This window comes from Blautia intestinalis (assembly GCF_014297355.1).
In the GTDB taxonomy this organism is placed as follows: Bacteria; Bacillota; Clostridia; order Lachnospirales; family Lachnospiraceae; genus Blautia_A; species Blautia_A intestinalis.
The window spans coordinates 1-57671 of the sequence record NZ_JACOQE010000015.1 but is presented as its reverse complement, the minus strand read 5'-3'; the positions used below and the strand labels follow the sequence as shown (position 1 = coordinate 57671).

The window sequence follows — 57671 nt, the reverse complement described above, 5'->3', positions numbered from 1 at the left end:
GCCTAAAATAGTCTGGATCAGTGCACGACAGGATGAATATCTTCTGACTCGTGATGAGGTGAGAGAGAATTTAGAAACAAACTGTGCGGCTATTCCGTCATGTCATCTTCAGCACGCAGAATTTCAGGTTGCAGCCAGTTGTTCCGAACTCTACGTTATAACCGGCAAATATCTTGTAACAACAGATCCTGAAGAAAAGTTCTTTTTGTCTGCACAGCAGCGTTGTACGTTTGTGTGGGAGAATACCGGCAATGGACTGCAGATCAGTCATATCCATATTTCCAATCCAATAGGTGAACTGAAAATTGCTGAAGATGAAGCATTTCCTGATACAATGGGAAAAATGGCAAGTCACTATATGAAAGAAGAAATTTTACGTCTGACCAGTGACAGGAAGCTGTCTGTCTGTGACGTTAACGGATCCCTGATATTTTTGCAGCTGTCTGATGTTATGTTTATTTCTGCACTGGGTAAAGAAACTGTTGTCAGGACTCTTACAGACTGCATTTTTGCAAAAAACAGTATTAAAGAACTTGCACAGCAGACGCAGGATTGTTTTGTTATGACTCACAGAAGTTATCTGGTCAATCCGCAGTATATTACGGCTATCAGACGTTATGCTATTACTATGCGGGATGGTACAGAGCTCCCGGTTCCACGGAAAAAATATGATGAGATTCGCAGACAGATTCTTTCGGTATAATTTCAATATGGAATTATACCGAAAAACAATTTTAGGACCATATATATTTATTAATACACATCTTTAATCGTACATTTCTTTATCAATTTTTATCTGAGTTTCTTTATTTCCATATTATGATTTTTCACACTGAAATATTATTAATTATCATATTATCAAGATGTTTTCATGTATTATATTTCACTTTGTTTTTCGTTCCGTTATTGTACGTTTCATTCTTTCGATGTTGAAAAAAAATATTTCAGAGAAGTATTATAAAAATAACTATATTTTTGTGAATTAATATTTTTTAATGAAAAATTCTGAAAATTAAGAAAAGGCGGTGGAGAAAAGAAATAATGAAGATAGAGAAGAAACAACAAATCAGAGGACCTTCTGAGAATCCCGGAAGGACAAAGACGAAATGGTACCGCAAAAAGTGGCTCCGTGTAACTGCTGTCTGTCTTGTGACGGTGCTTGTTGTATCGGAATTTGTAATTCATTATACAGCACAGCAGGAAATACAGACAGATTTCGGACCCGAAACACTTCTGGACGCACAGATACAGGAAGTACTGAAAGATCCAATGAAAGTGCTTGAAGCATTTAAAGATGCAAAGAGACAACTTCAGGATAAACAACAGAAACTTCTTGATGCATGTAATAAAGCCGAAAAACTCATTAAAGAAGAAAAATACGAAGAAGCTATAGAACCGGTTGATTATCTTCTGAAAGAAATGGAACTTACAGAAGAAGAAAAGATACAGATGAAGATGACCAGAACGGCTCTCTGTTTTTCAGCAGGAAGATTTGATGAAGCTATGGAGGGCTGTACAGAGCTTATAAATCTGGACCGGAGTGAAGAGGGATATTATTACTTTATGTTTCTCTTACATCACCGTCTGATCTTACAGTAGACAACATCAACAGCAGTAACGGAACCGGAGATGTTACGATCCGGGTAGATGGAAATCTGAAAGATGTTCCGGGAAAATCTCCGGCAGTTAAAGCAAAAAGAGCAGATCTGTCCGCGGCGGATGGCGACATCGGAACAACGGATAATCCATTCAGTGTCAGTGTTTCAGAAGTCAAAGCAAGCGCAGATAATGTTTATCTCGAAAATGACAGAGATCTTATCGTGGATGAAATCCACGGAAAGAGAGAAGATGGCACTGTACAGATCAGAGTTGACGGTGATCTGACCGGTAAAACGGCAGATTCCATAATCAGTGGCGGACATTTGGAAGCAGAGATCAATGGAAACTTTGGAGCACCTGATGACAGAATGACAACAGATATAGACAGTATCAAGGTTAAAGCAGACAACATTTATCTGGATAATATTTCAGATAAAATGGAAATCAGAGGAATGACAGCAGAGGACATTGACATTATCGCAAGAGGTGATGTATCTGGAAAAGATGTAGATTCCAGTAATCTTGTGATCCGTTCCAATGGACATACTGGTTATGAAGATAATCCTCTTCTGATCCATGTCAGCGGAAACGTAGATATCAGCTCCGCATATGGCGAAGTTCATTATGTCAACAGTTACCGTAAGGTGAAACCTTCTAAGAAACCTGATAAAAACAACGGTGATGATCAGAATTCAGGAAAACGGCCTGAACAGGAAACAGACAGGAAACCTCAACAGAAACCATCTTCCGAAAAAGAGGAGGAGAAGAAGTCAGGCCAGGATATTCCGAATCAGAAGACAAAAGGAATTCCTCTTTCTGTAAAGACTGGAGATTCCACACCGACGGAAGTAAATCTGTATCTGGCATTACTTTCCCTGGCAGCAGTAATTCTTCTGCTTAAGGAAAAAAGAAGAAAGAACAGATAAAAAATATCTGAAATAAGATTAATAGGGGTTGCCGTACTGAGCAGGAATCAGTGCGGCAGCTCCTTTTTCTGTGCAGAAAATGCGGAAAATACAAGGCAGCTATTGTTGAAGACGTAGTCCTGAGATGGTACAATGGTACCAGGTTATGCTTGAAAATTGTAAAGATGTACAGAAGGCTCAGGGAAGGAGACAACATGAACCAGAAGAGAATAATCACTGTACTGGCAGGAAGCGCAATGCTTGCAGGTCTGCTTACAGGATGCGGGGCAGAGCCCGGGATCGGAAAATCAGAAGAACCTGTAAACCTGACGGTATGGACTTATTATAATGGAGAGCAGCTGGATGCATTTAATGCCCTGGTAGATTCTTTTAATGAAAGTGTAGGTAAAGAAAAGAATATTGTTGTGGAAAGTTCCAGTCAGGGAAGTGTTAATGACCTGGAATCAAATGTAATGGATGCTGCCGAAGAAAAAGTCGGTGCGGCCGATATGCCGAATATTTTTTCTGCATATGCAGATACTGCATATAAATTAGATCAGGCAGGTCAGGTGGTCGATCTCAGTGATTATCTGACTGATGAAGAAAAAAGTGAATATATAGATGCTTATTTAAAAGAAGGTGATTTCTCCGGTGACGGCAGTATTAAGATATTCCCGGTTGCAAAATCTACAGAACTTCTTTTTCTGAATAAAACGGACTGGGATAAATTTGCAGAAGCAACCGGCGCAGACGAGTCAGATCTGGAGACAGTAGAAGACCTGGTAGAGACTTCAGAGAAATACTATAACTGGACAGATGAACAGACAGAAGAACCAGATGACGGTAAGGCACTGTTTGGAAGAGATGCAATGGCAAATTATATGTTTGTAGGTGCGAGACAGCTCGGAGGAAATCTTTTTGAAGTGAAAGACGGTAAGATGACGTTGAATTTTGACAAAGAGATTGTCCGTAAACTCTGGGACAATTATTATGTTCCATATGTAAAAGGATATTTTGCGGCATCCGGTCGTTTTCGCAGTGATGATATTAAAACCGGAAATATTCTGGCATATGTGGGTGCAACTTCAAGTGCCACATTTTTCCCGACACAGGTAATGACCAGTGACACAGAATCACATGATATTGAACTGGAAGTACTTACACCGCCTGAGTTTGAGGGAGGAAAAAAGGTTGCAGTACAGCAGGGAGCCGGAATGGTTGTGACGAAAGGCTCTGATGAAGAAATCGAAGCGAGCGTTGAATTTTTGAAATATCTTACAGAACCGGAGAACAATACCAGCTTTTCTATTGGGTCGGGATATCTTCCGGTAACCCAAAAAGCAAACGATATGGTTGAGATCAGAAAGGGTGGAACAGATCTTCCAAAATCTATGGATAAGGTTCTGACAAAAGCTGTTGAAACAGTAAATAACAATGAATTATATACAACACCGGCATTTGAAGGCGGGCAGGATGCCCGTTCAGTACTGGAATATTCAATGAGTGATCTTGCGGATGCGGACAGAAAGGCTGTTCAGGAAAGAATTGATGCCGGACAGACGATGGAAGCGGCAACCGAAGAATTTCTGACCGGAGAATATTTTGACAGATGGTATGAAGATACGCTGACAAAATTACAGACATATGAGGGTTAGTGTATTCTGAAACTGGAGAAGGAGGATTTTTCCGGATGCATCAACAGAAGAAAAAAGAAAAATCGATTTTTCAGTCAATATTTAAGGCAATGCTGATTGTATTGATAATAGAACTGTTCCTTTTAGTGGCTACGCTGTATTTTGGAAACGTAGGGAAACAGCTTAACAAGAATGCCGTGGATATTCTGAAAAAACAGGTGGAAAACAGACAGAATTATCTGGAAACCACTATGGTAGAAAATCAAAATCTGTCGTCTATATCCGGCATATTGAATAATGCTGTAGAAAGCAGGATTGCATCAGGACTGGATATTGAAAAACTTGATTCTGATGAAAAAGCCTGTGCATCTCTGATGGAAGAAACCAGTGACAGTCTTATCAATGTGCTGCGCCACAGGTCGGTCAATGGTATTTTTGTGATATTTAATACACATGATCTTGATGAACGTGAGACAGATTCTGTATTGCAGGGAATTTATATCAGAGATCTGGATCCGATGACAGCCGCTTCCGAAAGAAATCATGATCTTCTGCTTGAGCGTTCGCCGGTGCAGCTTGTTAAGTCTCTTGGGATTTCTACGGACAAGGGCTGGACACCGGGAATAAAATTCAAAAATAACAAAACTGAGGGAATTCTTTATCCTGTTTTTCAGGCAGCATATAAGGATGGTGGACAGCTAAATGCAGTGGATTACGGACACTGGACAAGTACACCGTATACTCTGCCGGGAGATGACCGTTCAGTGGTGGCATATTCTGTTCCGCTGATTCTGGACGATGGAACAGTATATGGTGTCATAGGTGTGGAAATGCTTACGACTTATCTGGAGACGATGCTTCCATATACGGAACTTCAGAATAATAATACAGGTACGTATATTCTGGCTGAGACAGGAGAAGATCTGGACTCAGATACTGTAAATGTAAAATCTGTAGATGTATCGTCAAAAGAAGGAACACTGAAAGGTACAGTGGGTGAAGACATTACGTTGAACCGGCTTTCCAGAAATATTTATGAAATGAATGCCGGCAAAAAGAAATACATGGTATCGGCATATCCGCTGGAACTGTACAACAAAAATGCGCCATTTTCAAAAGAACAGTGGATGCTGATCGGTGCAGTAGAGCAAAAAAATCTCTATGCATTTGGAAATCAGGTTTTTGCAATGCTGAAGCTGACAATTTTGATTACGCTGCTGGTTGGTGTGGTATGCAGTTATATTATCAGTCGGCGTCTGGCAAGTCCGATTGCAAAACTTTCAGAGGAAGTGGCAGAAGCACAGGGAAGCAGAGATAAGATTCCGAAACTTTCCGGCACAGGAATCCGTGAACTGGATCAGTTTTCTGATGCGATCACACAGCTCAGTCAGGATGTCCTGAACACTTCTACGAAATTCCTGCGTATTATGGAAATGGCGAGTGTGGAGATTGGTGGATATGAGATTCGGTTTGATACAGGAAGTGTATTTTTTACAGAAAATTTCTTCACTGTGATAGGAGCGCCTTTTAGTGCAGATGCTGTTTTGAATCTTGACGAGTTTCGAAAGATACTTAGAGATTTTACAGAAAATTATTTCTTTAAATCAGAATCAGGTGATACAAATATTTACTGTGTCCGGCTTCCGAAGAGAGGTCTTCGTTATGTGCGAATGGAAGTGAAAATGGAAGGCTGGGTACAGGTTGGACTGGTGGAAGACGTGACAACTGCTATGATGGAACGTCTCCGAATCGAACATGAAAGAGATTATGATGCACTGACCGGTCTGCATAACCGTCGTGCATTTAAACGGGAAAGTGAAAAGATATTCAGCCATCCGGACAAGATCGGCCATGCTGCTCTGGTTATGATGGATCTGGATAACCTCAAGTATACAAATGATACATTTGGCCATGACTGGGGCGATGAATATATCCGTCAGGCAGGACGTTGTCTGGAAGAGGGCACACCGAAAGGAACGTTAAGTGCGCATATTTCCGGCGATGAGTTTAATCTTTTATTCCATGGATATAAGAGTCAGGATGAGATTCGTTACCAGCTTGATAAGTTGAGAAAAGCAATCGAAGGAAAGGTCATTCACCTGCCGAATGGTCAGAAACTGCATTTAAGTATTTCAGGTGGTGTGGCATGGTATCCGGAGGACAGCAACAGTCTGGGAGTTATGAGAAAACATGCGGATTTTGCCATGTATCAGGTCAAAAAGACAGAAAAAGGCAAAATTGCAGAGTTTGATCAGGATGTTTACGAAGAAGAATTTCGTGACAGTCAGATTCGGTGTGAATTTCATCGTTTTGTGAAAGAAGAACTGGTTACGTACTACTTCCAGCCGATCGTTTCCGCAAAAACCGGTGAGATTGAAGCTTATGAGGCTCTGATGCGCTCAGAACTTCCGATATTGAAGCGACCGGATGTGGTGATGAAAATTGCCCGGGAAGAAGGTGCACTGCGTGAAATTGAGCGTATGACATTATTCCACGCGACACAGGAATTCAAAGAACTGAAAGAAAAGAATCTGATAAAGGGAGATGCACTCCTCTTTGTAAATTCCATTGCGAGCCAGCATATGGACAGAGAAGACGAGGAAGAATTTGCAAGGCGTTTTAAAGATCTGGCAAAGCAGCTTGTCATCGAGATCACAGAGGAAGAATCGCTGGATTATCACGCACTGCAGCACAAGAAAAATGCGTCGGCATTCAGTGGTGTCTTTGCACTGGATGACTATGGAAGCGGTTACAGTAATGAAAAAAGCCTTCTCGATCTGGCACCGGGTTATATTAAAGTCGATCTTTCGATCATTCGTGACATTGATACGGATCCGGACAAGCAGCAGATCGTGGAAAATATTGTTGCGTATGCGCACAAGCGTGACATGAAGATTGTTGCAGAAGGGCTGGAAACACCGGAAGAGATCAACAAAGTTCTGGAACTTGGTGTGGATCTGCTTCAGGGATTTTATATTGCAAAACCGCATCCTGTTCCGACGAGTATCAGTCCGATTGCATTAAAAACGATTTCACAGTTTTACACATAATTCTCCTGTTTTTCCATATAATAACGATACAGCAAACGACATTAGTGAAGATATAAATATGGAAAAACAACAGGAGGAACATAAAAAATATGAAGGCAACAGGAATCGTCCGCCGTATCGATGATCTCGGAAGAGTTGTGATTCCGAAAGAAATTCGTCGCACATTGCGGATAAAGGAAGGTACGCCGCTTGAGATTTTTACGGATAAAGAAGGCGAAATCATCCTGAAAAAGTATTCGCCTATCGGAGAATTGAATCTTTTCGCTAAAGAATATGCCGAGGCACTGGCACAGGCGACAGGAATGATCGCATGTATCACAGACCACGATCAGGTGGTGGCGGCAGCAGGGCAGAGGAGCAGGGAATTTGCCGGTAAGGAGATCAGCAGGGAACTGGACAGAGTAATCTCAGACAGAGAAATGCGTTGTTTTCATTCCGGGGAACGCGGGAAAATATCTTTGGTCGAGAACCAGAAAGAAAATGCGGGAGCAGTGATCGTACAGCCGATCATCTGTGACGGAGATGCGATTGGTTCAGTATCACTGATCGGAAAAGGCAATGGAGAAAAGTTCGGAAACCCGGAAAAGATGCTCGTACAGACGGCAGCAGGGTTTCTCGGACGACAGATGGAATCATAAAATAATAAAAGCTAAAATGGAAGATTTTCGGAGAACCGAAAGTCTTCCATTTTTGGTAACAGGGAGTTTATTGAAAATAAGTTAACATTTCTCAGCAATTTCGTAAATGAGACGTTCCGTATCTTCCCATCCGAGGCACGGATCGGTGATGGAGCAGCCCGGAGTCATGTGGTCACTGATGTCCTGTCTGCCTTCAAGCAGATAGCTTTCGATCATAACACCTTTGATCAGTTTGCGGAGATCCGGATTGTAGTTGCGGCTGTGAAGTACTTCGCTTACGATACGAATCTGCTCTTTGAACTGTTTGCCGGAGTTGGAATGATTTACATCCACGATGACAGCTGGATTTTTGAGATTTTTTTTGCCATACAGGTCATAAAGACGCATCAGATCTTCATAATGATAGTTAGGGATGGTCTGACCGTATTTGTTGACACCACCACGGAGAATCGTATGTGCAAGTTCGTTTCCGCTGGTTTCTACATCACATCCACGGTAGATGAAGTGATGTGGGTGCTGTGCGGCAATTACGGAATTAAGCATAACGGACAGGTCACCACTTGTCGGATTCTTCATGCCGACCGGAATGTCCATGCCGCTTGCAGTCAGACGGTGCTGCTGGTTTTCGACGGAACGTGCACCGATTGCTTCATAGGAAAGCACATCGTCCAGATAGCTTCGGTTTTCCGGGTAAAGCATTTCATCTGCTGAGGAAAGACCGGTTTCTTCAAGCACACGGATGTGCATTTTGCGGATTGCGATGATGCCGGCAAGAAGATCCGGGGCTTTATCCGGATCCGGCTGATGAAGCATGCCCTTGTAGCCGTCACCTGTAGTACGTGGTTTGTTGGTATAGACTCTTGGAATGATCATTAACTTGTCAGATACTTTGTCAGCGACTTTTTTGAGACGATTGACGTATTCGCAGACCGTGTCTTCGTTGTCTGCGGAACAAGGACCGACCAGAACGACGAATTTATCTGATTCGCCGGTAAAAATACGACGGATCTCCTGATCGCGAAGCAGCTTGGCTTTCTGCAGCTCTTCGCTGAGTGGATATTCTTGCTTCAACACTTCCGGGAGCGGAAGCTGGTGATTGGTTTTCATAGACATAATCGTTTCCTCCATGGATATTTTCACACAAATATTGTGTTTTTTTCAGCTTTGAACAGTAGTATAACACGTTATTTCCAAAAAATAAAGTAAATTAACGCGTTAAACTGTCATAGCACAGTCCTTTTTTTGAATAGTATAGTATTCATCCAGTGTCATGCCTGTTTTTGTAAGGTAGATGGCAAGGGTTCGGGTGACAAAACGGATATGCCAGGGTTCATAAGGATACCTGGTAATGTCTTCTTTTCCGAAAGGATAGCGCAGGATAAACCCATAAAAAGGTGCGTGGGAGGCAAGCCAGCGTCCCTCCGGAGTATCTCCGAATTTTTCTGTAAGCTTCATCTGTACGGATGGACTGGAAAGATCAATGGCGAGACCGCTCTGATGTTCGCTGGTACCGGGAGCTGCGACGTAGGAACTGCCACGGAAAAGCTCCTTTTGACGGTCATAGGAGCGGTAACCGGAGACACAGCACAGACTGATTCCCTCGTGCTGACCGCGACAGATCAGTTCTCTGGCAGCATATGCAGTTCTTTTTTCGAGAAGTCTTTTGGGATTGCCGGGAGCACAGTCAAATGGAAGCCCGATGTCGATCAGATCCGGTGGCACATAGTCCGGTGGAAGTGGATACTCTTTATTGATCAGACGTGTGTAATCAGTAATCATAAAAATCCCCCCTCATTTTCCAGTATATGAAAGGTGAGAGGGGAGTATGAGGCCTTTTTAATCGAGCGCTTTTTCGCTCATTTCTTCAAGAAGGTTTTTCTTAAGATCGAACAGCTTCTGAGAAAGGTCTACGTAAACTTTCTGCGGATTTACGAGACGGCGGGATTCATCCCACAGAGTATTCTGTTCTTTCTGGCAGTATGCACGCAGATCCATGACTTCAGGAGAAGTATAGACACGTTTGCCCTCACGGATGACTGGAATCAGAAGCTCACGGAGTTCATAGGTGCCGCCGAGGACTTTAGTCTTCTTCCATGTATCAGTCGGATCAAAAATGATCATCGTCTCCTCCGGATCAAAGACTTCGTCTGCGAGACAGATGAGATCAGCTTTGATCTTGCCGGTGGATTTGCTGTAAATACGATAAACGGTCTTGTTGCCAGGATTGGTGACTTTCTCAGTGTTTTCGGAAAGTTTGATCTTCGGAGTGAAGGAGCTGCTTCCGTCATCTTTGACTGCGGCGAGCTTATATACACCACCGAAAGCCGGGTTATCTTTGCTGGTGATCAGGTTGGTGCCGACACCCCAGGAATTGATTTTGGCATCCTGAGTCTTCAGGCTGTCGATCAGGTATTCGTCGAGGTCACTTGATGCAGAAATCGTTGCATCGTCAAAACCGGCAGCAGCCAGCATTTTGTAAGCTTCTTTGGAAAGGTAGGCAAGGTCACCGCTGTCGATACGGATACCATAGTGGGTGAGCTGGATGCCCTCCTCACGCATTTCTTCGAATACGCGGATCGCGTTTGGTACACCGGATTTCAGCACATCGTAGGTATCTACGAGTAAGGTACAGGAATTCGGGTACATTTTTGCATAGGTTTTGAATGCGGTATATTCATCCGGGAAACTCATGATCCAGCTGTGGGCATGTGTTCCGAGAACAGGTACATTGAACATCTGGCCGGTGAGGACATTGGATGTTCCGGCGCATCCGCCGATCACTGCAGCACGTGCACCGTAGATACCGGCATCCGGTCCCTGAGCACGGCGAAGACCAAATTCCATGATTCCGTCACCGCGGGCTGCATAGCATACTCTGGCTGCCTTTGTGGCAATCAGACTCTGATGGTTGATGATATTCAGGATCGCAGTCTCAACAAGCTGTGCTTCCATGATCGGCGCGATTACTTTAACGAGAGGTTCGCGTGGGAAGACAACTGTTCCTTCCGGGATTGCATAAATATCGCCGGTGAAATGGAATGATCTCAGATATTCCAGAAAGTCATCTTCAAAAATATGAAGGCTGCGGAGATATTCAATATCTTCATCACTGAAATGAAGGTTTTCAATATATTCAATCATCTGCTCCAGACCTGCTGTAATAGCAAAACTGCCGCCACAAGGATTCACACGATAGAACATATCGAAAATTACAGTCTGATTGGTCGGGTTCTTAAAATAGCCCTGCATCATGGTTAATTCATATAAATCGGTGAGCAGGGTCAGATTCATTGCTCTCATCTGTTATCTCCTTTTCTTTAAGGTTAATCTATTATACCATTATTCCCACAGAACGGCACGAAATATTTTTTTGAAAAAAATTAAAAAAAGGGGTTGATTTTTTTGAAAGGCTGTAATATAATAACATTCGTCGCGAGCGATGAGTAAGCGAAAAACAATAAAGGGCTATCGCCAAACGGTAAGGCAACGGACTCTGACTCCGTCAGTTCAAGGTTCGAATCCTTGTAGCCCTGCTAAGTGGAGCACCTCGGAAGAGGTGCTTTTTTTCGTATTTGTTACAGGAAATTACTTCGTAAATTTCCTGTAACAGATGTCGGATTCTATATCCCTGAATTTTCGGATCTCAGGCTGATCTGTCAGATGCTCTCCAATCTGTTTTTCCATCCAGACCATGTTGTACCACGTGCGGAATTTGTATCCGCACTGATAAAATTCACCAACGAGACGATAGCCCATGTGTGTATGGAATTCGACGCTGTTATTATTGAGGTGAGGGTCTTCTGTTGGTGTGCAGGCAATACATGCATTCATATTGAGAATGCCCTGTTTTTTTAATGCATTTTCCAGCGCATCATGGAGAAGTCTGCCGATGCCGGAGTGCTTTAGATTCTGATCTACATAGATGGAAGTTTCAACAGCCCAGTCATATGCAGCACGCTCGTGAAACGGTCCTGCATAGGCATATCCCAGAATCGTATGATCCTTTTCTGCAACGAGATATGGATATTTTTCCAGCGTGTGTGTGATCCGCCGGGTAAATTCTTCTGTGGATGGAACTTCATATTCAAAGGTGATGGCGGTTTCACGAACATAAGGTGCATAGATTGCAAGGAGTGCGGCTGCATCGTCGGGGGAGGCGGTACGAATGTGAATGTTTGAAGCGGCTGATGACATGATAATACCTCCGTTGAATTGGATGAATTTTGATTCAGAATATTTTCTGCATTCAGCATACCACAATTGACCTTAAGATAAAAGACATGGTAAAATATGACATAATATAAAGAAATACATTGAAAGAGAGCGAAAATTATGATATATAGTTTTGATGGAAGAGTACGATACAGTGAGACCGGTGAAAATGGTCTGCTTACTCTGCCGGGGATTCTGAACTATTTCCAGGATTGCAGCACATTTCAGTCAGAAGAAGTCGGACTTGGCCTTAAAGTACTGAAGGAATGGAAACGTTTCTGGGTATTGTCTGCATGGCAGGTGATTGTTGAACGCTATCCGGCGTTGGGAGAACAGATCAGAACCTCCACATGGGCTTATGGTTTTCGGGGGTTTATGGGTTTTCGTAATTTTACTATGGATACAGCAGATGGCGAACGATTGGCTTATGCAAATACTTTCTGGACGTATATTAACAGAGAGAATGGGGTTCCCGTCAGGCTGACCGAAAGAGATATGGAGGGGTATGGTCTGGAAGAAAAACTGGAAATGGATTATGCCCCCAGGAAAATCGTTTTACCAGAGAAATATATAAAAGAAGATGTATTTTATGTCCAGAAGCATCACCTGGATACGAATCATCATGTAAACAATTGCCAGTATGTACAGATGGCAATGGATTATCTTCCGGCGAACTATAAGATTTATCAGATGCGTGCAGAATACAAGCAGCAGGCACGGTTGAATAATCAAATTTTCCCGGGAAAAGCAGAAGCAGATGGTGTGACTAAAATTTTATTAAATGACCGGAATAATGAACCATATGCCGTTGTTGAATTTATGGAAAAAATGTGAGATAAACAGACAGGAGGTATATGTATGAGGGGAAAGTATCAGAGACAGCTGGTAGGCGTTTTCGGTGATCCAGTAGATGATAATCCTACAGTAATTATGGAACAGGCTGCTTTTGATTCAGAACAGATACCGATGGACTATCTGACAATCCAGGTAAAGTGCGGTGATCTTGAAAATGCGATGAAGGGTCTGCGCGCAATGAACTTTACCGGGATTAATATTACAATGCCACATAAGGGAGAAGTTCTTCGGTATCTGGATGAAGTCTCAGAGAGCGCACAGATCATGGGTGCCGTAAATACAATCTACTGGAAAGACGGAAAACTGGCCGGTGAAAATACAGATGGCAAAGGTTTCCTGAAAAGTCTGAATGACGGAAATGTCGCTACGGAAGGGAAAAACGCAGTGATTTTGGGCGCCGGAGGTGCTGCCAGAGCTATTGCTGTGGAACTGGCCGGGGCAGGAATGCGTAATATTATGGTGATCAACCGAAACAGAGACCATGCACAGCTACTTGTGGATATTATAAACAAAAAGACACTTGCAACAGGAAATTTTATGCCGTGGGATGGCTGTGTACAGATTCCGGAAGATACAGATATTCTGGTGAATGCAACATCAATCGGTTTTCAGGATGATGCAAAACCGGATATTCAGTATAAAAAACTGCCGAAGGATCTGGTAGTATGTGATGTAATTCCAAATAAATTAAGAACTTCGTTTTTACAGGAGGCAGAGAGACATAATTTAAGAACGTTTAATGGTTTGGAAATGCTGGTAAATCAGGGTGCATTGGCTTATGAGTTGTGGACAGGACGAAAAGCACCTGTGGAAGTAATGAAGCAGGCAATGAAAAAAGAATACGGAGAGTGCTGAGAAAAATATATGAGTGGAATTAAGGATGTTGCAAAAAAAGCAGGAGTGTCCATTTCAACGGTGTCCAATGTCCTGAACAAATCAAAATATGTAAGCCCGGATCTGGTGATGCGTGTAGAAAAAGCTGTAGAAGAGCTTTCTTATGAGGCTAATCCGATAGCAAGAAGCATGAAAAATAATAAAACGGGAACGATCGGAGTGATCACAGAAGATATGTGCGGAGTGTTTTATCCGTACGTAGTAAAGGGAATCAATTCAGTAGCAGTAGAAAAAGGATATCAGATCATCATTTGTGATACACAGGCAACCTATGGTGACAAGGATGCAATCAAAAGAGAAAAAGAGTTGTTTCGAAGACTGATAGCGAACCGGGTAGACGGAATTATTTTTGTCTCTTCAATATCAAATGAGAGCGCAGAAAAATATTTTTCACAGTTGAGAAAACAGGCAAATAAATATAAAAAAATCCCGCTGGTAAGTATGGAACGTGACATGACGGACGTTGGGATTGATTCTGTGTATTTTGACGGATATGCAAATGCACAGAAGGCAGTGCAGCACCTGATCGACTGTGGATGCAAAAAAATATGTCATATTACGGGTGCCACAGAACTGCAGATCGCGCTGGAGCGTATAAGAGGCTACGAAGACTGCCTGAAGAAGAATGACATGTATTATGACAGGGAAAAAATGATGACCTACGGTGATTACAGCCATCAGAGCGGTTATACATGTATGAAACAGCTACTGGAACAGGTGCCGGATCTGGACGGTGTATTCTGTGGAAACGACCAGATGGCGATTGGTGCGCTGAAAGTCCTGAAAGAATATGGAAAGAGAATACCGGAAGAAATCAAACTTATGGGATATGATGATGTTTTCCTCTCGAGTGTGATAGAACCGTCACTTTCAACAATCCATATCCGGAAAAGACATGCCGGGATCGAAGCGGCGAAGATACTGTTTCAGAGAATAGAAGAACAGGATGAGAAATATTATGATGCAATAGGTATCAAAATGAATGCAAGACTTGTTGTACGAAAATCAACAGTAGAAGATGCACCGGAAGACTGGAATCTGGTCGACTGGTAAAAGGATATCCCCGATATCATCTGATGATGGTGGCGTCGGGGATTTTTTTGTAGATAAATTTGCAAAAAATATAAATAATTGTATAATCAAAACAAATGAAAAAACGTTTTACGGAACGGGGGGGGGTAAAACTTAAAAAATATTGTGCAATTTTAACAAAAATGCACCAGAAAAACGTTTCACTATTTACAAATATTAAATTGTGTACAAAAATCAATTGACAAATACAATATAAAAAGATATGATAAATCTATCTTGAGACGGCAAAAGCACTTAAAACATATGTATATTATGTGAAAAATAGTGCAAAAAGCACAATAATCAACAAGACTATTTTTTTTAACCATTAGAAAAACGTTTTACCAAAAAGGAGAGGATCATATGCAAAATAAAAAAAGACTTGCTGAAAAAGCGTTGGAACAGGGTGGCGGAATTTTAAGACTTGCTCCTACCTGGGTACCGAGATCGTTTTGCAGACCGGGAAAAAGAATCAAACTTCATCCGGATGATTATTTTGTTCTGGGTCAGAGAGGTGGAATAGATGAGAGATGGTTTTCATCTACCACATGGGCTGAGAATGGGCCGGATACACCGGAAGATGAAGGCCTCAGCTATGTTGTAGTTGATGATGAAGGAAAAGAAAAAGTTCTGCTCAGAGATGTTGTGGAACTTCTGGGAGCAGAGGTTATCGGAGAGACACTCTGGAATAAATATCACAGATGGCCGATGTTTTCCAAATTCTTTGATAATGCAGGCCCGTTGCCGCATCACATCCATCACAGAGATCAGCATGCGAACAGAGTTGGTGCTTCAGGAAAACCGGAAATGTATTTCTTCCCGTCACAGTTAAATAACCACGGTGGAGAATTTCCATTTACTTTCTTCGGACTGAATCCTGAAACTACAAAAGAAGAAGTTCTTGAATCTCTGAAAAACTTTACAAAAGGAGATAACAGAATCACTTCTCTGGCAATGGCATATAAGCTGGATCTTGATACCGGATGGGATGTACCTCCGGGAGTATTACATGCACCTGGAAGCCTTTGTACTTATGAACCGCAGTTTGCATCAGATGTATACGCAATGTATCAGTCAGTCCTTCTGAACGGACAGATCGTAGGAGAAGATCTTCTCTGGAAGAACACACCGGAAGAAGAGCTTGGAAATTATGAATACCTGCTGGATGTTATCGACTGGGATAAGAACGTAGATCCTGATTTCCATAAGAACCGTTTTATGGCACCGAAGCCGGTGAGACCGATGGAAGACATGATCGCAGATGGATACATTGAAGAGTGGATTTGCTATAAGTGTGAAACAGTCTGTGCAAAACGCCTGACTGTTCTCCCGGGACAGACTGTAACAATCAAAGACAGCGCACCATATGGTCTGATCTGTCTGGAAGGCCACGGAACTTTCGGAAAATGGGAAATCGAATCTCCGGCACTGATCCATTATGGACAGCTGACACATGACGAATATTTTGTAACTGAAAAAGCAGCAAAAGAAGGTGTTGTGATTACAAATCCATCCACCACAGATCCAATCGTGATTCTGAAACATTTCTCGGAAAACCCGGATTTGGTTATTGAATAGAAAATTGAAGGAGGAGAAAAGTCTTGGGAGGCAAATACATACTGGAAGCCACAGGAATTGATAAAGCTTTCTCCGGAGTAACTGTACTGAAAGGAGCAGAACTCTGTATTGAACCAGGTGAGCTCCACGCACTGATGGGTGAAAATGGTGCAGGAAAATCTACTCTTATGAAAATTATTATGGGTATTTATACAAAAGACGCAGGCAAGGTTGTTCTTGACGGTAAAGAAGTTGAATTCAAGTCGGCAAGAGAAGCACTTGATGCCGGAATATCCATGATCCATCAGGAATTAAGCCCTATTCCAGAAATGACAGTTGCAGAGAATGTTTTTCTTGGAAGGGAACAGAAAAAAATCAAAGGGTTGCCTTTTGTAGATAAAAAGCAGTTAAATCAGAAAACACAGGAGCTTCTTGTTGAATATGAACTGGACCAGTACATAAAACCAACAATGAAAATGAAGAATCTGAATATTGCTCAGATTCAGATGATGGAGATCATCAAAGCGGTTTCCTACAATTCCAAAGTTATCATTATGGATGAGCCTACCTCTTCTTTATCAGAAAAAGAGACAGAGACACTGTTCCATATCATTGATAATCTGAGATCAAAAAAAGTTGGAATTATTTACATTTCCCATCGAATGGAAGAAGTTTTTGAACTTGCCGACAGAGTTTCCGTACTTCGAGATGGACAGTTTATAGGTTGCATGAAAGTTGCTGATGCATCCAGAGAACAGTTGATCAACATGATGGTAGGTCGTGAACTAGAAGGTGGTTATCCGACCAACACGGCGAAAAAAGGAGAAGTAGTTCTTGAACTGAAGAATTTCACCAGAAAAGGTGTTTTTGAAGATGTAAATCTTAAAGTAAGAGCTGGTGAGATTCTTGGACTGGCGGGACTGGTAGGTGCTGGAAGAAGTGAAGTAATGAGAGCACTTGTGGGTTATGACAAACTGGATTTCGGAGAAATTTATCTGGAAGGAAAACAGATTACGATCAGACATCCACAGGATGCAATCAAACATCACATTGTAATGGCATCAGAAGACCGAAAAGAACTGGGACTGGTGCTTTGCAGAAATATTAAAGAAAACGTATCTTTACAGAACTTTGATAAATTATCTGGTGCATCATTCATTCAGAAGTCGAAGGAAAGAAAACTTGCAAAAGAATATACAGAAAAAATGGCAACTAAGATGAATGGAATCGATGATCTGGTATCCAGTCTTTCGGGAGGTAATCAGCAGAAGGTTGTTTTAGCAAAATGTCTGATGTCAGAGCCTAAGGTGCTGATCATGGATGAGCCTACACGTGGTATTGACGTAGGTGCAAAAGCCGCAATTTATAACATTATGATCGATCTGGCAAAACAGGGTATTGCGATCATTATGATTTCCTCTGAAATGCCTGAGCTGATTGGAATGAGTAACCGTATTATGGTTATGGCAAACGGCAGAGTAAAAGGAGAGCTGGAAGGCGAAGAAACAGCTTCTCAGCAGGCTATTATGAATCTAGCATTTGGAGGAAATGAACAATGACACAAAAAAAAGATATAGGAAAGATCCTGAGACAATTTGGACTTGTATTTGTTGCTCTTTTTATCATTGTCTTTATGAGCATCAAATCAGATGTATTTCTGACAAGTCAGAATATCATTAATATTCTGAGACAGATTTCCATAAATGGTATTCTGGCAGTTGGTATGACATTCGTAATTCTTACCGGCGGTATCGACCTTTCAGTCGGATCTGTAGTTGCTATCACGGGTGTTATCGTTGGTTCACTGCTTCAGAGTGGTACAAACTGGTTCCTTGCAAGTCTTGCAGCACTGGTAATCTCCGCTATATGTGGAGTATTTAACGGATGGCTCATCTCCTATGTAGGATTCCAGCCATTTATTGCAACACTGTCAACAATGACTATCGGACGTGGTTTTGCACAGGTTTATTCCAATGGTAAACCGTACACGATCTCCGATCCGAGCTTTAAGGTAATCGGTCAGGGATACTTTCTGGGAATCCCGGTTCCGATCATCCTTCTGGTAATCTTCTGTATCATTGGCCTAGTCATTCTTACAATGACAACCTTTGGACGTTACGTATTTGCAATCGGTGGTAACATGAACGCCGCAAAACTTTCAGGTGTACGTACACAGAGAGTACAGCTTATGGTTTATGTAATGTCTTCCATTTGTGCATGGATGGTTGGTCTGATCCTTGCAGCACGTATCAGTTCCGGTCAGCCGACAGCTGGTGAATCCTATGAAATGGATGCTATCGCCGCAACAGCGATCGGTGGAACAAGTATGAGTGGTGGTATCGGTTCTCTGTCAGGAACTATCATCGGTTTCGTAATTCTGGGTCTGTTACAGAACTCCATGAACCTGATGAATATCAACTCTTTCTGGCAGCAGATTGTAAAAGGTTTACTGATCATCATCGCAGTATTCCTGGATATGAGAACAAAAGGTAAAAAAGCATAATTAAGCACTACAAAAATAAAAACTGAATAATGGGGAATTTAATATCACAGTGATATTAAAAATATAACATTTTCTTTTAAGGAGGAAGCAAATATGAAGAAAAAAGTTTTGGGTGGGTTACTTGCAGTTTCTATGATCGCAACAATGGGTGCATTTAATGTATCAGTATCAGCAGCAGAGAAGGACAATGCTGATATCAAGATCGGTTTCTCATCAAAAGACAACTCTGACACATTCGTAGCAGCTATTGCAGATGCAGCTGAGGCAGAGGCAAAAGAACTTGGCGTAGAGCTTCTTATGTATGATGCAGGCGGCGATGTAAATAAACAGATCAGTGACTGCGAAACTCTTCTGGCAGCAGGAGTAGATGCTCTTGTTGTAATTCCACAGAGTGTAGAAGGAAGTGCTCCTGTTGTTTCCATGGCAAATGACGCAGGTGTTCCGATCATCGTTGACAATGGTGACATCGGTGATAAGAATTACACAGCATTTGTAGGTTGTACAGATCAGGAATCCGGTGAACTTCTCGGTAAATGGTTCATGGAAGAATCCGGACTTGAAAAAGGATCCAAAGTAGCGATCATTGAAGGACCTATGGGACAGTCAGGACAGGTTGGACGTATGGCAGGATTCGAAGAAGTCGGAATGCTTGACTATTTCGATGTAGTAGCTACTCAGACAGCTAACTGGAAACGTGATGAAGCTATGGCACTTGCAGAAGACTGGATCACAACTTATGGTGATGATCTGAAAGCTATCATCTGCGAGAACGATGATATGGGTATGGGTGCTCTTTCAGCAGCACAGGCAGCAGGCAGAGACGACATCATCATCGGTGGTGTAGATGGTCTTGATGATGCAGTAGCAGCAGTTAAAGATGGTTCCTATGGTGTATCTGTTCTTCAGGACTCCGCAGGACAGGGACGTGTTGGTGTTGATGTTGCAGTTGCAGCAGCTAAAGGCGAAGAAGTTGAGCTTGATACAAGAATTCCATTCCGCCCGATCACAAAAGACAACGTAGATGCATACCTTGAAGGTGGTGTAGATGCTATCTCCGGTGATGACGCAGCAGCAGAAGATACAACTGAAGAGAAAACAGACGAAGCAGCGGATGATACAGCAGCAGAAGATACAACTGAAGAAGAAACAAAATAATTTTTGATTCAGAGAAGCTGACAATATGAATTTATAAAACAAAATGAGACCTAGATAGTAACGCAAGGCACCGCTGGCAAAGAATGGACTTTGCAGCGGTGCTTTTTGCGCCCAAAAACAGAGAAAAAATTAGAAAGGAAACACAAAATGCTGAGAAATATACCAAAAATTTTACCTCCGGAACTGGTAAAGACAATGATGGAAATGGGACATTCCGATGTATTGATTCTGGCAGATGCTAATTTCCCCGGAACCGCACATGCAAAAAAAATGATCCGTATGGACGGCATTATGATTCCAGAGCTTCTGGAAGCAATACTGCAGCTGTTTCCGCTGGACAACTTTATCGACAACCCGGTGAGACTTATGAGAAACCTTCCGACAGAGCCGGTTCCGGAGATTTGGGAAACATACAGAGAACTTTTAAACAAATATGACAAAGATGATGCATTCCATGATTTTGAATTTATAGATCGTCTTCCGTTTTACAAAACAGCAGAAGATGCATTTGTGATCGTTCAGACAGGAGACGAATCCCGTTATGGAAACATAATCCTTCAGAAAGGGGTTTGCTGAAAAATGAATTATCAGGAAGAGAAAAAGTACATCGGACATAAGGATCAGCTGATGAAAGTAAAGAAGATCCGTATGGAAGATGGAAAGGCATCCGGTGTGGAAATGGTGGATGTTCAGAATCGTTCGGGTATGCATTTTGATGTAAATATAAGCAGAGGAATGGATATTCCGTATCTTGATTTCTGCGGAGAAAACATTGGATTTATTTCACCATGTGGTGTGGTTGCACCGGAATATTTTGATGACAAGGGACTTGGATTCCTCAAAAGCTTTACCGCGGGATTCATGACCACGTGTGGATTAAAAGTTGCAGGTGCCCCATGCGAGTATGAGGGAACTTCTTATGGACTTCATGGAAATCTTTCACATACACCGGCAGAAAATGTCAGTTATGTGATCGACGAAAGTGGCGAAACACCATGTGCAGTGATCAGAGGAACCGTTCGTGATGCGATTATTTTCGGAGACAAGATGTCACTGAACCGTGAAATCCGCTGCTATTACAAAGACAGAAAAATCACAGTCAGAGATAAGGTAAAAAATGAAGGATTCAAAAAAGTCCGCCAGATGATTCTTTATCACTGTAATATCGGTTATCCGATCCTTACACCGGACAGCGAAGTATATATACCGGCACTGGAAACAAAGGCAAGAGATGAACATGCGCAGGAAGGCATTGCAGACTGGATGTATCCTGAAGCGGCAGATCCGGATTATGAGGAGATGTGTTATTATCACAAACTGAAACCGGATGAAAACAATCATTCAAAAGTTGCCATATTCAATCCGGAACTTGATCTGGGTATTGCAATCGAAATCGACTTAAGTACTCTGGATCACCTTGTTCAGTGGAAGATGATGGGAGCAGGAGACTATGTTATGGGTCTGGAACCTGCAAACTCTACGATTGATGGAATCGAAGATGCGGTAAATAACGGCTCAATGAAATACCTCGAGCCAGGAGAAGTAAAAGAATACAATCTGACCTTTCAAATTTTAAAGGGAAGAGAAGAGTTCGAAGCTGTAAAAAATCTTTAAGAGTAAAAGGAGAAAAATCATGACAGAAAAAGATCTGATCAAAAAAGCCGGCGATGCACTGGATGCAAAGCTTGAAGAAGCCAAAAAAACAGGAAATCTTGTAGTAAAAGATGCAACAGAAGATGAAGCAGTTATTCGCTCCACATTTAAAAAAGGAGAAGGCGTTTTCCGCCTGTTTCCTGCATTCGTACCGAGAAGATTTGGTAAAGCAGGTCACAGATTAAAACTTCATCCGGATGATTATTTTGCATTTGGTATGGCACGAGGTTCCATCACTGAGAGATGGTTTGCATCAACAATTGCAGCACAGAATGGTGAGACTGCAAAAGCCGATGAAGGTATGGCATATGTTTGTGTAGATTATGACAGTGACGAAAAATTTTCTCTGAGAAACGCTGTAAAAGTACTTGGAGAAGAGATTGTTGGTAAAGAATTAATGGAAAAATACAACGGATGGCCGATGTATTCCAAATTCTTTGATAATGAAAATCCACTGTTCCATCATCTGCATCTGGGATTTGAAGATGCTGCAAGAGTAGGCAAACTCGGAAAACCGGAAAACTATTATTTCCCGAAACAGTTAAATAACTATTTTGGTGAAGCAAACTACACATATTTCGGATTTGACCCGGATGTTGATCCGGAAGAGATTAAAGACAGAATCCGTCATTTTGCAGATGATGATACACGAATTACAGAACTTTCCAGAGCTTACAGAGTAGAGCTTGGAACCGGCTGGTATACACCGGCGGGCGTTATCCATGCACCGGCATCTGTACTGACATATGAGCCACAGTGGAACTCCGATGTAAACTCCGTATATGAAAACATTGTATCTGGTGAAGTTTATCCTCCGGAAATGCTGGATGAGGAGCTTCCGGAAGACAAGAAAGATATTGAAGATGTATTCAAACTTCTTGACTGGGATAAGAACGTGGATCCTCACTACAGAAAACACTACTTCCGCAGACCAATCGTAGAGACAGAAACAGAACAGTATGTACAGAAATGGATTACATACGCAAATCCATACATTGCAGCAAAAGAGCTGACCGTATATCCGGGACAGACTGTAACAATTAAAGACGGCGCTGCATATGGCTGTATCTTCGTTCAGGGGCATGGAAAATTTGGTGTTTATGATGCTGAGGCCCCGACATTACTTCACTTTGGCCAGCAGAGCTCTGATGAATTCTTCGTATCAGAGCAGGCATCTGTAAAAGGAATCACAATTACAAATACCAGCAAGGTAGAACCGCTCGTAGTTCTGAAACATTTTGGACCGAACTGCCCGGGTGTACCGCAGGAAGTACCTGAAAACTAAGAAATGCTGTGAGAAGGTAAGCCTGAATAAAACGGGAATATCTTTGTGAAAATTTGCCCAGGATACCGGAAATTGGTGTGTCCTGGGCTGTTTTTGTATATAGGAGGATGGATATGAAGTATTTACTGGGAATTGATAATGGCGGAACATTTTCAAAAGCAGCGATTTTTGATGAAAATGGTGAACAGATTTCAGTGGCAAGTGTTCCGACAGAGACACTTACACCAAAACCGGGTTACACAGAAAAAAATCTGGATGATCTCTGGGACGTGAACGCACAGGCAATCAAAAATGCAATTGAGAAAAGCGGAATCGATTCGAAAGAAATCGTAGGAATTTCTTTTTCCGGAGCAGGAAAAGGCCTTTATATGGTTGGCTATGATGGAAAACCATCCTATAACGGAATTATGTCAACTGATACAAGAGCCTGGGAGCAGGTGGAAAAATGGTATGCAGATGGTACAAATAAAAAAGTTTATGAAAAAACATTTCAGGAAATTCTGGCTGTGCAGCCGGTGAGCCTGCTGGCTTGGTTCAGGGATAACAAACCGGAAATTCTGGAAAAAACAAAATATATTTTTGCGGTAAAAGATTATATCCGTTTCTGCCTCACCGGAGAAGCATACAGCGAATATACAGACTGCTCTGGCGGAAATCTGGTCAACATGGTTACGAAACAGCACGACCGGGAACTGATGGCACTGTATGGACTGGAAGATTGCTATGACAAACTGCCACCGCTGAAATATTCTGCTGACATATGCGGATATGTTACAAAAGAAGCAAGTGAAAAGACTCTGCTTCCAGAGGGAACACCGGTCGCAGCGGGAATGTTTGATGTGAATGCCTGCGGTATTGCATCCGGACTTTGCGGTGAAGAGGATATGTGTATGATCGCCGGTACATGGAGTATCAATGAATTTATCCGAAAGGAACCTGTATTAAACGGTACGGTAGCATTAAATTCCATGTTCTGTATGCCGGGATATTTTCTCATTGAGGAGAGCAGCCCGACTTCCGCAGGAAACATGGAATGGTTTATTAAAAACCTGATGAGCTATGAAAAGAAAGAAGCAAAAGAAAACGGAGGATCTGTTTATGACATTACAAATGAATGGGTAGCATCCATCGAGCCACAGGACAGTAATGTGATTTTCCTTCCGTTTCTGAACGGTTCCAATGAAGATCCGCTTGCAAAGGGAACTTTTGTGGGTCTCACTGCTTATCATTCTAAAAAACATATGCTGCGTGCAGTTTATGAGGGAATTGTTTTCTCACACATGACTCATGTGAAGAAACTGCTCCGAAACCGTGGCGTTCCAAAGAGCATAAGACTCTCCGGTGGTGCGGCAAATTCTGATGTATGGGTACAGATTTTTGCGGATACACTCCAGATACCGATAGATGTAGTCGGTGACAAAGAACTTGGTGCACAGGGGGCTGCGATGGCGGCAGGTATTGCAGCCGGTGTTTACAAAGATTACAGAGAAGCAATCGAAAAGACTGTGAAGATTACAAAAACCATTTATCCGAGACCGGAATACAAAGAAATCTATGAAGAAAAATATGCAACATACCGTGCAGTGATCGACGGACTGAGCAGCGCATGGAAACGTTTCAAAAACTAACAACAGGAGGGACAGATTATGTTAAAAATGGCAATCATGGGAGCTGGTTCTATCGCAAATAAAATGGCGGATACCATTACAAAAATGAACGATGTAAAGGCATATGCCATTGCAGCCAGAGATACAGAAAGAGCAGCAGCATTTGCTAAGAAATATGGATTTACAAAATTTTATGGTTCTTATGAAGAAATGCTAAAAGATCCTGAAGTACAGCTTGTTTATATTGCAACACCACATTCACACCATTATAAATGCGCAAAAATGTGTCTGGAAGCAGGCAAACATGTACTCTGCGAAAAGGCGTTTACTGTAAATGCTGAGCAGGCAAAAGAAATCCTGAAACTGGCAGAGGAAAAGAAACTTCTGCTTACAGAAGCTATCTGGACAAGATATATGCCTTCAAGAAATATGATTAACAAGCTTATTGCTGACGGAACTATAGGAGAAGTTACCTCTCTGACTGCAAATCTGGGATATGAACTCAGCGAAGTAAAACGAATCTGGGATCCGCAGTTGGCAGGCGGGGCCCTGCTTGATGTAGGGGTTTATCTGGTAAACTTTGCAAGTATGATTTTCGGTGAAGATCTGGAGCATGTACAGTCAGAAGCTGTTTTTAAAAATGGTGTCGATATGATTGACAACATCAATATGACTTTTGCCGGCGGAAAAACAGCATCCATGCAGTGCAATGTTCATGCAGTACAGAACCGTCAGGGTACGATCTTTGGAACAAAAGGTTATATTGAGATCACAAATATCAATAATCCGGAAGAAATCAAAGTATTCAACGACCAGTATGAAAAAGTGCTGTCATGCACTCCGCCGAAACAGATCACAGGATATGAATACGAAGTGGAAGCATGCTGCAAAGCAATTGAAGAGGGCAGACTGGAATGTCCGGAGATGCCTCACAGAGAAACAATACGTGTGATGGAAATCATGGATGAAATGCGTAGGTCATGGGGATACGAAATTCCGATCATGAAATAAGAGGGAAAAAGATGAAAAAATATTCACTGGGGTTATATGAGAAAGCAATGCCGGGAACTCTGGACTGGAAAGAGAAACTGGAGGCTGCAAAAGAGGCCGGATATGATTTTGTAGAAATTAGTATTGACGCGACCGAAGAAAAAATCGCACGTCTGGATATGACAAAAGAAGATCGTTTCGAGATTATCAAAGCCATGTATGAAGTCGGAATGCCGATCCGAACGATGTGTGTAAGTGCGCTTACAAAATATTCTCTTGGAAATGACAAGGAAGAATACTGTAAGCGTGGAATGGAAATCCTTGAGAAATCACTTCGGCTTGCAGATGATTTGGGAATCAGAGTAGTCATGATACCGGGTTATGATGTGTATTATGAGCCGTCAACTTTAGAAACAAAGAAGAGATTTCTCAAAAACCTGAAAAAAGCATCAGAACTGGCGGAGAAGGCTGGAATTCAACTGGGCCTTGAAACAATGGAAAATGAGTTTATGAATACTGTTGAAAAGGCTATGAAATATGTTACTTTATGTAATTCCAATTATCTGAAAATATATCCGGATATTGGAAATCTGACAAATGCAGCTGTTACATATCAGTCAGATGTGCTGGAGGATATGGAACTGGGAAGAGGAAATCTTACTTCATTACATTTGAAAGAAACACTTCCGGGAAGATTCCGGGAAGTGCCGTATGGTACAGGTCATGTAGATTTTGAAGCGGCAATCAGCAAAGCGTGGGACTTGGGAGTACGCAGGTTTGTCACAGAATTCTGGTACACCGGAAACGAAAACTGGAAAGCAGATCTTAATTCTGCAGCGGGAATGGCAAAACCGATTCTGGAGAAAATGAATTAAATTACGTATTAAAAAGGAGAACGAAATGTTAGAGAAATTAAAAGAAGAAGTATACAGAGCAAATATGGATCTGCCGAAATACGGACTGGTCACATTTACATGGGGAAATGTCAGCGGTATTGACCGTGAAAAAGGACTTTTTGTTATTAAACCGAGTGGAGTAGAGTATGACAAATTAAGACCGGAAGATATGGTTGTTGTGGATCTTCAGGGAAATAAAGTAGAGGGTGAATACAATCCGTCTTCGGATACCCCGACACATGTGGTTCTGTACAATGAATTTCCAGATATCGGGGGAATCGTACATACACATTCTGAGTGGGCAACAAGCTGGGCACAGGCAGGAAGATCCATTCCGTGCTATGGAACGACTCATGCAGACTATATCTATGGAGAGGTTCCGTGCGTACGTAATCTGACAAAAGATGAGATCGAAGAGGCATACGAAAAAAATACGGGCGTGTTGATCGCAGAACATTTCAAAAACAGCGATTATAAAGCTGTTCCGGCAGTACTGTGCAAAAATCACGGACCATTTACATGGGGAAAAGATGCACATGAAGCTGTTCATAATGCAGTTGTCCTGGAAGAAGTGGCAAAGATGGCATGCCGCTGTGAACTGATCAATTCGCAGGTAAGACCGGCACCACAGGAACTTCAGGATAAGCATTACTACAGAAAACACGGAGCAAATGCTTATTATGGACAGATTAAGAAATAAAATCCGATAAAAAATACAAAGCGTGCTGTACGGTTTTATGTACAGCACGCTTTAATACTTCAAGAGCCAAATCATCAATACGAAATCCAGTCATTCCGGAAGTGTATAAGGAAAAGCTGGAGCATCCGGACAGTTCAGATATTCTTTCAGGCAGGAAATAATAAATTCATGGTCTGCAATATGATAAAGATTAGAAGCAATGACCGCACCGATTACGGTTTTGCTGCCTTTTATGCGAATAGGAAAACCGCCGCCGCATAATGCATAATCGTTGTTTGATAAAGCGTGTGTTTCCAGGGTGTCGTTGTCATGTTCAAAAGTAAATGTGGATAAAAGAGAACTGCGTTCCATCAGTTTTACGAAATTGAATTTTCGATCCATCCATTTCTGGTTTAAAAGATTGGTTCCGTCAGGGCAATGCTGGAACAAAATACAGCCATTGTTAAGACGGATAGATATGGCAATCGTGATGTTGTGCTTTCTGGCATAGGACACCATAAATGAGCCAAGTTCAAAGGCATCGTCGTTGCAGAAATGCTCGAACTGCAGAAGTTCTTCCTGCTTTTTCAGGATATTCAGATTTTTGCACATAATAAAACCTCCCAATATATTCATAGCATATTTGGAAAAACCTTTTTCTAAGAAATATTATACAGGATAAAGGGGAGAAACCACAAGAGAAATCTCAAGAAGATTTGGCTTTTTTATATCCATTCCTGTTTTTCTGTGTTACAATTAATCTCACAATTAGGTAAAGAAGAAAAACGGACATATATTTGTTTCAGTATCGGAGGAAAATATGATTGAATTAGGAAAGAAACAGACTTTATTTATCGTAAAATCTGTAGAATTTGGAGTATATCTGGCAGAAGATATGCATGCAGATACGAAGCATCAGGTACTTTTGCCGGCAAAGCAGGTTCCGGCAGGCAAAAAGGATGGAGATAAGATCGAAGTATTTATTTACAAAGATTCGCAGGATCGTCCGATCGCCACAACGAATGAGCCGAAGCTCACAGTAGGCGAGGCGGGTCTTCTTAAAGTAAAACAGGTGACAAAGATCGGAGCATTCCTTGACTGGGGACTGGAAAAAGACCTTCTTCTTCCGTATCATGAGCAGACAACAAGGATTTTTGAAGGACAGGAATGTCTTGTTGCTGTTTATGTGGACAAAAGCAGCCGCCTCTGTGCAACCATGAAAGTTTATCCTTATCTTTCTAAGGAGGCACCGTACAGGGAAGGTGATCAGGTAAAGGGCCGTGTATACCAGATCAGCGAAAACTTCGGCGTTTTTGTTGCGGTAGACAATAAATATACTGCACTGATCCCGGCAAGAGAGGCAAAGGGCAAATACCGTCCGGGTACTGTGCTGGATCTCCGTGTCACAAGAGTCAAAGAAGACGGCAAAATGGATGTCAGTGACCGGCAGGAGGCATATCTGCAGATCAGCGAGGATGCAGAGAGTGTACTTGGAATCATTGAGGAATTTGCAGGAGTTCTTCCGTTTGATGATAAGGCTTCCCCGGAAGTTATCCGCCGTGAATTCGGCCTGAGCAAAAATGCGTTCAAGCGTGCCATAGGGCATCTTCTGAAAGAAGGAAAAATTCAGATTAAAGATCGCAGAATCTATCTGGTGAAATAACTGTACATTAAATCGGACATATAAAGCAAAGGACGAGATTATGAATTTTACACATCTTCATGTTCATACAGAATACAGTCTTCTGGATGGCTCCAACAAAATAAAAGAATATGTGGACCGTGTCAGGGAGCTTGGCATGGACAGTGCGGCCATTACAGATCATGGTGTCATGTATGGCGTGATAGATTTTTACCGCGCAGCACGGGCAGCAGGAATCAATCCGATCCTCGGCTGTGAGGTTTATGTGGCACCGGGTTCCCGATTTGACCGTGAAGCGGGAAGCGGCGATGACCGTTATTATCATCTGGTGCTTCTGGCAGAAAACAATCAGGGTTACAGTAACCTGATGAAAATCGTATCAAAGGGATTTGTCGAGGGATTTTATTATAAACCACGGGTGGATCTTTCGCTTCTTGAGAAATATCATGAAGGAATCATTGCATTAAGTGCATGTCTTGCCGGCGAAGTGGCGAGATTTCTCACAAGAGGGATGTATGAGGATGCCAAAAAAGCTGCTCTTCGTTATCAGGATATTTTCGGGAAGGGGAATTTCTTTCTGGAACTGCAGGATCATGGCATTCCGGAACAGCAGAATGTCAATCAGCAGCTTCTGAAAATGCATCGTGAGACAGGAATAGAACTTGTTGCGACCAATGATGTGCATTATACACTTGCAGAGGATGCACAGCCGCATGATGTACTGCTCTGTCTTCAGACAGGTAAGAAACTGGCAGATGAAGACCGTATGCGCTATGAGGGCGGTCAGTATTATGTGAAATCTCCCGAAGAAATGGAACGTCTTTTTCCATATGCGCCGGAGGCGCTTGAGAATACACACAAAATCGCACAGAGATGTCATGTGGAGATTGAATTTGGTGTGACAAAGCTGCCAAAATTTGATGTTCCGGAAGGTTACACTTCATGGGAATATCTGAATGAGCTTTGTTTCAGAGGATTGGAGGAGCGCTACCAGCCAGTCACTGAAGAACTGAAAGAGCGGTTAAATTATGAATTGTCCACGATCAGGAATATGGGCTATGTCGATTACTTCCTGATTGTATGGGACTTTATTAAATATGCGCGCGACCATGACATTATGGTAGGACCGGGACGAGGCTCCGCTGCAGGAAGTCTGGTTGCCTATACACTTGGGATCACACAGCTTGATCCGATTCGATATGATCTTCTGTTTGAGCGTTTCCTGAATCCGGAACGAGTATCCATGCCGGATATCGACGTTGACTTCTGTTTTGAACGAAGACAGGAAGTTATCGATTATGTAAGACGTAAATACGGGGATGACTGTGTCGTACAGATCGTTACATTTGGTACACTGGCGGCCCGTGGTGTTATCCGTGATGTCGGTCGTGTTATGGATCTTCCATATGCACAGGTGGATACTATTGCAAAAATGATTCCGCAGGAGCTGAATATCACGATTGACAAAGCGCTGCAGATGAACCCTGAACTCAAAAAAGTCTATGAGGATCAGAAAGAGATTCATGATCTGATTGATACGGCGAAGCGTCTTGAAGGACTTCCCAGGCATACATCCATGCATGCGGCAGGTGTCGTGATCAGTCAGAAGGATGTTTCAGAGTATGTACCGCTTTCTCGGGCATCCGACGGTTCGATCGTTACACAGTTTACGATGACGACACTTGAAGAACTCGGACTTCTGAAAATGGACTTTCTGGGTCTTCGTACGCTGACAGTTATTCAAAATGCCGTGCATCTGATCGAACAGGATGCCGGTGTGAAGCTGGATATGCAGCATATTGATTATAACGATAAAAAAGTACTGGATTCTCTCGGAACCGGTCGTTCTGACGGTGTATTCCAGCTGGAAAGTGCGGGAATGAAGAACTTCATGAAGGAGCTGAAGCCACAGAGTCTTGAGGACGTTATTGCGGGAATTTCTCTGTACCGTCCGGGTCCGATGGACTTTATTCCGCAGTATATCCGTGGCAAAAACCGCCCGGATACGATCAAATATGACTGTCCTCAGCTGGAGCCGATCCTGAAACCGACTTATGGCTGTATCGTATATCAGGAGCAGGTTATGCAGATCGTACGTAACCTGGCCGGCTATACGCTTGGAAGAAGCGATCTTGTGCGCCGTGCCATGTCAAAGAAAAAAGCCGCAGTCATGGAGAAAGAGCGCCAGAACTTTGTTTATGGTAATGAAGAAGAGGGGGTTCCGGGATGTATTGCAAACGGGATTTCCGAGCAGACGGCAAACAAGATCTATGATGATATGATCGATTTTGCAAAATATGCATTTAATAAATCTCATGCAGCAGCCTATGCGGTTGTTTCTTATCAGACGGCGTTTTTGAAATATTACTATCCGGTGGAATTTATGGCTGCACTTATGACATCGGTGATTGAAATGCCGACAAAAGTGGCAGAATATATTCAGGTATGCCGACAGATGAATATTAAGATCCTTCCGCCGGATGTCAACAGAGGTGCATATGGATTTTCTGTGGATAATGGCGCGATTCGTTATGGACTTTCTGCGATCAAGAGTGTGGGCCGCCCGGTCATCAATGCGCTGGTAGAAGAAAGAGAAGCAAACGGCGAGTATCGTTCTCTGAAAGATTTTATCGAGAGACTGACAGGAACGGTCAACAAGCGTGCAATCGAGAACTTTATCAAAGCCGGTGCGCTGGACTGTCTGGAAGGCAACCGCCGCCAGAAAATGCTTGTTTACGGTCAGATTGTAGACAGTATTGCACAGGAAAAGAAAAATTCTTTTGCCGGTCAGATGAGTCTTTTTGATCTGGTAAGTGATGAAGAAAAGAAAGAATATGAGATCCGGATGCCGGATGTGGAAGAATACGACAAAGAAATGATCCTTGCTTTCGAGAAAGATGTACTCGGAATCTACCTGAGCGGTCATCCACTTGAAAGATACCGTAACATCATGGAAAAAATGATATCCGCGAAAACTACGGATTTCCAGCCGGATGAAGAATCCGGTATACCGAAAGTGTATGATGGACAGAAGGTGATCATTGGTGGAATGATCACGGAGAAGACGATCAAATACACCAGGAATAATAAGGTGATGGCATTCCTTACCGTGGAGGATCTGCTTGGCACTGTCGAGATTGTGGTATTTCCGCGAGATTACGAGAAATGGCAGGCAATGCTTAATGAGGATGCGCGTGTATTTGTGCAGGGGCGTGTCAATGCAGAAGACGACAAGCCGAGTAAGCTGATCCTTGAAAAAGTCAGAGCTTTTGAGGATATGCCGCAGGAACTTTGGATCCAGTTTAAAGACAAAGCCGAGTATGCCGAAAAAGAGCAGGAACTTCTTGAGACGCTGAAAGGATATTCCGGTGTTTCGGCAGTTGTGATCTATCTGAAAGATGTAAATGCGATGAAGCGCCTTCCGGCAGGATATCACGCGCGGATCAGCGATTCTCTGACAGGTGAACTCAGGAAAAAATATGGAGAATCCAACGTTAAAGTTGTGGAAAGAGTATTGAAAAACTTCTGAAAATGCTTTACACTATACAACGAATATGTGTAGTAGATATAACAAAGATTTCCTATTATAATATAATTTTTCGAATACAGATTATAATTTGAGATCTGGAGATGGAGGAATGAATCATGGCAGAGAAACAGATAAAAACCATCGGTGTACTTACAAGTGGCGGTGATGCTCCGGGAATGAACGCTGCAATCCGTGCGGTTGTAAGACGAGGACTGAGCAGCGGACTGAATGTAAAGGGTATTTACAAGGGATACAACGGACTTCTGAATGAAGAAATCGTTGATATGTCTGCCAGAGATGTATCAGATACAATCGAACGTGGCGGAACAATCCTTTATACAGCAAGATGTGCAGAATTCCGTACAGCGGAAGGTCAGCAGAGAGGCGCTGAAATCTGCAAAAAACATGGAATTGACGGACTGGTAGTTATCGGTGGTGACGGTTCTTTTGCAGGTGCACAGAAGCTCGCAAACCTTGGAATCAATACGATCGGTGTTCCGGGAACAATCGACCTGGATATTGCATGTACCGAGTATACGATCGGATTTGATACAGCTGTAAACACAGCAATGGAGGCTATCGATAAGGTTCGTGATACTTCCACATCTCATGAAAGATGCAGTATTATTGAAGTTATGGGACGTAACGCAGGATACCTTGCTATGTGGTGTGGTATTGCCAATGGTGCAGAGGATGTCCTGATCCCTGAGAAATATGATTATGATGAGCAGAAGCTGATCAACAATATCATCGCAAGCCGTAAGGCAGGAAAGAAACACCACATTATCGTAAATGCAGAGGGTATCGGCCATTCAGAGGCAATGGCAAGACGTATCGAAGCTGCAACCGGTATTGAGACACGTGCGACCATCCTTGGCCACATGCAGCGTGGTGGCAACCCGACATGTAAAGACCGTGTATATGCATCTATGATGGGTGCACTTGCAGTAGATCTTCTTGTACAGGGTAAATCCTGCAGAGTTGTTGGATATCGTCATGGTGAGTTTATGGATTTCGATATCAACGAAGCACTTGCAATGCAGAAAGATGTTTCCCCATATATGTGGGAAGTTTGCAATTCTCTTTCTCATAACTATTCTAAATAAATCAGTATATTATTTTACATCGGAGGCAACCATCAGGTGGCCTCCGTTCTGGATTAAAGGAGCAATTATATGATTACCAGTGCACAGAATACACAGGTGAAAAATGTGATCAAACTCAATCAGAAGGCAAAAGCCCGCAGAGAGCAGGGGCTCTTTATCGCAGAAGGAAGAAAGATGTTTCTGGAAGCACCGGATGACTGGATCGAGAAGGTCTATGTGGCTGAATCCCTGCTTGACGATGAGGAGATCATGCAGAAAGCAGGGCGCTTTTCCTGGGATGCAGTCGAAAACAGTGTTTTCCGCCAGATGAGTGACACACAGACCCCGCAGGGAGTTCTGACCGTTCTCAGACAGCCGTCTTATCAGTTGGAGGATCTTCTGAAGCAGGAAGCACCTCTTCTTATGGTGCTTGAGGATCTGCAGGATCCGGGAAATGCCGGAACAATCATCCGTACAGGGGAAGGCGCCGGCATCGGAGGTATTTTTCTTACAAAAACCTGTGTGGACATCACCAATCCGAAAGTTATTCGTGCAACAATGGGATCTATTTACAGAATTCCTTTTTTCTACGTAGAAGATGTGGTATTATTAAAGCAGAAACTTCAAAATTGCGGAATCCGTTTTTTTGCAGCACACTTGCAGGGTAAAAATGCATACGACAGGGAATCCTATCAGGGTGGAACCGCTTTCCTTATCGGAAACGAAGGCAAAGGACTGACTGACCAGGCAGCAGATGCTGCGGACTGTCTGATCCGTATCCCGATGTGCGGTCATGTAGAATCCCTGAATGCAGCAATGGCAGGTGGCATACTGATGTATGAGGCTGCGAGACAGAGACGGAATTGATGCCGTGATCCGGAAGGAGGAATAAGATGGAACCGATAATGTGGCTTATACTTTTGGCCTGTTTTCTGGTAGTTGAGGCAATCACAGTAGGATTGACTACGATCTGGTTTGCGGGAGGTGCGCTTGTTGCGGCAATCGCTTCCGGGCTGGGAGCGGGAATCCTGATCCAGTGGGTTCTGTTTCTGGTCATTTCACTGGTACTTCTGATCTTTACACGTCCGCTTGCTGTGCGTTACATGAACAAAGGCGTACCAAAGACGAACGTTAACAGTCTGATCGGCGAAAGAGCAGTAGTGATCCAGAAAATCAACAATCTGGAACAGTCCGGACAGGTTCGGATCAATGACATCGAGTGGATGGCAAGGACATCTTCCGATGAAGTAACAATACCGGAACATGCAATTGTTACAATTGAAGATGTTCAGGGAGTAAAACTGATTGTAAAAGAAGAAACGGAGGGTAAGTAAAATGGCAGGAATTATTATTTTTATCGTGCTGGTAGTTCTCGCACTCTGGATACTGGCATCCTGTATCCGCATTGTGCCACAGGCATATGCAATCGTTGTAGAACGTCTTGGTGCTTACAAAGAAACATGGAACACAGGTATTCACTTCAAGACACCATTTATTGACCGTGTAGCGAGAAGAGTAAATCTGAAAGAGCAGGTAGTGGACTTCCCGCCACAGCCGGTTATCACAAAAGATAACGTAACCATGCAGATCGATACGGTTGTATTTTTCCAGATCACAGATCCGAAGCTTTTTGCATACGGAGTTGAGAATCCGATCATGGCAATCGAAAATCTGTCTGCGACAACACTGAGAAATATCATCGGTGATATGGAACTCGATGAAACACTGACTTCCCGTGAAGTGATCAACACAAAGATGCGTGCATCTCTGGATGTTGCCACAGATCCATGGGGAATCAAAGTCAACCGAGTAGAGCTCAAAAACATCATTCCTCCGGCTGCTATTCAGGAAGCCATGGAAAAACAGATGAAAGCAGAGCGTGAAAGACGAGAAGCTATCCTTCGTGCTGAAGGTGAGAAGAAATCTACGATTCTTGTTGCAGAAGGTAAAAAAGAATCTGCAATTCTGGATGCCGAAGCTGAGAAACAGGCTGCAATTCTCAAAGCAGAGGCACAGAAAGAGCGTATGATCAAAGAGGCCGAAGGTCAGGCAGAGGCTGTACTGAAAGTACAGCATGCTAATGCAGAAGGTATCCGTATGATCCGTGAAGCAGGTGCAGATCAGGCTGTTCTGACTCTGAAGAGCCTGGAAGCATTTGGCAAGGCAGCAGACGGTAAAGCTACAAAGATCATCATCCCATCTGAGATTCAGGGACTTGCAGGTCTTGCTTCCTCTCTGAAAGAAATCGTTACAGAGGACAACATAGATACAAAGGAAAGCTGAGAGTGCAGAGCACGGTACAATCCGTATGTATTGAGATGAGCTAAAAAAGAGGAGATTTATTATGAACTTAAAGGGACGGAATTTTCTTACACTGAAAGACTTTACACCGGAAGAAATCACATACATGATCGATCTGGCAGCAGAATTAAAAGCAAAGAAAAAAGCCGGAGAACTTCATGAATATTACAAAGGAAAAAACATTGCCTTAATTTTTGAAAAAACAAGTACCAGAACACGTTGTGCATTTGAAGTAGCTGCTCATGACCTTGGAATGGGCAGTACATATCTGGATCCGACCGGTTCTCAGATCGGAAAGAAAGAGAGCATCGCTGATACAGCAAGAGTTCTCGGAAGAATGTATGAAGGAATCGAGTACAGAGGTTTCGGACAGGATATTGTAGAAGAGCTTGCAAAATATGCGGGAGTTCCGGTATGGAACGGTCTGACAAACGAATACCATCCGACACAGATGCTGGCAGATATGCTGACGATCCGTGAACATTTTGGTGACCTGAAAGACCGTCGTCTGGTTTACATGGGTGATGCCCGTTACAATATGGGTAATTCTCTGATGATCGCATGCTCCAAACTTGGTATGCATTTCGTAGCCTGCACAACAAAGAAATATTTCCCGAATCAGGAACTGGTTGACCTGTGCAAGTCTTATGCAGAAGCTTCAGGCGGAAGTGTAACTCTGACAGAAGACGTAGAATCCGGAACAAAGAATGCCGATGTTATTTATACAGATGTATGGGTATCCATGGGCGAGCCGGACGAAGTATGGGAAGAGCGTATCAAAGATCTGACACCATACAAAGTAACATCTGCAGTTATGAAAAATGCAGGAGAAAAAGCAATTTTCCTTCACTGCCTGCCGGCATTCCATGATCTCAAGACAAAGATCGGTAAAGAAATGGGAGAGCGCTTCAATCTGACCGACATGGAAGTTACTGATGAAGTATTTGAATCTGCGCAGTCACATGTATTTGATGAGGCAGAAAACCGTATGCACACGATCAAAGCAGTGATGGTAGCTACTCTTGGAGAGCCGGAGGCAAAATGAGCGTAATACCTTACAATACAGATACAATTTCAAATGAAATACACACAGAATGGGCGGGCAAAACCGTCCATTTTGCAAAAGAAATCGATTCTACGAATGAATGGTGCAAGCGCCTCTCGAAAGAAGATGCCGTACATGGGACGCTGGCGGTTGCAGAATTCCAGTCTGCCGGTAAGGGAAGACTCGGACGCAGATGGGTTGTGCCGGAGGGGAATTCGATTATGATGTCGATTCTTCTGAGACCGGATTTTGAGCCGCGTTTTGCATCCATGCTGACACTTGTTATGGGATTGAGTGTGGCGCAGGCGGCCAAAGAATTGGAGGTCGATGTTTCTATCAAATGGCCGAATGATGTTGTAGTTTCCCGAAAGAAAATCTGTGGGATTCTGACCGAGATGGGGCTTGAGGAAGGGAAGATCCGGGAAGTTGTGATTGGAGTCGGAATCAATGTCAATCTGGCAGAAATACAGGAAGAACTCAAAGATAAAGCAACATCGCTTTATCTGGAAACGGGGAAGATTTACGACAGAAATCGTCTGATCGGCCTTGTTATGGGCAAATTTGAAAAGAACTACGAGAAATTTGTACAGACCTGTGACCTCTCACTGATGATCGATGATTATAATATGATGCTTGCGAATAAATGTCAGCCGGTGAGAATCCTGGATAAACTGGATCCATATGAAGGTGTGGCACTTGGTATTGACCGCGAGGGAGAACTTCTGGTGCGGGTAGCAGATGGCAGAATCCGCAAGGTATGCTCCGGTGAGGTGTCTGTGCGCGGGCTGTACAGTTATGTGTGAGCAAGTATAATACAAGGAGTTATTTTTTATGTATCAGGAAAATGTGGTGCTCTGCGGTGCGAGTGCCTATGAGCAGAAATATTATTTTAATCAGGATTTTGATTCTCTGCCGGAATCTGTAAAGCAGGAACTGCATATTATGTGTGTGCTTTATACAGAGGAGATTGGTGGTATCCTGACACTGGAATTTGATGATAACGGAAGCCTTCAGTTCAAGACGGAGGCTCTTGATGCAGATGCAATGTATGATGAGATCGGCAGTGTTCTTCGAATCAAGAAACTTCAGACCGAAAAGAGAGAACTTCTGGAATCTCTGGAAATGTATTATCGAGTTTTTTTCCTTGGCGAAACAATAGAAGACGACGTGGAAAATGTGGATAAAGGGAACTGATTTATGGAGATGAAGTGGAAAATCGGCTCAGTTGAGATGGAAAATCCTTTTATCCTTGCGCCGATGGCCGGTGTGACAGATCTTCCGTTTCGTATGCTTTGTAAAGAACAGGGGGCAGGACTTCTCTGTACAGAGATGGTAAGTGCGAAAGCAATTTCTTTCCATAATAAAAATACAATTTCGCTGATGCAGATCGATCCTTCGGAGCATCCGGTGTCCATGCAGATTTTTGGAAGCGAACCGGATCTGATGGCAGAGGTGGCAAAGAGTATTGAAGAACAGCCTTTTGACATACTGGATATCAACATGGGTTGCCCGGTGCCGAAAGTAGTCAACAATGGCGAGGGATCTGCGCTTCTCAAGAATCCGGAGCTGATCCGGGAAATCGTGACGCAGGTTTCTCATGCGGTAAAAAAGCCGGTGACAGCCAAAATCCGTATTGGTTTTGAAGATTATCCGGTGGATCCGGTAGAAATTGCGAAGATCATCGAGGATTCCGGCGCAGCAGCTGTTGCAGTCCATGGAAGGACAAGGCAGCAGTATTACGCAGGAGAAGCGGACTGGGATACAATCCGCAGGATCAAAGAGGCGGTTTCGATTCCGGTTATTGGAAACGGGGATGTGGATTCGCCGAAAAAAGCAGAAAAACTTGTCAGAGAAACGGGTTGTGACGGCGTGATGATCGGACGTGCGGTACGAGGGAATCCATGGATTTTCCGGGAAATGAACCATTATTTTACAACCGGGGAATTACTTCCGAGGCCGTCATGGGAAGAAATCAAAGAGATGATCCTTCGTCATACGAGAATGCAGATTGAACTGAAGGGAGAATTTACCGGAATCCGTGAGATGCGTAAGCACATTGCATGGTATACAGCCGGTATGAAACACAGTGCAGGACTGCGCCGGGACTCCAATCTCGTAAGCAGTTATGAAGAACTTGAAAAATTGCTGGATTTTCGCGGTTAACCGCGGATTTCCAGCCTTTTTTGTCCTTGACAAGGCATATAGATTTCGGTATAATACAGGAATTGTGAATATCCTAGAATAAGTCTGCCCTTTTGGCGGTATGATGATTCTGGGAGAGTATATCCAATGAGTATCCGGCTATTTTGAAAGGGTGTAAGGATTATGGAAGAAAAGAAGAATTTATTGACATATGCAGGTCTTAAAAAACTTGAAGATGAACTGCATGATTTAAAAGTAGTAAAAAGAAAAGAAGTTGCAGAAAAAATCAAAGAAGCAAGAGAGCAGGGTGACCTGTCCGAGAATGCTGAGTATGATGCTGCAAAGGATGAGCAGAGAGATATCGAAGCAAGAATCGAAGAAATCGAGAAGATTCTTAAAAACGCAGAGGTTGTAGTTGAGGATGAAGTGGACCTTGACAGAATCAGCGTTGGCTGCAAAGTAAAAGTATATGATTACGAATTTGAAGAAGAGATGGAATTAAAACTTGTCGGTTCTACAGAGGCAAACAGCCTGGAAGGTAAGATTTCCAACGAATCTCCTGTAGGTAAAGCGCTGATCGGTGCACACACAGGTGATGTTGTAGAAGTTGAGATGCCGATGGGTATTATGAAATATAAAGTTCTGGAAATCCAGAGAAACGTATAAATAATCAAAAGAACAGAAGGAGGCCAAAGAAGTGGCAGAGCAGAAAAAGCAGGATACAAACCAGCTGCTGAAGGTTCGTCGTGAAAAGCTTGCAGACCTGCAGGCAAATGGAAAGGACCCGTTTCAGATCACAAAATTTGACCAGACACATCATTCACTTGAGGTGAAGAATCTCTATGAAGCACATGAGGCAGAGATCTTAAAAGACCGCAAGACACCGGATGTAGAAGGTCTTGATGAAGCACAGGCAAGAGAAGTCCTTAAGAAGGACTATGAAGAAAGAAGAGAAATCATGGATGCGAGCCCGATCCACGTTGCGATCGCCGGCCGTATGATGTTTAAGCGTGTCATGGGAAAAGCTTCTTTCTGTAATATTCAGGACCTGCAGGGAAATATTCAGGTCTATGTGGCAAGAGACGCTATCGGAGAAGAATCTTATGCAGATTTCAAGAAATCCGATATTGGAGATATCTTCGGTCTGGAAGGCTTTGCTTTCAGAACAAGAACAGGCGAGATCTCTATTCACGCTGAAAAAATGACTATGTTAACCAAGAGTCTGCAGATCCTTCCGGAGAAATTCCACGGACTGACAGATACAGATACCCGTTATCGTCAGAGATATGTAGACCTTATCATGAACCAGGACAGCAAGAACGTATTTATCAAACGTTCCCAGATCCTCAAAGAAATCCGTAACTTCCTTGCAGGGCGTGACTTCATGGAAGTAGAAACTCCAATGCTGGTTTCCAACGCAGGTGGAGCAGCTGCAAGACCGTTTGAAACACATTACAATGCACTGAACGAAGATGTAAAGCTTCGTATTTCACTGGAGCTCTATCTGAAACGACTGATCGTCGGAGGACTTGAGCGAGTTTATGAGATCGGACGTGTATTCCGTAATGAGGGTGTTGATACACGCCACAATCCGGAATTTACTCTGATGGAGCTTTACCAGGCATATACAGACTATGAGGGAATGATGGAACTTACAGAATCCATGTTCCGTTATCTGGCAGAGAAAGTCTGCGGTTCCACAAAGATTTCTTATAATGGTGTAGAGATCGATCTTGGTAAGCCGTTTGCCAGAATGACAATGAATGAAGCAATCAAAAAATATGCAGGAATCGACTTTGATGAAGTAGCAGATGATGAGGCAGCTAAAAAGCTTGCTGACGAGCATCATATTGAATATGAGGCACATCATAAGAAGGGTGATATCATCAACCTCTTCTTCGAGGAGTACTGTGAGAAAGAACTGATCCAGCCTACATTTATCATGGATCATCCGATCGAAATCTCTCCGCTGACAAAGAAGAAACCGTCTGATCCGACCAAGGTAGAGCGTTTCGAGCTCTTCTGTAATACATGGGAAATGTGTAACGCATATTCCGAGCTGAATGACCCGATCGATCAGAGAGAGCGTTTTAAAGCACAGGATGCTCTTGCTGACGCTGGTGATGAGGAAGCAAACCACACAGATGAAGACTTCCTGAATGCACTTGAGATCGGTATGCCGCCGACAGGTGGTATCGGGTACGGAATTGACCGTCTGGTTATGCTCCTGACAGACAGTCAGGCAATCAGAGACGTACTTCTGTTCCCGACAATGAAGTCCCTGGACGCTGACAAGAAGTCTGCGAAGTCAGAAAACAGCACTTCCACAGCAGCACCGGAGAAAGAAGAAGTTATCGACTTCTCCAAGGTAAAGGTAGAGCCTTTATTTGAGGAATTTGTTGATTTCGATACTTTCAGCAAGTCAGATTTCAGAGCTGTAAAGGTTAAAGCATGTGAAGCTGTTAAGAAATCCAAGAAGCTGTTACAGTTCACTCTGGATGACGGAACAGGCACAGATCGTACCATTTTAAGCGGTATTCACGCTTATTATGAGCCAGAAGAACTGGTTGGAAAGACCTTAATTGCGATCACTAACCTGCCGCCAAGAGCCATGATGGGAATTGAATCCTGTGGAATGTTACTTAGTGCAATCCATGAGGAAGAGGGCGAAGAAAAACTTCATCTTCTGATGGTTGATAACCATATCCCGGCTGGTGCAAAACTGTACTAAAATTAAATATGAAATGTCTAAAACCATGATGTCAGACCGCATTTGACAACAATTTGACAACAAAATTTGGGAGAATGATGAATCGTTATGAAGCATGACGAATTTCAGGTGAAAGGGCACAGGTTTGGGCAATGAAGTAAGAGCACTTCTTAGAGTTAATCTAAGAGGTGCTTTTTTCGTCCTTAGAAAGGTATATTCCGGCAGTCAGCTTCTGTAAAACAGTAAATAAAATTTTGGAGGAAAACATCATGGGTAAAAGTTATAAACCAATTACAAGTATGAAAGAAGTACCAGAGCAGCTTAGAAAATTACGCCGACAATATCTGCGATATCAACAGGCAGAAATCATTTACAGTATTTCCCATAAGAAGCTTTTGGAGCTTGCAAGTGATGCAGGTGCAATTTACAGAATAGATGGAACGGTACTGATTAATCGGGATATTTTTGATACTTATTTGGAACGATTCCATGAACCGGCGACAGGAAAAGGAAAGGAGAAAATGACAGATGAGCGGTAATGTATGGATGTTTTCAGATGAGATTGACGATGAAGATCTGGAATTTATGAGCCATGACTATGTGACTTATAATATGGCATGTGAATATTACAGACTGGGAATCAAGCCCGTAGTCCGCATGGCACATGAAGCCGGAGCAGTATATAAGATTGGGAAGAAAGTACTGATTCGGAGAAGTTTATTTGAAGCGTATCTGCGAGAGCAGAGGAAGATATGATAGAGGAGAAGAGCATGAGTGAACAGAGAAAAATAATACATGATGATAACAATGGATTGGATTATGTGTTGGTGGGAGATTATTACATACCGATGTTAGCCTTGCCGGAGGAAAACAGACCGATTGGTTACTGGGGAATACTCCGGAAAGAATATCTGAAAAAACATAAATCGGGGATGTATTCTTATCTTTTGTTGACCGGAAAACTGGATCGCTATCTGGCAGATCTTAACGAACAGGCACAGGAGCGGTATGAGCTGATTGAAGCACAAATGAGAAGTGCCGAAGGTGTAACAGAGAAATTAAAGGCACAGAAGCCTATGGAGTGGGTGCGACAGTGTAATAACATCAGGAATCGTGTGCAGGAAATTATATTGAGTGAATTGGTATATGTATAGGAGGAGCGTATGAGATACAGGATTGAATATGCAGATGGAAGATGTTGCAATTTCGCAAACAGCAGAAAAGATTTACTGGATTGGTTGAAACTGCTGAAAGATGAACAGATTGTAGATATTCGTAAGATTTATAAAAGTGGTGTGACAGATTCAGTTCTGGATAATTATCGAAGATATTTAAAACAGTGAAAGGGGTAGGCAGTCATGGTAGTTGTAAAAATTATTATAAGGATTTTGTTATTTCCAGTGCGGATATGCCTGACGTTGATACAACTGATGCTTATGTTCAGCACATGGCTGTCTGCAACTGCATTTCATGTCCTGTCTGGAATCATCTGCATTACAGCAGTCTTAGGATATGGAGTCGGGCAGGAAACAGGCACAGAAGTGGGCAGAATGCTTTTGGCAGGTTTTATACTTTATATCCTGCCTGTACTTTCTGGCTGGACGGTGATGTGGCTGGAAACAATCAAAATCAGATTGATGGGAGATTAAAAAGATGGAATTAACGGAAAATATGGAGGAGTTCCTGAATGATCTGATCGGAAAAAGAATGGAACAGGTTTATCAGGAAAAATAAGGAGAGCAGTATGATCCATTCAATGAAGAACTGGAACTGAAAGTGCAAAAGGTAATTCGGAAGTTACCGCAAAAACAGGGAAAAGTTATTTTTGACTATATGACAGAAACCTCAAATAATAACAGTGACCTGAATGAGTTCTATTACCGTATGGGATTGAGAGATGGGCTAGAGCTGAAAGAAGCTATCAAAACTATACTGGATACATTGATGGAGTAGGGTACCGGAGAAAGGAACGGGATTCACAAATGAAAATGACAAAAGAGATTGAAGAATTTATCAATCTGACAATAACGGAACACATGGGAAAATCATATGCAGATTGGAAGTTGAGCCAGTCATCTGTGACAGGACCAGATGAAATTGAGGAAGCGTACAAAAAAGTGATTGAGACACTTCCGGCAGAGCAAGAAGAAGTTATTACAAAATATTGTGATGCGATATTTAGCAGTGGGGCAGAAACAGAGGAATTCTTTTATCGGTTAGGTTTAAAAGATGGAATGAAGTTAAAGAAGTTAATAAAATTGATTATAGAAGAATTATCATAAATGAAAAACATTTTTATAAAATGATGGACAAATAATAGTGAGCATAATATAATATTTTGAGTATGATAGTTCACAAAAACGGAGGAAACGCTTAAATGAATAGGGTGCAGGAAATTAGAAAAGAGAGAAATATTACACAGGTACAATTAGCCAAATATGCTGGTATTAGTAGAAAATATCTTTCAAATGTAGAAAATCAGCTTGCAAATCCTTCTGTAGATGTTGCATTTCGAATATCTACAGCATTAAGTGTTGATATTGATAAGATATTTTTTGATGTACCTAAACCAAATATAACAGTATATCCAAAACCGTTGAGATATATTGATTTATTCTGCGGAATCGGAGGATTTAGATACGCCAGTAAGGGGGCTTTTGATAAGCTTGGGATAAATGGTAAGTGTGTGTTTAGCAGTGATATTGATAAATATGCACAACAGGCCTATGAAGCCAACTTTGGTGAGAAACCTGTTGGGGATATAACGAAAGTTGATGCAGAAAGTATACCTGATTTTGATTTGTTGTTTGGAGGATTTCCATGTCAGGCATTTTCAATTTGTGGTTTAATGAAAGGATTTGAAGATAAAACAAGAGGAACATTATTTTTTGATATAGCAAGAATTATAAAAGAAAAACAACCGCAAGCTTTTGTACTGGAAAATGTAAAGAATTTGGCAAGCCATGATGGCGGTAAGACACTTCAAACAATATTAGAAACATTAAGAGATGAATTAGGTTATCATGTCGATTATCATTTGTTAAATGCTCTTGATTTTGGCTTGCCTCAAAAACGAGAGCGAATAATTATTGTGGGATCAAAAAAACCATTTAAGATGGACTGGAATTTTGAAATAAAAAATAAAAAAACATTAAATGATATTTTAGAAAAGAAAGTTGATCCTAAACATTATGCTTCACCAGAAATTGTTGCAAAAAGAAAAGCAATGCATACGGCAAAAGTTTTTCCATCGATATGGCATGAGAATAAATCAGGAAATATTTCTTCGTATCCATATAGTTGTGCACTGCGTGCAGGTGCTAGTTATAATTATTTATTGGTAAATGGTGAAAGAAGATTAACTCCAAGAGAAATGTTAAGACTGCAAGGATTTCCTGATGATTTTAAAATAGTTGTATCAGATTGCCAAACTAGAAAACAGGCGGGAAATGCAATACCAGTAGATATGGTAAAAATGGTAATTGAAAGATTTATTCCAATGGCATTTTAAGCATAATTGTGTTAAAATTACTTCATATATTTAATGTTTGGAGGAATGCGGCACATGGCTGAGCCAAGATTAAGAACAGTGAATAAGGCAGTTGCCCCGTTTGCAGTAAATAAGTTTCCGTCATCATTTGTGGAAACATTAGCTCAAAATATTGTATATATGATGGCTACTAAACAGAGTATGTCATTAGAAGGAAATGAATGGGAGCAGATATTTGCAGAATGTGTAGGAGCAGAGTGGAAACCGTCAAATGTTGGACTTGATGATGTTGTTTTGGACAATTGTTGCTGGGGTGCGAAAACTGTTTTTGGACAAACTGATATTGAACATCAAGATAAGGTTAGATTAATATGTGGTAGAAATGCTGTTACATATAGCTTTGGAGTAGACAATTATTCAGAAGTTGATCCAAATGAGTTGGGAAAGATGGTTTTGCAAATTTGGAATGAAAGAGTGTCGGCAGTACGTCAGATTTTTAAATTTGTGAGAACGGTTGTTTTGGTCAAATCAAAAGATTATAAGGATTACCTCATATTTGAATTTGATACAATTCGATATGATCCGGAATTATATGAATTTAAGTGGAATAAGCGTGGGAATTTAGAGGGGTATGAAAAAGAATCTGGATTACATAAGTTTACGTGGCAGCCAGGAGGTAGCCAGTTTACAATTATAGAAAAAATACCGCAAGAGCGATTACATATTTCTATAAAACAACCTGATCAGATGGATAAAGCAACAATTTTGAAAGCAGTTGGTTTTGATAAATCATGGTATGAGATAGTTTCTGAAAAATTGCCCCCAAAAGATCAAAAAGCTCGGCAGACGGAAAGGATAGAAATCTACAAAGAAAAACTTGATAACTAGCACAGAAGGCATTAACTTGTAGTGAGTTAATGCCTTTGCACTATATGTTAGAAAGGAAAGAATTTTATGGAAAAAGTAAGACGGCAACATTATGTGCCGAGAATGTATTTAAAGAGATTTGGTTATGGAAATATAGGCGATGAATATATTTCTGTTCTCAAGCTGGATAATGGTACTGTTTTGGATAATCGAAAAGTTGAAAATTTTGCGGTGGCAAATTATTTCTATGATGCAGATAAAGAACAGATTGCAGAAATATTAAAAGAAGATTTAAAAGTTTTCCCAGAACTCTGCGACAATGAAAATTTATCAGATGACCAATTTACAGAACACGTATTAGCAAGAGAAGAATCAGCTATTAGTAAAATGCTTAATGAATTACAGGAAGATCTCAGCACAATTCATATAAGTTCAAATAGAAATTTAATGATAATTTTTTTACATTCTCTGGCATATAGAACGAAACAGTTTAGAGATCAAATGGATGCTATAAATAACAAAACAGAGAAATGGTTAAGTTCTATGTGTGATAATTTGGGACTTGATGAAGAGACAAAGAAAAAAACTATTGAGATAAATTGTTCTACAGGAAAGAATACACAGCTATATCAAATTTTAGGAATAAAACCTGTTTTAGAAACTATGCAGATGTTACAGTATAATTATGAGTGGTATGAAGCAGTGAATAATACAGAGTTGGATTTTGTTATTAGTGATAATCCAGCACAGACTGTAAGAAATGGATTTAATGATATATGTATTCCTGTTTCATCCAATAAGGCTATTATATTCAGAATAAAAGATAAGACAGCACCTCTTATTTCTAAAGACATGCCAGAGAATGGCATTATAAACTTATCATTAAATAGTGTAATTGCATATAACTGTATGCAGCTTGCAATGGGACAAAAATTTTTGTTTGGTACATCGAATACGATCAAATATATGAAAAAAATGTGGGAAGCAAGATCGGCAGGAAGAAATAAGAGAAAATAGAATAAAGATCAATTCAAGGAGCATTGACTGTAAAAAGTTAGTGCTTCTTTTTTTGGCCTTTTTTCAAAAGCATCTGACATTGTACACTCTGCCACATGTGATTAGTGGAAAGATAAAATTTCTTAAAAAAGCACCGTCCAAATGCCCGCCGAAACTTGCAATTAGTGAAGGAATATTTCATTTACGTGCATATTACGAAGTTTAACGGTCAGGTTTATGGCACTTAACAGCCATATTCCAGAATATAGCGGTCACTGAATAGACATTAGCAGAACAATCCTTTGTTCTGCTTGATTACTGTAATCAACAGTCTGAAATCCAGTCAATGGGGCATTTATGCCGGCTTTAGCCCTTGCCATTGACTTGAATGAAGACTGTGGTATAAACGACCGTTTCATTTCGGAACGCGGCCGTTCTAAAACGGAATGGCGACCGCTGAGCTCCGTAAAATGCAATTTACGCATAAAAACTTGCAAAAGGGGGTTGGTAAATACCGTTTCCTAAGCTTTATAGGTAGAGGAATAATTATTTTTCAAAAATCCCCCAAATCATGTCCGCTTTTGCTTGTCCCAGTACAGAGTATGTGAAGGGACTAACAAAAGTAAAAGAAAAAATGATAAAAATGCAAAAAAATATCACGAATCTTTTGCATCTTGCCAAGGCATTTGACTTTAGTAATTAGAGGACGTTTTGGAATGTTCCTTCATTGAACCTTGACAATCGATAAGTGCACCCTGAAAGCCTACCAGGAGTTCTGCCATGACCTTTCTTTTTTGAAAGCGAGCGGAATCATAATGACACTCCCGATGATGGGCGGCTGACCAGAGCCTTATGGTCAGTGACCTGTTTATACAGGCAGAGGCAGTCTGAGACGACTGCAGGTGACAGGGAAAAGCACGACAGACCACTGCAAAAAAGTAACTGAAAAATGTTTACAGGGCAAAATGCCCGGAAAGGATGTAACGACTATGAATAAAGTGATTTTAATGGGAAGATTGACAAAGAATCCGGAGATCAAGTATGCCGGGAAAGAGAATGATATGGCAGTAGCCAGATATACTCTGGCAGTGAACAGAAGATATAAACGTGACGGAGAACAGGAAGCAGATTTTATTTCCTGCGTAACATTTGGCAAGAGTGCAGAGTTTGCACAGAAATATCTTTACAAGGGAATGCGAATTGTGATCGGTGGACGCATCAGCACTGGCAGTTATAAGGATAAGGATGGAAAGACGATTTATACCACAGATGTGATTGTGGAAGAACATGAATTTGCTCAGAACAAGGACAGCGGTGCTGGAGCAGATTCATCAGAAACCCCGAAAACAGATAAAGACGGTTTTATGGAAGCGAAGGACGGAGAAATTCCGTTTGACTAATAAAAGCAGAAATCTGTCTAATAAAAATGTGGAGGTTATTTATGAGTGTAAGTTATAACAGATTATGGAAACAGCTCATTGATAAAAATATGAAGCGGATAGAAATGCAACATCTCACCGGGATTAGCGGAAACATTCTTGCCCGGATGGGAAAAAACCAGTATGTATCAATGGAGACGATTGAGAAAATCTGCAAGAAACTGGACTGCACCGTTGATGAGATGATGGAATTTACAGATGATGAATAACAGGAGCAGATATGTCAAATTATTAAAACTGGCAGAATGCTTCAGAAGTCGAAAAAAGAAATTGAAAAAAGATAACACGCCGGATACGGCATAAATCTCTTAGCAAAGCTAAGAGCGCACTTCTATACAGGCAATTACATCTGCCTGTATCGTGCGACCTGCGGTGCCATTCTCGATTTTGAGAGATTTTAATTCGGGAATATAGCGAAATCATAGATTTCGGACAAGGGGATAATTTCCCCTTGCGGCACAAGGCCTATCTTGTTGCATTGATTAAAGATTTTTAAGATTACAGAGGTTAGTATTTCCTTTTGAGAAACAACGACCTCATTTTTTATACCCAGGAATCGGAATTTGTGAGAAGATCGATTCTTTTTATTTACAGAAAGAGTAGGAAGTTGAAAACTTGAGCAGAGCGAAAAATCCAAAATATGAATCTATGTCACTGGAAGAACTGAAAGTCAACATGGAAAAAAGTAAAAAAGAACTGGAACATGCGATCCACAATAAAAATCTTCTGGAGCAGAGAAAGAAGTTGGTAGAGCGAAAGGAACGTTCCCACAGATTGATTGTTAAAGGAGCAGAGTTTGAAAAAGCATTTCCATTATCAAGAGATCTGGAACAGGAAGAAGTTCAGGATGTTATGGATCAGCTGCGGAACAGTAGTTACAACAAGAGTATTGTGCGACAGGTTTACATAGCAGCCTTACACAAAGAACAACAGCAAATTGCAGAAGCAGTTGAAAAAGCAGAAAGAGGAGATGACAGCTAATGGCACTGTATCATTTTTCAGTAAAGCAGGTTTCCAGAGGAAAAGGTCAGACGGTGGTTAATTCCGCAGCTTATATTTCGGGGCAGAAGCTTTATAACGATTATTATGTACAGACGCATGACTATACAAAAAAGTCTGGAGTAGTTTTCACAGAAATTCTGACACCGGAATATGTGCCGGAACGTCTGACTGATCGGGAAACACTCTGGAATGAGGTAGAAAAGGTAGAGAAAAGTAAACGGGCACAGTTAGCTTATTCTTTTGATATTGCTTTGCAAAATGAACTGACACTGGATGAAAATATAGAACTGGCGAGAGCGTTTTGCTGGGAACAGTTTGTAGCACGTGGCATGATTGTAGATCTGGCAGTTCATGAGGGAAAATCAAAGAACGAAGATGAACCAGATAATCCACATTTTCATGTACTTGCTCCAATCCGTCCTTTTACAGAAAAAGGGAGCTGGGGCAACAAGCAGAAACGGGAATATGTTCTGGATGAAGATGGAAACCGGATAAAAGATGCCAAAGGGAAGGATATATTCAATGCTGTTTCCACTACTGGCTGGAATGATCCGGAGCTTTTAAAGGAATGGAGAAGAGCGTGGACGGAGAAAGTAAATGAAAAATTCCGGGAATGCCACATGGCAGCCAGAATTGATCACCGTTCTTACAAAGAGCAGGGGATTGATCTGATTCCGACCATACACGAGGGATATGAAGTTCGGGCAATGGAGAAAAAGGGGATAAAAACAATCATCGGGGAGCTGAACAGGGCAATTCGACAGTTCAATCAGATGTTTATTTCTCTGAAAGAATCCATTCAGTGGATGAAGACAGCTTATGAAGAAATGAAGTCAGAGTTGGATCGCAGACAGAACCCTACACTTCTGGAAAGTTTACAGGATTATTATGATAAAAAGACACAGGGCAGGCCTCCACTTCCCAATTTCTATGCGGAGATGAAACGAAAAGGTAAGAATCTCTCCAACTTACAGGAGTTTGCAAAATCCATCAGTTATCTTCAGACACATCAGATAGAGACGATGGATGACTTGCAGGAACGGATTGATGAGCTGAACGGTGTTGTTTCTGTCAGCAAAAAAGAAATTTCTGAAAAGAGAGAGCAATTAAAGAAATTGGAGAATTTGGAAAAGATGGTAGAAGTAATAAAGACAAACCAGCCATTGATTGATGAATATAATCATTTCTATTTCCAGAAAAGACGGGAGAAATACTATCAGCAACACAAGAAAGAAATCAATTATTACCGTAAATGTGAACGGGAACTGAAACAACATCTGGATAAAAATGGAAAGGTGCCAACTGCCAGATGGAAACGGGAGAAAGAAGAACTCCAGGCGGTGATTGAAGAACTGAAAGCAGATAATCAGCCGTATCAGGAGGAACTTGCATTTGTAAAAAAGGTACAGAGCTGTGCGGATATTGCCAGACGTGACCGGGAAATGGCAGAAGCCGATACTTCCGGGCGTTCAGAAGAAAAAAAGGAGAAGCAGACAAAGTTTCCGGCGTTTCATGCAGTTCAGACGGAAGATATTTTTAAAGAAAACGGTAAAGCAGAGCAACAGCCGGAGCAGAAGTCAGAAAAGAAGACTTCTCTTCTGAGAAAATTGGATGAAAAAAAGAAAGAATGTGCAGAGCGTGATGCAAAACAGCAGGTAGTAAAGAAAAAACGGAATCATGAGATGAATTTATAACAGTCTGCCAGTAGGACAGACAGGAAAGGATGATGAAAATGCAGTATACAGAAGAACAGATTGCAAGAGCAAACCATACCGATCTTGTTTCTTTTCTGAACGCACAGGGAGAACAGTTGGTGAAAAGTGGCAGAGAATACCGTTGGAAAAAGCATGACAGTGTAACGATATCTGGAAACCGATGGTATCGGCATAGTCAGAGCAAGGGAGGTTATCCGGTAGATTTTGTGATGGAATTTTATTATGCAACATTCCCGGAAGCAGTGAAAATGCTAATCGGGGAAGAAGGCGAAGGCAGGCAGAAGTCCTGCCCCGCCTCGTCCCAAGACTTCCGATTACCGGAGAAAAATGAAGATAATGAAATGATCGTAAAGTATCTGACAGAAAGCAGAGAACTTGAGAAAAATCTGGTGATGGAATGGATTGCCAGAGGAGATATTTACGAAGAAAAGAAGCACCATAATGTTGTATTTGTGGGCAGAGATGCAGATGGTATTCCAAGATATGCACATTGCCGGGGCGTTGGTGAAATAAAATATCGGGGAGATGTGGCTGGATCTGATAAATCTTACGGATTCAGTCATAGAGGGACGGATAATCAGTTGTTTGTGTTTGAAGCAGCCATTGACCTGCTTTCTTTCATCCAATTATTTCCAAAAGACTGGAAGAAACGCAGCTACCTGAGTCTGGGTGGTGTCTCCAGTATGGCACTGATGGTTTTCCTTTCTGAACGCCCTCAGATTACTTCTGTCTTTCTGTGCCTGGATAATGACCAAGCAGGGAATGAAGCCTGTGAGAAACTGGCAGGAGAAATCTCAGAAGGATATAGTGTAATTCGTCTGAAACCGTCACGAAAAGATTGGAATGAAATCCTCTGTGATAAAAACGCTAACAGAAAGAAAGTAATCACAGAAACAATCACAATTAAAGTACCAGAAGCAGAAGAACTGGTGCCGATGTTATGTTATGAAGATATTGAGCAGACCAGCGTGGATTGGTTGTGGTTTCCTTATATTCCATTTGGAAAACTGACAATCATTCAGGGCAATCCGGGAGAGGGAAAAACTTATTTTGCAATGATGCTGACGGCAGCCTGTACCAATCGAAAGCTGTTTCCGAATATGGAAGATATTGAACCGTTCAATGTAATTTATCAGACAGCAGAGGACGGTATGGGTGACACCATTAAGCCAAGATTGGTGGAAGCAGGTGCAGATCTGAGCCGGGTTATGGTAATTGATGATACGGAAGAAGCATTAACCTTATCTGATGACCGAATTGAAAAAGCAGTCAGACAGAATCAGGTGAGACTTGTAATTATTGATCCGGTACAGGCATTTATTGGAGCAGATGTGGATATGAATCGGGCAAATGAAGTGCGTCCGGTGTTCCGGAAACTGGGAATGATTGCAGAGAAGACCGAATGTGCCATTGTGCTGATCGGACATCTGAATAAATCTTCCGGGACACAGAGCACGTATCGGGGACTTGGTTCTATTGATATTATGGCAGCAGTGCGAAGTTTAATTTTTATCGGGAAAGTAAGAAAAGATCCAACCACAAGGGTATTGATTCATGAAAAAAGTTCTCTTGCACCACCAGGGGAAACAATGGCGTTTAAACTGGGAGACGAAGAAGGCTTTCGATGGGTGGGAGCCTATGAGATTTCCGCAGATGAATTGTTAGATGGAAAAGAAGGAAAAGCAACAGAAACAAAGCTGGAACGAGGGGCAAAGCTGATCAGGGAACTGCTTGCTGATAAAAAAGAAATTTCAATCAGAGAATTAGACGAAAAAGCAAAGGAGCAGGGAATATCCGGGCGAACAATGCGTGATGTGAGAAGCCGGATGAAGAATGAACTGGAATACCGGGTAAATGAAAAGCAGGAGAACAGTATTCGATTAAAAGAGTGATGGAATGGCAGAATGATTAAAATTGAAGAATAAACAAAGCAGAATGGACCTAACATGGTTTATGTTATTGTATTTAATACTACATTTTAATACAATAGAAATTGACAAATGTAGCATTAAAGTATATACTTAATTTTGGGAGGTAAGATTCTTTGGACACTTATACAGTAAAAGAAGTTGCAAAAATGATGAATACATCTGAAGAAACTGTTAGAAGATGGATTCGATCAGGAAAATTAAAGGCTAATATGAATTCACGGAAAAAAGGGAGTGTTATTACTGATGCAATGTTGAGAGAATTTACAAAGAATACACCTAAATATGCTGCTGCATTGACGACTCCGATAGGAGGAATCGTTGCTGCCTCGACGTTGCTGCTAGGAACTCTCGTAGCTAAGAATGTTGAAAAAGGTGAAGCAATAAAAAATTCCACTATTGATTCGGAGGAAATTAAAAAGATATTAAAAGAGAATCTTGCAACGGTTAAGATAAATATAAAAAATAAAAAGAAGGCTATTGCCCAGCTTGAACAAGAAATAGTCGATGAAGAAACAAAGATAAAAAGTCTGGAATATTTATTAAAAAATATTGAGAATGCAAAGGGGGATATAAATGAGTGATCTTAATAAGAAAATAACAGAATTATTGTCTGATTCATGCAAAGCTGCGCCAGATATGACGCATAGTCTTAAAATTATTGGAGACGGGGATATGAAAGAGGGAATGAAAACCATCGCAGAGTTTTTTGAAGAAAATGGGATGAAAAAAGGTGCTTTATTCGGCACAGCAGGAACTCTTACTGTTATCGGATTAATAGTTGGAGTAAAAAAGATTTATTCAATGAAAAAAGCTCATAAAGAAAAAGGTGAGAAAATTCTTAGTGGATTACAGCAGGGAATAGCGAATGAATCAACTGAAAGCATTGAAAATTATGATAGTATAAGAGAAGTCAATGAAGAAGGGAATATTTAGGCAAACGATGCGTGATATGAGAAACCAGAGAATAGTATTTGGTTAAAAGATTAATGGGTGGCAGAATCATTGGAGCAAATGTAGATTTTTATAGATACCTTATCTGCCACCTGCCGTCTGCCAGTATATGAAATTCTGAGAAAAGATTGCGAACTGCTTGCAAATTGCAATCAAACGAAATATAATGAAGAAAAAAGAGGAGGCGATATCTATGGCAAGAACAGCAAATGTATTTGCACGTGTTGAGCCCGAAGTGAAAGAACAGGCAGAACAGGTGCTTGATCGACTTGGTATTCCAATGTCCAATGCAGTAGGAATGTTTCTGAGACAGATTGTACTCCAGAGAGGAATTCCTTTTGAAATGAAACTTCCAGCTTATGAGGAACTTGTTGCATATGGTTCTTTGACAAAGGAACAGTTCGATGCAGAAATAGAGAAAGGCATGGAAGATATTAAGGCTGGCAGAGTATATTCGGCAGATGAAGTTGAAGCAGAAATGAAACGGGAATTTGGTATATGAAATATAAAGTGATGTATACAGCCAGAGCGGATTATGACCGCAATTCGGAAGCTGGATACTATGCCGAATAGAAACCGGCTTTATGAGGAAGAACCGTGGTACAGCAGAGGACTTCGATTCTTTCCGGTGGATAATTATCTGGTATTCTATAAGACAGATGATGAAACTGAAACGGTATATGTAGTGCGAATTATGTATGGCGGACGTGATGTTCATAAACAGTTAAGTCAAACAGAAGACGTTTCGGAAGATTAAAATTGAATATTGAACCGGGGATTTAAGCAGTTAGTCTATGAAAAATAGGTTAGCTGCTTTTTTTTATGCAAAAAAAGGAGGTGTCGTGTATGGGATATGCACGTAAAGATGTAGAGAAAACAAAGAAAATAGCAAAGAAATTTGTCCGCTACCAGGAAGGGGCAGAGCTTTACAGCATTGGACTGACAAAATTCCAGGAGTTGGCGAAAGAGGCTAAAGCAGTGTATAAGATTGACAAGGTTGCTCTTGTAAACTGTGAGATATTCGAAAAGTATCTGGAGACATTCCGGATTGCGTAGGGAAGAAAAAATTGTGGAAGGACGAAAAACAGGGATTGACTTTTTGTCATACGAAAACTATAATGAGGATGTGGAGGAATAAGAACAGATATGGCGAAGACAGGAAGACCAAAGTCGGACAATGTAAAAAAGAAAGTATTGAGTATCCGGGTGGAAGATTCTATGTATAGGCGTATTTGTGATTATGCCGGAAAACACAAAATGACTGTGACAGAAGTTGTCCTGCAGGGACTGGAAAAAATATTGAACAGACCTGAATAACATGAAGTCCTTCCTTTATCTGAAGGAGGATTTTATATGGCACAGACAAGAAAAGATCTGCGGGGCAGAGTCCTGCGGAAAGGTGAATCACAGAGACGTTCCGATGAGAGGTATGTATATACTTATACAGATCCCCTTGGAAGGCGTAAGTATGTTTATGCACAAGACCTTGTAACGCTTCGGGAAAAAGAAGCACAGCTTATGAAAGATCAGATGGACGGTCTGGATATTTACGTTGCAGGAAAGGCGACTGTAAATTTTGTATTTGACCGTTATATGAGTCTCAAAAGCAATCTGAAACCGACAACCAGAAGTAATTATCTTTATATGTATGACCGATTTATCCGGGACACATTTGGAAAGCGGAATATAGCGGAGATTAAGTATTCTGATGTGGTACAGTTTTACAATCACCTGATTGAGAAACAGGAATTGCAGATTAACACACTGGAAACTGTTCATACGTTATTACATCCTACTTTTCAATTGGCTGTGAGGGATGACATTATCAGAAAAAATCCTACGGATGGAGTCATGGCAGAATTAAAGAAAAATTTGGGTATGAAAACCGGTGTGAGACATGCACTGACAATTCCGCAGCAGAGGGCATTTATGGAATATATTGCCACACACCCGATTTACTATCACTGGTGGCCGATTTTTACGATTTTTCTTGGAACCGGGTGCCGGATTGGAGAAGTTTTAGGGCTTCGATGGGAAGACATTGATTACGAGAAGCGGATTATCAGCATCAATCATAATCTGACGTATTATCCGGTAGGAGAAGACCGGGCATCGGAAAATCACATTTCGACGCCGAAAACAGAAGCCGGCATGCGTACGATTCCCATGTTGGATACAGTGAAAGATGCTTTTGAAATGATCTGGGAAGAGCAGAAAGAAAATGGATGGACAGATGCAGAGATTGACGGAATGACAGGCTTTGTTTTCTGTAACCGTTATGGAAATATAATGAATGCCCAGTCAGTAAATCGGGCAATCAAGAGAATCTCATCTGCTTATAATGCAACAGAAGAAATAGAGGCAAAAAAAGAGCATCGGGAGCCGGTGCTGTTGCCGGATTTTTCAGCGCACAGCTTGAGACACACATTTTGCACAAGGCTTTGTGAAAGAGAAACCAACCTGAAAATAATCCAGTCGATCATGGGGCATAAGGATATCCAGACCACTATGGATATCTATGCAGAAGCGACAGAGGAGAAAAAACAGGAAACATTTGAACATTTGGCTGCAACAATGGATGTATTTTAAGAAGGGCTTATGAACCCTTTCATCTGACAACAGAAATAACCAAATGACATCAAATTGACAACAGATATGATTTGACAATGATTCATCATGAATGGTGATGAAGAGAAGACAATTTAATAGAAATAGCACAGCGAAGCATCACGAAGGGTAATGAAGAAAAATCAAAAAAATTCCCGACAATGAAGACCCTCGGTGGTGTAAAATCCGAAAATGGTGTAAGTTCTAAAGAGGTTTCTACACCAAATTCAGAGCCTGAGAAAATTGATTTTTCTAAGGTGAAGGTTGAGCCTTTGTTTGAAGAAGATGTTGATTTTGATACATTCTCAAAGTCAGATTTCAGAGCAGTTAAGGTTAAAGAATGCGTTGCTGTACCGAAGTCAAAGAAACTCCTTCAGTTCACTCTTGATGACGGAACAGGCACAGATAGAACTATTTTAAGCGGTATTCACGCATATTACGAGCCGGAAGAACTTGTTGGTAAGACACTTATCGCAATCACAAATCTTCCTCCAAGAGCAATGATGGGCATTGACTCTTGTGGTATGCTTCTCAGTGCAGTACACGAAGAAGAAGGCGAAGAAAAGCTTCATCTCCTTATGGTAGATGACCATATTCCGGCAGGTGCAAAGCTCTATTAAGAAGTACCGTTTTACCTTACAAAACGGGATGTACTTCATTTGTGAAAAAGCTCTGAAAATACACAAATACACCAAATTTACACCAAATGGTGCAGAGCCTTAAAAATCGCATATTTTAAAGATATATGGGCAGTTCCATTGCGGAATTGCCCATTTTCAGAAAGAAAAAGATAAATCGGTATTTATAAAGGAGAATATTGATGAAACTATTTTTATGTTCGCACTTTTCAAGTGTGGGAAGTCTGATAAAGGAAGAAATTGAAAATAAGAAAGTCGCATTTATTCCAACAGCTTCACTGCGTGAAGGCTACACCGGTTATGTCGGCTCGGCTCGAAAATTATTCAAAAAGTTGGGAGCAATCGTAACTGAAATTGATATTTCAACGGAGGCTTATTCAACGATACAGTCTGTTTTT

Annotated in this window: 60 protein-coding genes, 1 tRNA gene and 1 pseudogene (1 of these 62 running past the window's edge); 57 read left to right on the top strand and 5 right to left on the bottom strand. The window is 41.6% G+C overall.

Annotated elements, in window-relative coordinates:
* The 6 genes from H8Z79_RS15490 to spoVT form a co-directional block, all read left to right on the top strand.
* On the top strand, nucleotides 1-703 hold the 3' portion of the coding sequence (locus tag H8Z79_RS15490; protein WP_118041301.1) for a LytTR family transcriptional regulator. It extends 95 nt beyond the left edge of the window; only the last 703 of its 798 coding nucleotides appear in the window; its start codon lies beyond the left edge, outside the window; the stop codon is at nucleotides 701-703.
* A gap of 338 nt (nucleotides 704-1041) precedes the next feature.
* Nucleotides 1042-1599 (top strand): hypothetical protein, encoded by a 558-nt coding sequence (locus H8Z79_RS15485; protein WP_118041303.1) that lies wholly within the window; start codon nucleotides 1042-1044, stop codon nucleotides 1597-1599.
* A gap of 221 nt (nucleotides 1600-1820) precedes the next feature.
* Nucleotides 1821-2525, top strand: a complete 705-nt coding sequence (locus tag H8Z79_RS15480) for a hypothetical protein (RefSeq protein WP_118041305.1) — start codon at nucleotides 1821-1823, stop codon at nucleotides 2523-2525.
* A gap of 194 nt (nucleotides 2526-2719) precedes the next feature.
* Entirely contained in the window at nucleotides 2720-4159 is a 1440-nt protein-coding gene (locus H8Z79_RS15475) for an extracellular solute-binding protein (RefSeq protein WP_118041329.1), read from the top strand.
* Nucleotides 4160-4194: 35 nt separating this feature from the next.
* The gene (locus tag H8Z79_RS15470) at nucleotides 4195-7188 is read left to right on the top strand and encodes a bifunctional diguanylate cyclase/phosphodiesterase (protein ID WP_118041307.1); all 2994 of its coding nucleotides are present in this window, start codon (nucleotides 4195-4197) and stop codon (nucleotides 7186-7188) included.
* Between the two features lie 89 nt (nucleotides 7189-7277).
* The gene (gene spoVT, locus H8Z79_RS15465; RefSeq protein WP_015543422.1) at nucleotides 7278-7826 is read left to right on the top strand and encodes a stage V sporulation protein T; all 549 of its coding nucleotides are present in this window, start codon (nucleotides 7278-7280) and stop codon (nucleotides 7824-7826) included.
* 81 nt (nucleotides 7827-7907) lie between these two features.
* On the opposite strand, the gene H8Z79_RS15460 is transcribed toward spoVT, so the two are convergent.
* From H8Z79_RS15460 to H8Z79_RS15450, 3 genes are all read right to left on the bottom strand, one after another.
* Complete coding sequence (locus H8Z79_RS15460) at nucleotides 7908-8939, bottom strand: 3-deoxy-7-phosphoheptulonate synthase (protein WP_015543423.1); 1032 nt, start codon at nucleotides 8937-8939, stop codon at nucleotides 7908-7910.
* 102 nt (nucleotides 8940-9041) lie between these two features.
* On the bottom strand, nucleotides 9042-9605 hold the full coding sequence (locus tag H8Z79_RS15455) for a M15 family metallopeptidase (protein WP_015543424.1): 564 nt from the start codon (nucleotides 9603-9605) through the stop codon (nucleotides 9042-9044).
* A 57-nt stretch (nucleotides 9606-9662) separates the two neighbouring features.
* Complete coding sequence (locus H8Z79_RS15450) at nucleotides 9663-11126, bottom strand: nicotinate phosphoribosyltransferase (protein WP_015543425.1); 1464 nt, start codon at nucleotides 11124-11126, stop codon at nucleotides 9663-9665.
* Nucleotides 11127-11287: 161 nt separating this feature from the next.
* On the opposite strand from H8Z79_RS15450, the gene H8Z79_RS15445 reads away from it, so the two are divergent.
* A tRNA-Gln gene (locus H8Z79_RS15445) sits at nucleotides 11288-11359 on the top strand.
* 52 nt (nucleotides 11360-11411) lie between these two features.
* Here H8Z79_RS15445 and H8Z79_RS15440 read toward each other — a convergent pair.
* Nucleotides 11412-12020, bottom strand: coding sequence for a GNAT family N-acetyltransferase (locus H8Z79_RS15440; RefSeq protein ID WP_118041309.1), 609 nt, complete (start codon nucleotides 12018-12020; stop codon nucleotides 11412-11414).
* Nucleotides 12021-12158: 138 nt separating this feature from the next.
* Here H8Z79_RS15440 and H8Z79_RS15435 point away from each other — a divergent pair, with 138 nt between their 5' ends.
* The 14 genes from H8Z79_RS15435 to H8Z79_RS15370 all read left to right on the top strand — a co-directional run bounded on the left by H8Z79_RS15435 (nucleotide 12159) and on the right by H8Z79_RS15370 (nucleotide 27204).
* Complete coding sequence (locus H8Z79_RS15435; RefSeq protein WP_072522573.1) at nucleotides 12159-12872, top strand: acyl-[acyl-carrier-protein] thioesterase; 714 nt, start codon at nucleotides 12159-12161, stop codon at nucleotides 12870-12872.
* A gap of 24 nt (nucleotides 12873-12896) precedes the next feature.
* On the top strand, nucleotides 12897-13748 hold the full coding sequence (gene aroE, locus H8Z79_RS15430) for a shikimate dehydrogenase (protein ID WP_118041311.1): 852 nt from the start codon (nucleotides 12897-12899) through the stop codon (nucleotides 13746-13748).
* A gap of 9 nt (nucleotides 13749-13757) precedes the next feature.
* Nucleotides 13758-14840, top strand: coding sequence for a LacI family DNA-binding transcriptional regulator (locus tag H8Z79_RS15425; protein ID WP_072522575.1), 1083 nt, complete (start codon nucleotides 13758-13760; stop codon nucleotides 14838-14840).
* A 381-nt stretch (nucleotides 14841-15221) separates the two neighbouring features.
* Nucleotides 15222-16436 carry a hypothetical protein gene (locus H8Z79_RS15420; protein WP_072522576.1) on the top strand — a complete coding sequence of 405 codons (1215 nt, stop codon included), beginning with the start codon at nucleotides 15222-15224 and terminating at the stop codon, nucleotides 16434-16436.
* Between the two features lie 23 nt (nucleotides 16437-16459).
* Nucleotides 16460-17974 (top strand): sugar ABC transporter ATP-binding protein, encoded by a 1515-nt coding sequence (locus H8Z79_RS15415; protein ID WP_118041313.1) that lies wholly within the window; start codon nucleotides 16460-16462, stop codon nucleotides 17972-17974.
* Nucleotides 17971-18918: an ABC transporter permease gene (locus H8Z79_RS15410; RefSeq protein WP_072522578.1), complete on the top strand. Its 948-nt coding sequence runs from the start codon at nucleotides 17971-17973 to the stop codon at nucleotides 18916-18918. Before H8Z79_RS15415 ends, H8Z79_RS15410 begins: the two co-directional genes overlap by 4 nt.
* Nucleotides 18919-19011: 93 nt before the next feature.
* Nucleotides 19012-20073, top strand: a complete 1062-nt coding sequence (locus H8Z79_RS15405) for a substrate-binding domain-containing protein (RefSeq protein WP_118041315.1) — start codon at nucleotides 19012-19014, stop codon at nucleotides 20071-20073.
* 147 nt (nucleotides 20074-20220) lie between these two features.
* Complete coding sequence (locus tag H8Z79_RS15400; RefSeq protein WP_072523415.1) at nucleotides 20221-20649, top strand: RbsD/FucU family protein; 429 nt, start codon at nucleotides 20221-20223, stop codon at nucleotides 20647-20649.
* Between the two features lie 3 nt (nucleotides 20650-20652).
* Nucleotides 20653-21687, top strand: coding sequence for an aldose 1-epimerase family protein (locus H8Z79_RS15395; RefSeq protein WP_118041317.1), 1035 nt, complete (start codon nucleotides 20653-20655; stop codon nucleotides 21685-21687).
* 19 nt (nucleotides 21688-21706) lie between these two features.
* A complete protein-coding gene (locus tag H8Z79_RS15390; protein WP_200793042.1) occupies nucleotides 21707-23011 on the top strand; it encodes a cupin domain-containing protein in 1305 nt (434 codons plus the stop codon).
* A gap of 113 nt (nucleotides 23012-23124) precedes the next feature.
* Complete coding sequence (locus tag H8Z79_RS15385; protein WP_118041319.1) at nucleotides 23125-24639, top strand: FGGY-family carbohydrate kinase; 1515 nt, start codon at nucleotides 23125-23127, stop codon at nucleotides 24637-24639.
* 18 nt (nucleotides 24640-24657) lie between these two features.
* Nucleotides 24658-25629, top strand: a complete 972-nt coding sequence (locus H8Z79_RS15380) for a Gfo/Idh/MocA family protein (protein WP_072522582.1) — start codon at nucleotides 24658-24660, stop codon at nucleotides 25627-25629.
* A gap of 11 nt (nucleotides 25630-25640) precedes the next feature.
* The gene (locus tag H8Z79_RS15375) at nucleotides 25641-26483 is read left to right on the top strand and encodes an L-ribulose-5-phosphate 3-epimerase (RefSeq protein ID WP_072522583.1); all 843 of its coding nucleotides are present in this window, start codon (nucleotides 25641-25643) and stop codon (nucleotides 26481-26483) included.
* Nucleotides 26484-26508: 25 nt separating this feature from the next.
* The gene (locus H8Z79_RS15370) at nucleotides 26509-27204 is read left to right on the top strand and encodes an L-ribulose-5-phosphate 4-epimerase (RefSeq protein WP_072522584.1); all 696 of its coding nucleotides are present in this window, start codon (nucleotides 26509-26511) and stop codon (nucleotides 27202-27204) included.
* Nucleotides 27205-27294: 90 nt separating this feature from the next.
* On the opposite strand, the gene H8Z79_RS15365 is transcribed toward H8Z79_RS15370, so the two are convergent.
* The gene (locus H8Z79_RS15365; protein WP_072522585.1) at nucleotides 27295-27795 is read right to left on the bottom strand and encodes a heme-degrading domain-containing protein; all 501 of its coding nucleotides are present in this window, start codon (nucleotides 27793-27795) and stop codon (nucleotides 27295-27297) included.
* 208 nt (nucleotides 27796-28003) lie between these two features.
* Between H8Z79_RS15365 and H8Z79_RS15360 the strand changes: the two genes are divergently transcribed.
* The 36 genes and pseudogenes from H8Z79_RS15360 to H8Z79_RS15185 all read left to right on the top strand — a co-directional run.
* Nucleotides 28004-28846, top strand: a complete 843-nt coding sequence (locus H8Z79_RS15360; RefSeq protein WP_118041321.1) for a CvfB family protein — start codon at nucleotides 28004-28006, stop codon at nucleotides 28844-28846.
* Nucleotides 28847-28886: 40 nt separating this feature from the next.
* Entirely contained in the window at nucleotides 28887-32354 is a 3468-nt protein-coding gene (locus H8Z79_RS15355; protein WP_118041323.1) for a DNA polymerase III subunit alpha, read from the top strand.
* 116 nt (nucleotides 32355-32470) lie between these two features.
* Nucleotides 32471-33460: a 6-phosphofructokinase gene (gene pfkA / locus H8Z79_RS15350; protein ID WP_015543431.1), complete on the top strand. Its 990-nt coding sequence runs from the start codon at nucleotides 32471-32473 to the stop codon at nucleotides 33458-33460.
* A gap of 69 nt (nucleotides 33461-33529) precedes the next feature.
* Nucleotides 33530-34306 (top strand): TrmH family RNA methyltransferase, encoded by a 777-nt coding sequence (locus tag H8Z79_RS15345; RefSeq protein ID WP_187002929.1) that lies wholly within the window; start codon nucleotides 33530-33532, stop codon nucleotides 34304-34306.
* A 26-nt stretch (nucleotides 34307-34332) separates the two neighbouring features.
* Nucleotides 34333-34773, top strand: a complete 441-nt coding sequence (locus tag H8Z79_RS15340; protein ID WP_117943827.1) for an NfeD family protein — start codon at nucleotides 34333-34335, stop codon at nucleotides 34771-34773.
* Between the two features lies 1 nt (nucleotide 34774).
* Nucleotides 34775-35722, top strand: coding sequence for an SPFH domain-containing protein (locus H8Z79_RS15335; RefSeq protein WP_187002928.1), 948 nt, complete (start codon nucleotides 34775-34777; stop codon nucleotides 35720-35722).
* A 61-nt stretch (nucleotides 35723-35783) separates the two neighbouring features.
* A complete protein-coding gene (gene argF / locus H8Z79_RS15330; RefSeq protein WP_187002927.1) occupies nucleotides 35784-36785 on the top strand; it encodes an ornithine carbamoyltransferase in 1002 nt (333 codons plus the stop codon).
* Complete coding sequence (locus tag H8Z79_RS15325; protein WP_187002926.1) at nucleotides 36782-37588, top strand: biotin--[acetyl-CoA-carboxylase] ligase; 807 nt, start codon at nucleotides 36782-36784, stop codon at nucleotides 37586-37588. The genes argF and H8Z79_RS15325 overlap by 4 nt, the downstream gene beginning before the upstream one ends.
* Nucleotides 37589-37616: 28 nt before the next feature.
* The gene (locus tag H8Z79_RS15320) at nucleotides 37617-37979 is read left to right on the top strand and encodes a DUF6145 family protein (RefSeq protein WP_015543437.1); all 363 of its coding nucleotides are present in this window, start codon (nucleotides 37617-37619) and stop codon (nucleotides 37977-37979) included.
* Nucleotides 37980-37988: 9 nt separating this feature from the next.
* Nucleotides 37989-38948, top strand: a complete 960-nt coding sequence (dusB, locus tag H8Z79_RS15315) for a tRNA dihydrouridine synthase DusB (RefSeq protein WP_118050692.1) — start codon at nucleotides 37989-37991, stop codon at nucleotides 38946-38948.
* 162 nt (nucleotides 38949-39110) lie between these two features.
* Nucleotides 39111-39593: a transcription elongation factor GreA gene (greA, locus tag H8Z79_RS15310; RefSeq protein WP_015543439.1), complete on the top strand. Its 483-nt coding sequence runs from the start codon at nucleotides 39111-39113 to the stop codon at nucleotides 39591-39593.
* A gap of 31 nt (nucleotides 39594-39624) precedes the next feature.
* Nucleotides 39625-41658: a lysine--tRNA ligase gene (gene lysS / locus H8Z79_RS15305; RefSeq protein WP_187002925.1), complete on the top strand. Its 2034-nt coding sequence runs from the start codon at nucleotides 39625-39627 to the stop codon at nucleotides 41656-41658.
* A 248-nt stretch (nucleotides 41659-41906) separates the two neighbouring features.
* Nucleotides 41907-42176 (top strand): DUF6462 family protein, encoded by a 270-nt coding sequence (locus H8Z79_RS15300; RefSeq protein ID WP_118071760.1) that lies wholly within the window; start codon nucleotides 41907-41909, stop codon nucleotides 42174-42176.
* Nucleotides 42166-42393: an excisionase gene (locus H8Z79_RS15295; RefSeq protein WP_118071761.1), complete on the top strand. Its 228-nt coding sequence runs from the start codon at nucleotides 42166-42168 to the stop codon at nucleotides 42391-42393. Before H8Z79_RS15300 ends, H8Z79_RS15295 begins: the two co-directional genes overlap by 11 nt.
* Before the next feature lie 14 nt (nucleotides 42394-42407).
* Nucleotides 42408-42791: a TnpV protein gene (locus H8Z79_RS15290; protein WP_118071780.1), complete on the top strand. Its 384-nt coding sequence runs from the start codon at nucleotides 42408-42410 to the stop codon at nucleotides 42789-42791.
* 9 nt (nucleotides 42792-42800) lie between these two features.
* Nucleotides 42801-42980: a hypothetical protein gene (locus H8Z79_RS15285; RefSeq protein WP_118071762.1), complete on the top strand. Its 180-nt coding sequence runs from the start codon at nucleotides 42801-42803 to the stop codon at nucleotides 42978-42980.
* A 15-nt stretch (nucleotides 42981-42995) separates the two neighbouring features.
* On the top strand, nucleotides 42996-43286 hold the full coding sequence (locus tag H8Z79_RS15280) for a hypothetical protein (protein ID WP_173816667.1): 291 nt from the start codon (nucleotides 42996-42998) through the stop codon (nucleotides 43284-43286).
* A 127-nt stretch (nucleotides 43287-43413) separates the two neighbouring features.
* Nucleotides 43414-43590, top strand: coding sequence for a hypothetical protein (locus H8Z79_RS16755; protein ID WP_207726390.1), 177 nt, complete (start codon nucleotides 43414-43416; stop codon nucleotides 43588-43590).
* 29 nt (nucleotides 43591-43619) lie between these two features.
* Nucleotides 43620-43919 carry a hypothetical protein gene (locus H8Z79_RS15270; RefSeq protein ID WP_225877033.1) on the top strand — a complete coding sequence of 100 codons (300 nt, stop codon included), beginning with the start codon at nucleotides 43620-43622 and terminating at the stop codon, nucleotides 43917-43919.
* Nucleotides 43920-44014: 95 nt separating this feature from the next.
* On the top strand, nucleotides 44015-45148 hold the full coding sequence (gene dcm, locus H8Z79_RS15265; RefSeq protein ID WP_118071764.1) for a DNA (cytosine-5-)-methyltransferase: 1134 nt from the start codon (nucleotides 44015-44017) through the stop codon (nucleotides 45146-45148).
* A gap of 54 nt (nucleotides 45149-45202) precedes the next feature.
* Nucleotides 45203-46015 carry a hypothetical protein gene (locus H8Z79_RS15260; protein WP_225877032.1) on the top strand — a complete coding sequence of 271 codons (813 nt, stop codon included), beginning with the start codon at nucleotides 45203-45205 and terminating at the stop codon, nucleotides 46013-46015.
* 66 nt (nucleotides 46016-46081) lie between these two features.
* Nucleotides 46082-47011 carry a DUF4238 domain-containing protein gene (locus H8Z79_RS15255; RefSeq protein WP_118071765.1) on the top strand — a complete coding sequence of 310 codons (930 nt, stop codon included), beginning with the start codon at nucleotides 46082-46084 and terminating at the stop codon, nucleotides 47009-47011.
* A 968-nt stretch (nucleotides 47012-47979) separates the two neighbouring features.
* Entirely contained in the window at nucleotides 47980-48390 is a 411-nt protein-coding gene (locus H8Z79_RS15250; RefSeq protein ID WP_118071766.1) for a single-stranded DNA-binding protein, read from the top strand.
* Between the two features lie 41 nt (nucleotides 48391-48431).
* On the top strand, nucleotides 48432-48638 hold the full coding sequence (locus H8Z79_RS15245) for a helix-turn-helix domain-containing protein (protein WP_118071767.1): 207 nt from the start codon (nucleotides 48432-48434) through the stop codon (nucleotides 48636-48638).
* A 406-nt stretch (nucleotides 48639-49044) separates the two neighbouring features.
* Nucleotides 49045-49410 carry a DUF3847 domain-containing protein gene (locus H8Z79_RS15240; protein WP_118071768.1) on the top strand — a complete coding sequence of 122 codons (366 nt, stop codon included), beginning with the start codon at nucleotides 49045-49047 and terminating at the stop codon, nucleotides 49408-49410.
* Nucleotides 49410-51125, top strand: a complete 1716-nt coding sequence (mobQ, locus tag H8Z79_RS15235) for a MobQ family relaxase (RefSeq protein WP_118071769.1) — start codon at nucleotides 49410-49412, stop codon at nucleotides 51123-51125. Before H8Z79_RS15240 ends, mobQ begins: the two co-directional genes overlap by 1 nt.
* A 38-nt stretch (nucleotides 51126-51163) precedes the next feature.
* On the top strand, nucleotides 51164-53038 hold the full coding sequence (locus tag H8Z79_RS15230; protein WP_173816549.1) for an AAA family ATPase: 1875 nt from the start codon (nucleotides 51164-51166) through the stop codon (nucleotides 53036-53038).
* A gap of 152 nt (nucleotides 53039-53190) precedes the next feature.
* Nucleotides 53191-53658: a helix-turn-helix domain-containing protein gene (locus H8Z79_RS15225; protein WP_118071771.1), complete on the top strand. Its 468-nt coding sequence runs from the start codon at nucleotides 53191-53193 to the stop codon at nucleotides 53656-53658.
* Nucleotides 53651-54010, top strand: coding sequence for a hypothetical protein (locus H8Z79_RS15220; protein ID WP_015543517.1), 360 nt, complete (start codon nucleotides 53651-53653; stop codon nucleotides 54008-54010). The genes H8Z79_RS15225 and H8Z79_RS15220 overlap by 8 nt, the downstream gene beginning before the upstream one ends.
* Nucleotides 54011-54221: 211 nt before the next feature.
* Nucleotides 54222-54530 (top strand): type II toxin-antitoxin system RelB/DinJ family antitoxin, encoded by a 309-nt coding sequence (locus H8Z79_RS15215; protein WP_118071772.1) that lies wholly within the window; start codon nucleotides 54222-54224, stop codon nucleotides 54528-54530.
* A 15-nt stretch (nucleotides 54531-54545) separates the two neighbouring features.
* On the top strand, nucleotides 54546-54785 hold the full coding sequence (locus H8Z79_RS15210) for a type II toxin-antitoxin system RelE/ParE family toxin (RefSeq protein ID WP_243004434.1): 240 nt from the start codon (nucleotides 54546-54548) through the stop codon (nucleotides 54783-54785).
* A gap of 89 nt (nucleotides 54786-54874) precedes the next feature.
* Nucleotides 54875-55084, top strand: a complete 210-nt coding sequence (locus tag H8Z79_RS15205) for a DUF6462 family protein (RefSeq protein ID WP_005609464.1) — start codon at nucleotides 54875-54877, stop codon at nucleotides 55082-55084.
* 90 nt (nucleotides 55085-55174) lie between these two features.
* Nucleotides 55175-55345, top strand: a complete 171-nt coding sequence (locus H8Z79_RS15200; protein ID WP_015543520.1) for a hypothetical protein — start codon at nucleotides 55175-55177, stop codon at nucleotides 55343-55345.
* 36 nt (nucleotides 55346-55381) lie between these two features.
* Nucleotides 55382-56617 (top strand): tyrosine-type recombinase/integrase, encoded by a 1236-nt coding sequence (locus H8Z79_RS15195; protein ID WP_118071773.1) that lies wholly within the window; start codon nucleotides 55382-55384, stop codon nucleotides 56615-56617.
* A 170-nt stretch (nucleotides 56618-56787) separates the two neighbouring features.
* Nucleotides 56788-57255 (top strand): annotated as a pseudogene (locus H8Z79_RS15190) (lysine--tRNA ligase); the annotation flags it as partial.
* A gap of 200 nt (nucleotides 57256-57455) precedes the next feature.
* A partial coding sequence (locus tag H8Z79_RS15185; protein WP_187002862.1) for a Type 1 glutamine amidotransferase-like domain-containing protein occupies nucleotides 57456-57671 on the top strand: 216 nt, incomplete at its 3' end.

Excerpts from the sequence above, each read along its gene's own strand:
- H8Z79_RS15285 (WP_118071762.1), top strand. The coding sequence starts at position 42,801 with ATGAGATACAGGATTGAATATGCAGATGGAAGATGTTGCAATTTCGCA.
- H8Z79_RS15355 (WP_118041323.1), top strand. The coding sequence starts at position 28,887 with ATGAATTTTACACATCTTCATGTTCATACAGAATACAGTCTTCTGGAT.
- H8Z79_RS15230 (WP_173816549.1), top strand. The coding sequence starts at position 51,164 with ATGCAGTATACAGAAGAACAGATTGCAAGAGCAAACCATACCGATCTT.
- H8Z79_RS15435 (WP_072522573.1), top strand. The coding sequence starts at position 12,159 with ATGATATATAGTTTTGATGGAAGAGTACGATACAGTGAGACCGGTGAA.
- H8Z79_RS15455 (WP_015543424.1), bottom strand. The coding sequence starts at position 9,605 with ATGATTACTGATTACACACGTCTGATCAATAAAGAGTATCCACTTCCA.
- H8Z79_RS15255 (WP_118071765.1), top strand. The coding sequence starts at position 46,082 with ATGGAAAAAGTAAGACGGCAACATTATGTGCCGAGAATGTATTTAAAG.
- H8Z79_RS15345 (WP_187002929.1), top strand. The coding sequence starts at position 33,530 with ATGATTACCAGTGCACAGAATACACAGGTGAAAAATGTGATCAAACTC.
- dusB (WP_118050692.1), top strand. The coding sequence starts at position 37,989 with ATGAAGTGGAAAATCGGCTCAGTTGAGATGGAAAATCCTTTTATCCTT.
- mobQ (WP_118071769.1), top strand. The coding sequence starts at position 49,410 with ATGGCACTGTATCATTTTTCAGTAAAGCAGGTTTCCAGAGGAAAAGGT.
- H8Z79_RS15410 (WP_072522578.1), top strand. The coding sequence starts at position 17,971 with ATGACACAAAAAAAAGATATAGGAAAGATCCTGAGACAATTTGGACTT.
- H8Z79_RS15245 (WP_118071767.1), top strand. The coding sequence starts at position 48,432 with ATGAGTGTAAGTTATAACAGATTATGGAAACAGCTCATTGATAAAAAT.
- H8Z79_RS15260 (WP_225877032.1), top strand. The coding sequence starts at position 45,203 with ATGGCTGAGCCAAGATTAAGAACAGTGAATAAGGCAGTTGCCCCGTTT.
- H8Z79_RS15450 (WP_015543425.1), bottom strand. The coding sequence starts at position 11,126 with ATGAGAGCAATGAATCTGACCCTGCTCACCGATTTATATGAATTAACC.
- H8Z79_RS15405 (WP_118041315.1), top strand. The coding sequence starts at position 19,012 with ATGAAGAAAAAAGTTTTGGGTGGGTTACTTGCAGTTTCTATGATCGCA.
- H8Z79_RS15335 (WP_187002928.1), top strand. The coding sequence starts at position 34,775 with ATGGCAGGAATTATTATTTTTATCGTGCTGGTAGTTCTCGCACTCTGG.
- H8Z79_RS15300 (WP_118071760.1), top strand. The coding sequence starts at position 41,907 with ATGGGTAAAAGTTATAAACCAATTACAAGTATGAAAGAAGTACCAGAG.
- H8Z79_RS15365 (WP_072522585.1), bottom strand. The coding sequence starts at position 27,795 with ATGTGCAAAAATCTGAATATCCTGAAAAAGCAGGAAGAACTTCTGCAG.
- H8Z79_RS15425 (WP_072522575.1), top strand. The coding sequence starts at position 13,758 with ATGAGTGGAATTAAGGATGTTGCAAAAAAAGCAGGAGTGTCCATTTCA.
- H8Z79_RS15370 (WP_072522584.1), top strand. The coding sequence starts at position 26,509 with ATGTTAGAGAAATTAAAAGAAGAAGTATACAGAGCAAATATGGATCTG.
- H8Z79_RS15320 (WP_015543437.1), top strand. The coding sequence starts at position 37,617 with ATGTATCAGGAAAATGTGGTGCTCTGCGGTGCGAGTGCCTATGAGCAG.
- H8Z79_RS15295 (WP_118071761.1), top strand. The coding sequence starts at position 42,166 with ATGAGCGGTAATGTATGGATGTTTTCAGATGAGATTGACGATGAAGAT.
- H8Z79_RS15400 (WP_072523415.1), top strand. The coding sequence starts at position 20,221 with ATGCTGAGAAATATACCAAAAATTTTACCTCCGGAACTGGTAAAGACA.
- H8Z79_RS15195 (WP_118071773.1), top strand. The coding sequence starts at position 55,382 with ATGGCACAGACAAGAAAAGATCTGCGGGGCAGAGTCCTGCGGAAAGGT.
- H8Z79_RS15205 (WP_005609464.1), top strand. The coding sequence starts at position 54,875 with ATGGGATATGCACGTAAAGATGTAGAGAAAACAAAGAAAATAGCAAAG.
- H8Z79_RS15215 (WP_118071772.1), top strand. The coding sequence starts at position 54,222 with ATGGCAAGAACAGCAAATGTATTTGCACGTGTTGAGCCCGAAGTGAAA.
- H8Z79_RS15385 (WP_118041319.1), top strand. The coding sequence starts at position 23,125 with ATGAAGTATTTACTGGGAATTGATAATGGCGGAACATTTTCAAAAGCA.
- dcm (WP_118071764.1), top strand. The coding sequence starts at position 44,015 with ATGAATAGGGTGCAGGAAATTAGAAAAGAGAGAAATATTACACAGGTA.
- H8Z79_RS15390 (WP_200793042.1), top strand. The coding sequence starts at position 21,707 with ATGACAGAAAAAGATCTGATCAAAAAAGCCGGCGATGCACTGGATGCA.
- spoVT (WP_015543422.1), top strand. The coding sequence starts at position 7,278 with ATGAAGGCAACAGGAATCGTCCGCCGTATCGATGATCTCGGAAGAGTT.
- H8Z79_RS15375 (WP_072522583.1), top strand. The coding sequence starts at position 25,641 with ATGAAAAAATATTCACTGGGGTTATATGAGAAAGCAATGCCGGGAACT.
- H8Z79_RS15280 (WP_173816667.1), top strand. The coding sequence starts at position 42,996 with ATGGTAGTTGTAAAAATTATTATAAGGATTTTGTTATTTCCAGTGCGG.
- H8Z79_RS15475 (WP_118041329.1), top strand. The coding sequence starts at position 2,720 with ATGAACCAGAAGAGAATAATCACTGTACTGGCAGGAAGCGCAATGCTT.
- H8Z79_RS15360 (WP_118041321.1), top strand. The coding sequence starts at position 28,004 with ATGATTGAATTAGGAAAGAAACAGACTTTATTTATCGTAAAATCTGTA.
- H8Z79_RS15270 (WP_225877033.1), top strand. The coding sequence starts at position 43,620 with ATGAAAATGACAAAAGAGATTGAAGAATTTATCAATCTGACAATAACG.
- H8Z79_RS15485 (WP_118041303.1), top strand. The coding sequence starts at position 1,042 with ATGAAGATAGAGAAGAAACAACAAATCAGAGGACCTTCTGAGAATCCC.
- H8Z79_RS15290 (WP_118071780.1), top strand. The coding sequence starts at position 42,408 with ATGAGTGAACAGAGAAAAATAATACATGATGATAACAATGGATTGGAT.
- H8Z79_RS15470 (WP_118041307.1), top strand. The coding sequence starts at position 4,195 with ATGCATCAACAGAAGAAAAAAGAAAAATCGATTTTTCAGTCAATATTT.
- H8Z79_RS15440 (WP_118041309.1), bottom strand. The coding sequence starts at position 12,020 with ATGTCATCAGCCGCTTCAAACATTCACATTCGTACCGCCTCCCCCGAC.
- greA (WP_015543439.1), top strand. The coding sequence starts at position 39,111 with ATGGAAGAAAAGAAGAATTTATTGACATATGCAGGTCTTAAAAAACTT.
- H8Z79_RS15250 (WP_118071766.1), top strand. The coding sequence starts at position 47,980 with ATGAATAAAGTGATTTTAATGGGAAGATTGACAAAGAATCCGGAGATC.
- H8Z79_RS15220 (WP_015543517.1), top strand. The coding sequence starts at position 53,651 with ATGAGTGATCTTAATAAGAAAATAACAGAATTATTGTCTGATTCATGC.
- H8Z79_RS15380 (WP_072522582.1), top strand. The coding sequence starts at position 24,658 with ATGTTAAAAATGGCAATCATGGGAGCTGGTTCTATCGCAAATAAAATG.
- H8Z79_RS15200 (WP_015543520.1), top strand. The coding sequence starts at position 55,175 with ATGGCGAAGACAGGAAGACCAAAGTCGGACAATGTAAAAAAGAAAGTA.
- H8Z79_RS15325 (WP_187002926.1), top strand. The coding sequence starts at position 36,782 with ATGAGCGTAATACCTTACAATACAGATACAATTTCAAATGAAATACAC.
- H8Z79_RS15395 (WP_118041317.1), top strand. The coding sequence starts at position 20,653 with ATGAATTATCAGGAAGAGAAAAAGTACATCGGACATAAGGATCAGCTG.
- H8Z79_RS15340 (WP_117943827.1), top strand. The coding sequence starts at position 34,333 with ATGGAACCGATAATGTGGCTTATACTTTTGGCCTGTTTTCTGGTAGTT.
- aroE (WP_118041311.1), top strand. The coding sequence starts at position 12,897 with ATGAGGGGAAAGTATCAGAGACAGCTGGTAGGCGTTTTCGGTGATCCA.
- argF (WP_187002927.1), top strand. The coding sequence starts at position 35,784 with ATGAACTTAAAGGGACGGAATTTTCTTACACTGAAAGACTTTACACCG.
- H8Z79_RS15420 (WP_072522576.1), top strand. The coding sequence starts at position 15,222 with ATGCAAAATAAAAAAAGACTTGCTGAAAAAGCGTTGGAACAGGGTGGC.
- pfkA (WP_015543431.1), top strand. The coding sequence starts at position 32,471 with ATGGCAGAGAAACAGATAAAAACCATCGGTGTACTTACAAGTGGCGGT.
- H8Z79_RS15460 (WP_015543423.1), bottom strand. The coding sequence starts at position 8,939 with ATGTCTATGAAAACCAATCACCAGCTTCCGCTCCCGGAAGTGTTGAAG.